The organism is Streptomyces sp. NPDC042259 (assembly GCF_055582085.1).
In genome coordinates, this window is sequence record NZ_JBVJDW010000006.1 from 109,181 (window position 1) to 165,980 (window position 56,800).

At 72.2% G+C, this 56,800-nt stretch carries 52 protein-coding genes; 39 read left to right on the plus strand and 13 right to left on the minus strand.

The window, feature by feature from the left end; genetic code table 11:
* Positions 1 to 157 precede the first annotated feature (157 nt).
* Together ACZ6MA_RS18230 and ACZ6MA_RS18235 are read right to left on the minus strand one after the other, a co-directional pair.
* On the minus strand, positions 158 to 829 hold the full coding sequence (locus tag ACZ6MA_RS18230) for a response regulator (protein ID WP_469434829.1): 672 nt from the start codon (positions 827 to 829) through the stop codon (positions 158 to 160).
* Between the two features lie 13 nt (positions 830 to 842).
* Positions 843 to 1,865, minus strand: coding sequence for a RecB family exonuclease (locus ACZ6MA_RS18235; RefSeq protein WP_469434830.1), 1,023 nt, complete (start codon positions 1,863 to 1,865; stop codon positions 843 to 845).
* Positions 1,866 to 1,990: 125 nt separating this feature from the next.
* On the opposite strand from ACZ6MA_RS18235, the gene ACZ6MA_RS18240 reads away from it, so the two are divergent.
* The 3 genes from ACZ6MA_RS18240 (at position 1,991) to ACZ6MA_RS18250 (ending at position 5,130) form a co-directional block, all read left to right on the plus strand.
* Complete coding sequence (locus tag ACZ6MA_RS18240) at positions 1,991 to 3,235, plus strand: site-2 protease family protein (protein WP_469434832.1); 1,245 nt, start codon at positions 1,991 to 1,993, stop codon at positions 3,233 to 3,235.
* 65 nt (positions 3,236 to 3,300) lie between these two features.
* On the plus strand, positions 3,301 to 4,206 hold the full coding sequence (locus ACZ6MA_RS18245; protein WP_469434833.1) for a tRNA (adenine-N1)-methyltransferase: 906 nt from the start codon (positions 3,301 to 3,303) through the stop codon (positions 4,204 to 4,206).
* A 273-nt stretch (positions 4,207 to 4,479) separates the two neighbouring features.
* Positions 4,480 to 5,130, plus strand: a complete 651-nt coding sequence (locus ACZ6MA_RS18250) for a hypothetical protein (protein ID WP_469434835.1) — start codon at positions 4,480 to 4,482, stop codon at positions 5,128 to 5,130.
* 4 nt (positions 5,131 to 5,134) lie between these two features.
* Here ACZ6MA_RS18250 and ACZ6MA_RS18255 read toward each other — a convergent pair whose 3' ends face one another.
* Positions 5,135 to 5,431: a ferredoxin gene (locus ACZ6MA_RS18255; protein ID WP_469434837.1), complete on the minus strand. Its 297-nt coding sequence runs from the start codon at positions 5,429 to 5,431 to the stop codon at positions 5,135 to 5,137.
* Between the two features lie 242 nt (positions 5,432 to 5,673).
* On the opposite strand from ACZ6MA_RS18255, the gene arc reads away from it, so the two are divergent.
* The 5 genes from arc to prcA all read left to right on the plus strand — a co-directional run bounded on the left by arc (position 5,674) and on the right by prcA (position 11,594).
* Positions 5,674 to 7,440 carry a proteasome ATPase gene (arc, locus tag ACZ6MA_RS18260; protein WP_469434839.1) on the plus strand — a complete coding sequence of 589 codons (1,767 nt, stop codon included), beginning with the start codon at positions 5,674 to 5,676 and terminating at the stop codon, positions 7,438 to 7,440.
* Positions 7,441 to 7,800: 360 nt separating this feature from the next.
* Positions 7,801 to 9,312, plus strand: a complete 1,512-nt coding sequence (gene dop, locus ACZ6MA_RS18265) for a depupylase/deamidase Dop (protein WP_469434841.1) — start codon at positions 7,801 to 7,803, stop codon at positions 9,310 to 9,312.
* A 145-nt stretch (positions 9,313 to 9,457) separates the two neighbouring features.
* Complete coding sequence (locus ACZ6MA_RS18270) at positions 9,458 to 9,676, plus strand: ubiquitin-like protein Pup (RefSeq protein ID WP_016325855.1); 219 nt, start codon at positions 9,458 to 9,460, stop codon at positions 9,674 to 9,676.
* A gap of 241 nt (positions 9,677 to 9,917) precedes the next feature.
* Positions 9,918 to 10,763, plus strand: a complete 846-nt coding sequence (gene prcB, locus ACZ6MA_RS18275; protein WP_469434842.1) for a proteasome subunit beta — start codon at positions 9,918 to 9,920, stop codon at positions 10,761 to 10,763.
* A 45-nt stretch (positions 10,764 to 10,808) separates the two neighbouring features.
* Positions 10,809 to 11,594, plus strand: a complete 786-nt coding sequence (gene prcA, locus ACZ6MA_RS18280; RefSeq protein ID WP_469434843.1) for a proteasome subunit alpha — start codon at positions 10,809 to 10,811, stop codon at positions 11,592 to 11,594.
* Positions 11,595 to 11,762: 168 nt separating this feature from the next.
* On the opposite strand, the gene ACZ6MA_RS18285 is transcribed toward prcA, so the two are convergent.
* Complete coding sequence (locus ACZ6MA_RS18285; RefSeq protein ID WP_469434845.1) at positions 11,763 to 12,857, minus strand: LacI family DNA-binding transcriptional regulator; 1,095 nt, start codon at positions 12,855 to 12,857, stop codon at positions 11,763 to 11,765.
* Positions 12,858 to 12,999: 142 nt separating this feature from the next.
* Between ACZ6MA_RS18285 and ACZ6MA_RS18290 the strand changes: the two genes are divergently transcribed.
* The 12 genes from ACZ6MA_RS18290 to ACZ6MA_RS18345 all read left to right on the plus strand — a co-directional run bounded on the left by ACZ6MA_RS18290 (position 13,000) and on the right by ACZ6MA_RS18345 (position 25,587).
* Positions 13,000 to 14,262 carry an MFS transporter gene (locus ACZ6MA_RS18290; protein WP_469435181.1) on the plus strand — a complete coding sequence of 421 codons (1,263 nt, stop codon included), beginning with the start codon at positions 13,000 to 13,002 and terminating at the stop codon, positions 14,260 to 14,262.
* A gap of 9 nt (positions 14,263 to 14,271) precedes the next feature.
* Positions 14,272 to 15,633 carry a Pup--protein ligase gene (gene pafA / locus ACZ6MA_RS18295; protein WP_184733667.1) on the plus strand — a complete coding sequence of 454 codons (1,362 nt, stop codon included), beginning with the start codon at positions 14,272 to 14,274 and terminating at the stop codon, positions 15,631 to 15,633.
* A 161-nt stretch (positions 15,634 to 15,794) separates the two neighbouring features.
* Positions 15,795 to 16,805 carry an FKBP-type peptidyl-prolyl cis-trans isomerase gene (locus ACZ6MA_RS18300; protein WP_469434846.1) on the plus strand — a complete coding sequence of 337 codons (1,011 nt, stop codon included), beginning with the start codon at positions 15,795 to 15,797 and terminating at the stop codon, positions 16,803 to 16,805.
* Positions 16,806 to 16,873: 68 nt separating this feature from the next.
* On the plus strand, positions 16,874 to 17,248 hold the full coding sequence (locus tag ACZ6MA_RS18305; protein WP_469434848.1) for an FKBP-type peptidyl-prolyl cis-trans isomerase: 375 nt from the start codon (positions 16,874 to 16,876) through the stop codon (positions 17,246 to 17,248).
* A gap of 126 nt (positions 17,249 to 17,374) precedes the next feature.
* Positions 17,375 to 18,448, plus strand: coding sequence for a helix-turn-helix transcriptional regulator (locus tag ACZ6MA_RS18310; protein ID WP_469434850.1), 1,074 nt, complete (start codon positions 17,375 to 17,377; stop codon positions 18,446 to 18,448).
* A gap of 72 nt (positions 18,449 to 18,520) precedes the next feature.
* Positions 18,521 to 19,483, plus strand: a complete 963-nt coding sequence (locus tag ACZ6MA_RS18315; RefSeq protein ID WP_469434852.1) for a helix-turn-helix transcriptional regulator — start codon at positions 18,521 to 18,523, stop codon at positions 19,481 to 19,483.
* 35 nt (positions 19,484 to 19,518) lie between these two features.
* The gene (locus ACZ6MA_RS18320; protein WP_469434853.1) at positions 19,519 to 19,758 is read left to right on the plus strand and encodes a hypothetical protein; all 240 of its coding nucleotides are present in this window, start codon (positions 19,519 to 19,521) and stop codon (positions 19,756 to 19,758) included.
* 107 nt (positions 19,759 to 19,865) lie between these two features.
* Entirely contained in the window at positions 19,866 to 20,075 is a 210-nt protein-coding gene (locus tag ACZ6MA_RS18325; RefSeq protein ID WP_469434854.1) for a hypothetical protein, read from the plus strand.
* Positions 20,076 to 20,302: 227 nt separating this feature from the next.
* Positions 20,303 to 20,584, plus strand: a complete 282-nt coding sequence (gene tatA, locus ACZ6MA_RS18330) for a Sec-independent protein translocase subunit TatA (protein WP_469434856.1) — start codon at positions 20,303 to 20,305, stop codon at positions 20,582 to 20,584.
* Positions 20,585 to 20,712: 128 nt separating this feature from the next.
* The gene (gene tatC, locus ACZ6MA_RS18335) at positions 20,713 to 21,618 is read left to right on the plus strand and encodes a twin-arginine translocase subunit TatC (protein ID WP_469435182.1); all 906 of its coding nucleotides are present in this window, start codon (positions 20,713 to 20,715) and stop codon (positions 21,616 to 21,618) included.
* 141 nt (positions 21,619 to 21,759) lie between these two features.
* Positions 21,760 to 22,713 (plus strand): diacylglycerol kinase, encoded by a 954-nt coding sequence (locus tag ACZ6MA_RS18340; RefSeq protein WP_469434858.1) that lies wholly within the window; start codon positions 21,760 to 21,762, stop codon positions 22,711 to 22,713.
* 45 nt (positions 22,714 to 22,758) lie between these two features.
* A complete protein-coding gene (locus ACZ6MA_RS18345) occupies positions 22,759 to 25,587 on the plus strand; it encodes a DEAD/DEAH box helicase (protein WP_469434860.1) in 2,829 nt (942 codons plus the stop codon).
* Between the two features lie 168 nt (positions 25,588 to 25,755).
* Here the strand turns inward: ACZ6MA_RS18345 and ACZ6MA_RS18350 are convergent, their stop codons facing one another.
* The 3 genes from ACZ6MA_RS18350 to ACZ6MA_RS18360 all read right to left on the minus strand — a co-directional run bounded on the left by ACZ6MA_RS18350 (position 25,756) and on the right by ACZ6MA_RS18360 (position 28,302).
* Positions 25,756 to 26,382: a hypothetical protein gene (locus ACZ6MA_RS18350; protein WP_469434862.1), complete on the minus strand. Its 627-nt coding sequence runs from the start codon at positions 26,380 to 26,382 to the stop codon at positions 25,756 to 25,758.
* A 38-nt stretch (positions 26,383 to 26,420) separates the two neighbouring features.
* A complete protein-coding gene (locus tag ACZ6MA_RS18355; RefSeq protein WP_469434864.1) occupies positions 26,421 to 27,278 on the minus strand; it encodes a siderophore-interacting protein in 858 nt (285 codons plus the stop codon).
* Positions 27,279 to 27,369: 91 nt separating this feature from the next.
* Complete coding sequence (locus ACZ6MA_RS18360; RefSeq protein WP_469434865.1) at positions 27,370 to 28,302, minus strand: 5'-3' exonuclease; 933 nt, start codon at positions 28,300 to 28,302, stop codon at positions 27,370 to 27,372.
* Between the two features lie 283 nt (positions 28,303 to 28,585).
* Between ACZ6MA_RS18360 and ACZ6MA_RS18365 the strand changes: the two genes are divergently transcribed.
* From ACZ6MA_RS18365 to ACZ6MA_RS18375, 3 genes are all read left to right on the plus strand, one after another.
* A complete protein-coding gene (locus ACZ6MA_RS18365) occupies positions 28,586 to 29,698 on the plus strand; it encodes a quaternary amine ABC transporter ATP-binding protein (RefSeq protein ID WP_469434866.1) in 1,113 nt (370 codons plus the stop codon).
* Positions 29,691 to 31,505, plus strand: coding sequence for an ABC transporter permease/substrate binding protein (locus ACZ6MA_RS18370; RefSeq protein WP_469434868.1), 1,815 nt, complete (start codon positions 29,691 to 29,693; stop codon positions 31,503 to 31,505). Before ACZ6MA_RS18365 ends, ACZ6MA_RS18370 begins: the two co-directional genes overlap by 8 nt.
* Before the next feature lie 177 nt (positions 31,506 to 31,682).
* Positions 31,683 to 32,423 carry a helical backbone metal receptor gene (locus tag ACZ6MA_RS18375; RefSeq protein WP_469434869.1) on the plus strand — a complete coding sequence of 247 codons (741 nt, stop codon included), beginning with the start codon at positions 31,683 to 31,685 and terminating at the stop codon, positions 32,421 to 32,423.
* Here the strand turns inward: ACZ6MA_RS18375 and ACZ6MA_RS18380 are convergent.
* Complete coding sequence (locus tag ACZ6MA_RS18380; protein WP_469434871.1) at positions 32,350 to 33,510, minus strand: TDT family transporter; 1,161 nt, start codon at positions 33,508 to 33,510, stop codon at positions 32,350 to 32,352. The two genes, ACZ6MA_RS18375 and ACZ6MA_RS18380, sit on opposite strands and share 74 nt — an antisense overlap.
* 70 nt (positions 33,511 to 33,580) lie before the next feature.
* On the opposite strand from ACZ6MA_RS18380, the gene ACZ6MA_RS18385 reads away from it, so the two are divergent.
* Positions 33,581 to 34,528, plus strand: a complete 948-nt coding sequence (locus ACZ6MA_RS18385) for a LysR family transcriptional regulator (protein WP_469434872.1) — start codon at positions 33,581 to 33,583, stop codon at positions 34,526 to 34,528.
* 19 nt (positions 34,529 to 34,547) lie between these two features.
* On the opposite strand, the gene ACZ6MA_RS18390 is transcribed toward ACZ6MA_RS18385, so the two are convergent.
* The 3 genes from ACZ6MA_RS18390 to ACZ6MA_RS18400 form a co-directional block, all read right to left on the minus strand.
* Positions 34,548 to 35,258, minus strand: a complete 711-nt coding sequence (locus ACZ6MA_RS18390) for a gamma-glutamyl-gamma-aminobutyrate hydrolase family protein (protein ID WP_469434874.1) — start codon at positions 35,256 to 35,258, stop codon at positions 34,548 to 34,550.
* A 47-nt stretch (positions 35,259 to 35,305) separates the two neighbouring features.
* Positions 35,306 to 36,778 (minus strand): ethanolamine permease, encoded by a 1,473-nt coding sequence (gene eat, locus ACZ6MA_RS18395; protein ID WP_469434875.1) that lies wholly within the window; start codon positions 36,776 to 36,778, stop codon positions 35,306 to 35,308.
* Positions 36,779 to 36,882: 104 nt separating this feature from the next.
* Positions 36,883 to 37,632: a FadR/GntR family transcriptional regulator gene (locus ACZ6MA_RS18400; protein WP_469434877.1), complete on the minus strand. Its 750-nt coding sequence runs from the start codon at positions 37,630 to 37,632 to the stop codon at positions 36,883 to 36,885.
* Positions 37,633 to 37,704: 72 nt separating this feature from the next.
* On the opposite strand from ACZ6MA_RS18400, the gene ACZ6MA_RS18405 reads away from it, so the two are divergent.
* From ACZ6MA_RS18405 to ACZ6MA_RS18420, 4 genes are all read left to right on the plus strand, one after another.
* The gene (locus ACZ6MA_RS18405; protein WP_469434878.1) at positions 37,705 to 39,072 is read left to right on the plus strand and encodes a glutamine synthetase family protein; all 1,368 of its coding nucleotides are present in this window, start codon (positions 37,705 to 37,707) and stop codon (positions 39,070 to 39,072) included.
* Positions 39,073 to 39,138: 66 nt separating this feature from the next.
* The gene (locus tag ACZ6MA_RS18410) at positions 39,139 to 40,494 is read left to right on the plus strand and encodes an aldehyde dehydrogenase family protein (RefSeq protein ID WP_469434879.1); all 1,356 of its coding nucleotides are present in this window, start codon (positions 39,139 to 39,141) and stop codon (positions 40,492 to 40,494) included.
* Between the two features lie 3 nt (positions 40,495 to 40,497).
* Positions 40,498 to 41,283, plus strand: a complete 786-nt coding sequence (locus ACZ6MA_RS18415) for a 3-oxoacyl-ACP reductase (RefSeq protein WP_469434881.1) — start codon at positions 40,498 to 40,500, stop codon at positions 41,281 to 41,283.
* Between the two features lie 75 nt (positions 41,284 to 41,358).
* Positions 41,359 to 42,627, plus strand: a complete 1,269-nt coding sequence (locus tag ACZ6MA_RS18420) for an HAD family hydrolase (protein ID WP_469434882.1) — start codon at positions 41,359 to 41,361, stop codon at positions 42,625 to 42,627.
* Positions 42,628 to 42,706: 79 nt separating this feature from the next.
* Here ACZ6MA_RS18420 and ACZ6MA_RS18425 read toward each other — a convergent pair whose 3' ends face one another.
* On the minus strand, positions 42,707 to 43,924 hold the full coding sequence (locus tag ACZ6MA_RS18425) for an alanine racemase (protein ID WP_469434884.1): 1,218 nt from the start codon (positions 43,922 to 43,924) through the stop codon (positions 42,707 to 42,709).
* A gap of 197 nt (positions 43,925 to 44,121) precedes the next feature.
* Between ACZ6MA_RS18425 and ACZ6MA_RS18430 the strand changes: the two genes are divergently transcribed.
* From ACZ6MA_RS18430 to ACZ6MA_RS18445, 4 genes are all read left to right on the plus strand, one after another.
* Positions 44,122 to 45,024 (plus strand): hypothetical protein, encoded by a 903-nt coding sequence (locus ACZ6MA_RS18430; RefSeq protein WP_469434886.1) that lies wholly within the window; start codon positions 44,122 to 44,124, stop codon positions 45,022 to 45,024.
* Entirely contained in the window at positions 45,021 to 46,211 is a 1,191-nt protein-coding gene (gene mycP, locus ACZ6MA_RS18435; RefSeq protein ID WP_469434887.1) for a type VII secretion-associated serine protease mycosin, read from the plus strand. Before ACZ6MA_RS18430 ends, mycP begins: the two co-directional genes overlap by 4 nt.
* Positions 46,212 to 46,514: 303 nt before the next feature.
* A complete protein-coding gene (locus ACZ6MA_RS18440) occupies positions 46,515 to 47,249 on the plus strand; it encodes an SseB family protein (RefSeq protein WP_469434889.1) in 735 nt (244 codons plus the stop codon).
* A 438-nt stretch (positions 47,250 to 47,687) separates the two neighbouring features.
* Entirely contained in the window at positions 47,688 to 48,419 is a 732-nt protein-coding gene (locus ACZ6MA_RS18445) for an MIP family channel protein (RefSeq protein WP_469435183.1), read from the plus strand.
* A 56-nt stretch (positions 48,420 to 48,475) separates the two neighbouring features.
* Here ACZ6MA_RS18445 and ACZ6MA_RS18450 read toward each other — a convergent pair whose 3' ends face one another.
* A complete protein-coding gene (locus ACZ6MA_RS18450; RefSeq protein ID WP_469434890.1) occupies positions 48,476 to 48,859 on the minus strand; it encodes a DUF1844 domain-containing protein in 384 nt (127 codons plus the stop codon).
* A gap of 440 nt (positions 48,860 to 49,299) precedes the next feature.
* On the opposite strand from ACZ6MA_RS18450, the gene infC reads away from it, so the two are divergent.
* From infC to pheT, 7 genes are all read left to right on the plus strand, one after another.
* Entirely contained in the window at positions 49,300 to 49,983 is a 684-nt protein-coding gene (gene infC / locus ACZ6MA_RS18455; protein ID WP_469435184.1) for a translation initiation factor IF-3, read from the plus strand.
* A 122-nt stretch (positions 49,984 to 50,105) separates the two neighbouring features.
* Positions 50,106 to 50,300 carry a 50S ribosomal protein L35 gene (gene rpmI / locus ACZ6MA_RS18460; protein ID WP_469434892.1) on the plus strand — a complete coding sequence of 65 codons (195 nt, stop codon included), beginning with the start codon at positions 50,106 to 50,108 and terminating at the stop codon, positions 50,298 to 50,300.
* 101 nt (positions 50,301 to 50,401) lie between these two features.
* Positions 50,402 to 50,788 (plus strand): 50S ribosomal protein L20, encoded by a 387-nt coding sequence (gene rplT / locus ACZ6MA_RS18465; protein ID WP_102921913.1) that lies wholly within the window; start codon positions 50,402 to 50,404, stop codon positions 50,786 to 50,788.
* 161 nt (positions 50,789 to 50,949) lie between these two features.
* Positions 50,950 to 51,801 carry a TrmH family RNA methyltransferase gene (locus tag ACZ6MA_RS18470; RefSeq protein WP_469434894.1) on the plus strand — a complete coding sequence of 284 codons (852 nt, stop codon included), beginning with the start codon at positions 50,950 to 50,952 and terminating at the stop codon, positions 51,799 to 51,801.
* Positions 51,802 to 51,864: 63 nt separating this feature from the next.
* Positions 51,865 to 52,971 carry a sensor histidine kinase gene (locus ACZ6MA_RS18475; RefSeq protein ID WP_469435185.1) on the plus strand — a complete coding sequence of 369 codons (1,107 nt, stop codon included), beginning with the start codon at positions 51,865 to 51,867 and terminating at the stop codon, positions 52,969 to 52,971.
* Between the two features lie 174 nt (positions 52,972 to 53,145).
* Positions 53,146 to 54,267 (plus strand): phenylalanine--tRNA ligase subunit alpha, encoded by a 1,122-nt coding sequence (gene pheS / locus ACZ6MA_RS18480; protein WP_469434896.1) that lies wholly within the window; start codon positions 53,146 to 53,148, stop codon positions 54,265 to 54,267.
* Positions 54,267 to 56,795 (plus strand): phenylalanine--tRNA ligase subunit beta, encoded by a 2,529-nt coding sequence (pheT, locus tag ACZ6MA_RS18485; protein ID WP_469434898.1) that lies wholly within the window; start codon positions 54,267 to 54,269, stop codon positions 56,793 to 56,795. Before pheS ends, pheT begins: the two co-directional genes overlap by 1 nt.
* The last annotated feature ends 5 nt before the right edge of the window (positions 56,796 to 56,800 follow it).

The following is a 56,800-nucleotide window of genomic DNA, read 5'->3' on the forward strand; positions in this document are numbered from 1 at the left end:
ACCCCTCACCCTCCTTCTGTTTTGGGGAAGCCAAAAAGACCCACAAGGCCGAACCCGCAAAACGACGGGGGGGGGCCGGGTCCGCCGTCGACGGCGGACCCGCCCCCTCCCGGTTTTCCCGTTCTCACAGGGTGCTCGCGCGCGAGCGCGGTGGCGGTTACTGCGCGCCGGGGCGCACCAGACCGCTTTCGTAGGCGTAGACCGCGGCCTGGACCCGGTCCCGCAGACCCAGCTTGGTCAGCACGTGCCCCACATGGGTCTTGACCGTCGTCTCGCTCACGAACAGATCCGCCGCGATCTCCGCGTTCGACAGGCCGCGGGCCACCAGCTTCAGGACCTCGACCTCACGGTCGGTCAGCGTGTGCAGCGTGTTGGGCAGCGGCTCCTCGCCCGACGGCAGATGCCCGGCGTACTTGTCCAGCAGCCGCCGGGTGATGCTCGGCGCCAGCATCGCCTCGCCGCCCGCCACCACCCGGATCGCCTGCACCAGCTCGTGCGCCGGAGCGTCCTTGAGCAGAAAACCGCTGGCACCCGCCCGCAGCGCCTCCACCACGTACTCGTCGAGGTCGAAGGTGGTCAGCACCAGGACCTTGGCCGGGCCGTTCCGCTCGGGGCCGGTGATCTGCCGGGTCGCCTCGACACCGTCCATCCGCGGCATACGGATGTCCATCAGCACCACATCGGGCTGCAGCGCCCGGACCTGGTCCAGTGCCTGCAGCCCGTCCCCGGCCTCGCCGACGACCGCGAGGTCCTGCTCGGCCTCGAGGATCATGCGGAAGCCGGTGCGCAGCAGCGGCTGGTCGTCGACCAGTAGGACGCGGATCGCCACGGAAACTCCTTCGCTAGACCGGGTCCATTCTGCCCTGACCCTCCCCGTCGGCCACCACCCGGCCGCCGGCGTCGGAGGCGGCGTCGACATCGGCATCGACATCGGCACCGGCGGAGCGCGGGGCGGGCACGGGCAGCGGATACGGCGGGGGAGTGCCCCCGAACTCCGGACAGACGGCCTGGTGGTCGCACCAGCCGCACAGCTTCGTGGGGCGCGGCCGCCAGTCACCGGTCTCCGTGGCCAGCGAGATGGCCTCCCACAGCGCGCGCAGCCTGCGCTCCACGGCCAGCAGCTCCGCCTCCGTCGGGTCGTACGTGAGCACATCGCCACTGCCCAGGTACACCAGCTGGAGCCGGCGCGGGATCCGCCCGCGCAGCCGCCACATCACCAGGGCGTAGAACGTCATCTGGAACAGCGCGTCCGACCGGTACTGCGGGGCCGGTGCCTTGCCCGTCTTGTAATCGACGATCCGCACCTCGCCCGACGGCGCCACGTCCACCCGGTCGATGTAGCCGCGCAGCGTCAGCCCCGACTCCCCGGCCCCCGCGCCTTCGAGCACCGTCTCCACGTACAGCTCGCGGTCGGCGGGCTCCAGCCGCGTCGGATCCTCCAGCGTGAACCAGCGCTCGACCAGCCGCTCCGCGTCCGCCAGCCACCGGGCCAGCCGCTCGCTGTCCCGCCCCCCGTCCTCCCGCAGGAACAGCTCCGCCAGCTCCGGGCGGGCCGCCAGCAGCTTCTCCCACTCGCCCGGCACCAGCTCCTTGGCCCGCCCGGCCGTGCGCTCGGCCGCCGGGGCGTCGAAGAGCCGCTCCAGTACCGCGTGCACCACCGTGCCCCGGGTCGCCGCCGCGCTCGGCTTCTCCGGCAGCTTGTCGATCACCCGGAAGCGGTAGAGCAGCGGGCACCGCATGAAATCGGCCGCGCGCGACGGAGACAGCGCGGCCGGCCGGCCGGCGGCGGGCCCGGCGGCCCGCCCGGCCGGGCGCTCGGGGCCCGGCCCGGTGGGCCCGGTGGAACGGTCGGTGGCGATACTCATGACAAAGACCCTACGGCCCGTCACTGACAGTCGGGCGCATACCATCGACGACAGACCCCCTCGCACTGCATGATCGGTGAACGGCACCAGGCGGGTGCGGGGGCCGCAGCCGACGAGGGGACACCGTGGACAACAGCGGCAAGGGCCGGTCCGGCAGCGGGGGCGCCGGTCGCGGAGCCGGGCCCGGCGGGGGAAAACCGGGACGGCCGCGGGCGGGCGGCGGCATCCTCATGGGCCGCCCCTTCGGCGTCCCCGTCTACGTCGCCCCCAGCTGGTTCCTCGTCGCCGCCCTCATCACCTGGGTCTTCGGCGGCCAGCTCGACCGGGTGCTGCCCGAGCTGGGCCGCGCCCGCTACCTCGTCGCCCTCTTCTTCGCCGTGGCCTTCTACGCCTCGGTGCTCGTCCACGAACTCGCGCACACCGTCGCCGCCCTCCGCTTCAAGCTCCCGGTGCGCCGCATCCAGCTCCAGTTCTTCGGCGGCGTCTCGGAGATCGAGAAGGAGACCGAGACCCCCGGCCGCGAGTTCGTCCTCGCCTTCGTCGGCCCGCTGCTCTCCCTGGTCCTGGCCGGTGTCTTCTACCTCGGCATGCGGACCGTCGAGCCCGGCACCGTCCCGGGCGTCCTGCTCGCCGGCCTGATGATCTCCAACCTGCTCGTCGCGGTCTTCAACCTGCTGCCCGGCCTGCCGCTGGACGGCGGCCGGATGCTCCGCGCCGTCGTCTGGAAGATCAGCGGCAAGCCCATGACCGGCACCGTCGCCGCCGCCTGGGTGGGCCGCGCGCTCGCCGTCGCCGTGCTCATCGGCCTCCCGCTCCTCACCCACGCCCGCGGCGGCCTCGGCGACGGCGACTCCGACAGCCTCGGCGGCCTCGACTCCCTCACCGACGCCCTGCTCGCCGCGATCCTCGCCGCGATCATCTGGACCGGCGCGGGCAACGCCCTGCGCATGGCCCGGCTGCGCGAGCACCTGCCGCACCTGAGCGCCCGCACCCTCACCCGGCGCGCCGTGCCCGTGGAGTCCGCCACACCGCTCTCCGAGGCGCTGCGCCGGGCCAACGAGGCGGGGGCCCGCGCCCTGGTCGTCGTCGACGGACAGGGCCGGCCCGCCGCCCTCGTCCGCGAGTCCGCCATCGTCGGCGTCCCCGAGCACCGCCGCCCCTGGGTCGCCGTCAGCGGTCTGGCCACCGACCTCAAGGACGGCATGCGGGTCTCCGCGGAACTCACCGGCGAGGAACTCCTCGACACCCTCCGGGCCACCCCCGCCAGCGAGTACCTCGTGGTCGAGGAGAGCGGCGAGGTCTACGGCGTCCTCGCCACCTCCGACGTCGAGCGGGCCTTCGTCTCCGCCATGGCACGGCCCTCCGCCTGACACCCGCGCGCCCCCCGGCACCGGCGGTGGTCCCAGGCCCCGCGCACGCCCGGTAGTCTGGTCACATGTCCGAACCGACCGGTGCCGCCCGCCGACGCGGGCCCTTCCAGGTCGGGGACCAGGTCCAGCTCACCGACCCCAAGGGACGCCACTACACCTTCACGCTCGAAGCCGGGAAGCAGTTCCACACCCACAAGGGTGCCTTCCCGCACGACGAGCTGATCGGTGCTCCCGAGGGCAGTGTTGTCCGTACCACGGGAAACGTCGCCTACCTCGCGCTGCGCCCCCTGCTCCCCGACTATGTCCTGTCCATGCCGCGCGGAGCCGCCGTGGTCTACCCCAAGGACGCGGGGCAGATCCTGGCGATGGCCGATATCTTCCCCGGCGCCCGCGTCGTGGAAGCGGGTGTCGGCTCCGGCTCCCTCAGCAGCTTCCTGCTGCGCGCCATCGGCGACCAGGGCATGCTGCACTCCTACGAGCGCCGTGCCGACTTCGCCGAGATCGCCACGCAGAACGTGGAGCGCTACTTCGGCGGCCCCCACCCCGCGTGGCAGCTGACCGTCGGCGACCTCCAGGACAACCTGTCCGACACGGACGTCGACCGGGTCATCCTCGACATGCTCGCCCCCTGGGAGTGCCTGGAGGCCGTCCGCAAGGCCCTCGTGCCCGGCGGCATCCTGTGCTGCTACGTGGCGACCACCACGCAGCTCGCCCGGACCGTCGAGTCCATCCGGGAGATCGGCTGCTTCGCCGAGCCGTCGGCGTGGGAGACCATGGTCCGCACCTGGCACGTCGAGGGCCTGGCCGTACGCCCCGACCACCGGATGATCGGCCACACCGGCTTCCTGCTCACCGCCCGCCGGCTCGCGGACGGCGTGGAGCCGCCGCTGCGCCGCCGCCGCCCCGCCAAGGGCGCCTACGGTGACGACTACACCGGCCCCGGCAGCACCAGCGGATCCGCCGAGCGCTGACCCCCACCCGACCCCGGTGCCGTCCCCGGGTTCCGCACGCCGGCCGCGTGCGGAACCCGGTGGCGGCACTTCGGCGTTGACGGCCCCCGAAGGCCCGCGTCGGAGGAGCCCGACGGCACCTCCACGCCGGCACCTCCACGACGGCTCGCCCCCGAGCCCCGGCCGGGAAACACCATCGGGCGGCACCTCGCGCCCCCTGTTCCCCGGCGCCGGACCGTGTGGCACGATGCTGGGCACCCCCGCAGCCACAGCTCTCACAGGAGTTCAGCCCGCGTGCAGTCTCCGGCAGGCCCCGAGTCCTTCCCGCCGCTCTCCTCCGCGTCGGCCCCCGAAAGCCCCGCGCACACCCGCAGCGGCCCCGTGCACTGGATCGCGACCGCCGCCGCACTGGCCGCCGTGCTCCTCGGCGCCGCGCTCCTCGGCCCCGGCGAGGCCACGGCGACCACCACCGTCACCGCTTCCGCGCCCGGCTCCGCGCCGGGCACCGCACCCGGTACCCATGCCCCGCCCCCGGCGGCCCCCGACCCACGGGCGGCGCGCTACCCGGTCGACTGCGGCGGAACGCCCATGGACGTGGTACGCCGGGTGGCGGACGACCTCGACGGCGACGGACGGCCGGAGACGGTCGCGGTGGTGCGCTGCCACTCGGAGACGGGCACCCGGCCCAGCGGCATCTACGTCCTCGCGGCACCGGCCGCGCACGGCGGCGCGCCGCGCGTCATGGCGACCCTGGTCGACCCCGGGCAGAAGATGAGCGTCACCGGCTTCGCGGTGGACGGCGCCCATACGGTTTCGGCCACGCTGCTCGGCTACTCCGACACCACGGTGCCGCGTTGCTGTCCGGATCTGCGCAGGGCCGTCGAATGGCGGTGGAGGGACGGCAAGTTCGCCCTCACCGCACTGCCGGTGGCGGGGAGTGTGTGAGAAGTCACCCGGCGTCGGGGCCATAGACCTCGACCTGGTCGGCGACCCGGCGTACGTGGATGCAGTCCCCCGGGCACTCCTTCGCCGAGTCCCGGACGTCGGCCAGCAGCGGCAGCGGCACCGGCGTGGTGGCGCCCTTGTCCTGCAGCAGCTCGTCGTCCGCGCTCTTCACATACGCCAGCCCGTCGATGTCCAGCTCGAAGACCTCGGGGGCGTACTGCACGCAAATGCCGTCGCCGGTGCACAGGTCCTGGTCGATCCAGACTTCCAGCTCGTCGAGGCCTTCGTTCCGCACGGTCATCTCGCCTGCCGTTTCCTACCTACGTGAACCAATTGGAGCCAGCACTGACGGGTGTTGACCGACTCGACGATACAACCGCCCGCTTTCCGATGTTGATGGGTGGGTATTCCCCTGACGTGAGGACGTGCGCAAGGGTGAAGATCGGACACACTCCGACCGGGTTTGTGATCTAGGGGTTTCAACCTGCACCAGCCCAGGTAGGGTCTGGAAGCGTCCAGCTCCCCTTGGAGGAGGTGAGGACCGTGGCAGCCCACGACGACGACATGAACCGCGGCATCCGGCCCGGGCGAGGGTCTGACGACCCCGCGGGCCAGGTTGCCTATCTCGAGCAGGAGATCGCCGTCCTGCGGCGCAAGCTCGCCGACTCTCCGCGTCACACGAGGATTCTCGAAGAGCGGATCGTCGAGCTCCAGACCAACCTGGCCGGGGTGTCCGCTCAGAACGAGCGGCTCGCCAACACCCTCCGCGAGGCCCGCGACCAGATCGTGGCCCTCAAGGAGGAAGTGGACCGGCTCGCGCAGCCGCCGGCCGGCTTCGGTGTCTTCCTGCAGAACAATGAGGACGGCACGGCCGATATCTTCACCGGAGGACGGAAACTCCGGGTCAATGTCAGCCCGAGCGTCGAGGCCGAGGACCTCAGGCGTGGCCAGGAGGTCATGCTCAACGAGGCGCTCAATGTGGTCGAGGCCATGGCCTTCGAGCGGGCCGGGGACATCGTCACCCTCAAGGAGATCCTCGAGGACGGCGAGCGGGCCCTGGTCATCGGGCACACCGACGAGGAGCGGGTGGTGCGGCTCGCCGAGCCGCTGCTGGACGTCACCATCCGCCCCGGCGACGCCCTGCTGCTCGAATCCCGTTCCGGCTACGTCTATGAGGTCATCCCGAAGAGTGAGGTCGAGGAGCTCGTCCTCGAAGAGGTCCCGGACATCGACTACACGAAGATCGGCGGCCTGGGAAACCAGATCGAGCTGATCCGCGACGCGGTCGAGCTGCCGTACCTCTACCCCGACCTCTTCAAGGAGCACGAACTGCGGCCGCCCAAGGGCGTGCTGCTCTACGGCCCGCCCGGCTGCGGCAAGACGCTCATCGCCAAGGCGGTGGCCAACTCCCTTGCCAAGAAGGTCGCCGAGGTCACCGGCAAGCCCGCGGGGAAGAGCTTCTTCCTCAATATCAAGGGCCCCGAGCTGCTCAACAAGTACGTCGGTGAGACCGAGCGGCACATCCGGCTCATCTTCCAGCGCGCCCGGGAGAAGGCGAGCGAGGGCACGCCGGTCATCGTCTTCTTCGACGAGATGGACTCCCTCTTCCGCACCCGCGGCTCCGGAGTCAGCTCGGACGTGGAGAACACCATCGTCCCGCAGCTGCTCTCCGAGATCGACGGCGTGGAGGGCCTGGAGAACGTCATCGTCATCGGCGCCTCGAACCGCGAGGACATGATCGACCCGGCGATCCTGCGGCCCGGCCGGCTCGACGTCAAGATCAAGATCGAGCGTCCGGACGCCGAGGCGGCCAAGGACATCTTCTCGAAGTACCTCACCAAGACCCTGCCGGTGCACGCGGACGACCTGGCCGAGCACGGCGGGTCGGCCGGGGCCGCCGTCGCCGGCATGATCCAGTCGGTCGTCGAGCAGATGTACGCGGAATCCGAGGAGAACCGCTTCCTCGAGGTCACGTACGCCAACGGCGACAAGGAAGTCCTGTATTTCAAGGACTTCAACTCGGGTGCGATGATCCAGAACATCGTGGACCGGGCGAAGAAAATGGCCATCAAGGCATTCCTCGACCAGAACCAGAAGGGCATTCGCGTTTCCCATCTGCTCGCCGCCTGTGTGGACGAGTTCAAGGAGAACGAGGACCTGCCCAACACGACCAACCCGGACGACTGGGCCCGGATCTCCGGCAAGAAGGGCGAGCGGATCGTCTTCATCCGCACCCTCGTCACCGGAAAGCAGGGCGCGGACACCGGTCGCTCGATCGACACCGTGGCCAATACCGGCCAGTATTTGTAACACCGTCGTCCGGCCGCGGATGTCCTCTGCCCGCCCTTGGTGCCTCGGTGCCGGGCGGGTGCTCCGGGGGCGTCCGCGGCCGGACGCTTTTGCGCGGGCCGGAGCCCCGGCCCGCCGGGAATCGCGCCCGGCGGGCCCGGAGGGCACCGGGCGGTCTCCCGCGGGCACCCGGCTGCCCGGCCGGGCCGGGCGCGGCACGAACCGGAGCAATGACTGTAATGATCTCCCCACCGCCGCAAAGCCGTTCTAGGCTCTTCGGTACCGGGCCGCGAAGCACGTGGGGGATGCGCACGGACCGGAAGAGCAGCGGTACTTGAGCGGTGACCTCACTCCGGGGCGCCGCCGGGCTAGGAGGGCCGCATGACCGTACGGCGAGTAATGGGCATCGAGACGGAGTACGGGATCTCCGTCCCCGGTCACCCGAACGCCAATGCCATGCTCACCTCGTCCCAGATCGTCAACGCCTACGCGGCTGCGATGCACCGGGCGCGACGAGCCCGCTGGGATTTCGAGGAGGAGAACCCGCTGCGGGACGCCCGTGGCTTCGACCTCGCCCGCGAGGCCGCGGACTCCAGCCAGCTCACCGACGAGGACATCGGCCTGGCCAATGTCATCCTCACCAATGGCGCGCGGCTGTACGTGGACCACGCCCACCCCGAGTACAGCTCACCGGAGATCACCAATCCGCGCGACGCCGTGCTGTGGGACAAGGCGGGCGAGCGCATCATGGCCGAGGCCGCCGAGCGCGCCGCCCAGCTGCCCGGCGCCCAGCCCATCCACCTCTACAAGAACAACACCGACAACAAGGGCGCCTCCTACGGCACCCACGAGAACTATCTGATGAAGCGGGAGACCCCCTTCTCGGACATCGTGCGCCATCTGACGCCGTTCTTCGTCTGCCGGCAGGTCGTCACCGGCGCCGGCCGCGTCGGCATCGGCCAGGACGGCCGGGAGCACGGCTTCCAGCTCAGCCAGCGCGCGGACTACTTCGAGGTCGAGGTGGGCCTCGAAACCACCCTCAAGCGGCCCATCATCAACACCCGCGACGAGCCGCACGCCGACGCCGAGAAATACCGCAGGCTGCACGTCATCATCGGGGACGCCAACCTCTCCGAGATCTCCACCTACCTCAAGCTCGGCACCACCGCCCTGGTGCTGTCGATGATCGAGGACGGTTTCATCGCCGCCGACCTGGCCGTGGACCAGCCGGTCCGCACCCTCCACCAGGTGAGCCACGACCCCACGCTGCGCCGTCTGATCACGCTCCGCAGCGGCCGTACGCTCACGGCCGTACAGCTCCAGATGGAGTACTTCGAGCTGGCCCGCAAGTATGTGGAGGACCGCTTCGGCGCGGACGCGGACGAGCAGACCAAGGACGTCCTCGGCCGCTGGGAGGACGTGCTGAACCGGCTGGAGCACGACCCGATGAGCCTGTCCGGGGAGCTGGACTGGGTGGCCAAGCGCGAGGTGCTGGAGGGCTACCGCCGCCGGGACACCCTGGACTGGGACGCGGCCCGGCTGCACCTGGTGGACCTCCAGTACGCGGACGTCCGGGCCGACAAGGGCCTGTACAACCGGCTGGCGGCCCGCGGCCGGATGAAGCGGCTGCTGACGGAGGACGAGGTCCAGCGGGCCATCACGGCCCCGCCGGAGGACACCCGGGCCTATTTCCGCGGCCGGTGCCTGGAGCAGTACGCGGACGACGTGGCCGCCGCCTCCTGGGACTCGGTGATCTTCGACCTGCCGGGCCGTGACTCTCTGCAACGGGTGCCCACGCTGGAGCCGCTGCGCGGCACCCGCAACCACGTCAAGGAACTCCTGGACCGCTGTCGCACGGCCGAGGAACTGGTCCGCGTCCTGTCCGGGGGCTGAGAGGGGTCTGAGGTGAGCGCGTTCTGGGAATCATCACGGTGGTCCCGGGACGTTGTAGCAAGTGCGGGGCCGAACGCGGACCGTGCTTGTAGGGTCTGAACAGGTACATCCGATCTTGTACGTCGAACCGAGCGGGGTGAGGGACATGGCGACCAAGGACACCGGCGGCGGGCAGCAGAAGGCCACGCGTTCCACGGAGGAGGTCGAGGAGCAGGCGCAGGACGCGCAGGCTTCGGAGGACCTCAAGGAGCGCCAGGAGAAGCTGTCGGACGACGTGGACTCCGTGCTGGACGAAATCGATGATGTGCTCGAGGAGAACGCGGAGGACTTCGTGCGGTCCTTCGTTCAGAAGGGTGGCCAGTAGGCCGCTTTCCCCTTCGAATCGAAGGGGAAGGTGCGGGTCGCCTCCGGTGCGGCGGGACGACTGCCTCCCGGGGCCGGCCTCCGCCGTGCCCGCCGCAAGGCCCCGGCAGAGCTTGTGGATCACTGCCACGCGGCAGGTAAGGTCCGTGGCGTGCTGGTTTCAACTGCAATTCGACGCTCGGCACGTTGGACGACGATATGGACGTCATGCGCCGAGCCATCGCTTACTCGGAAGGAAACGTGTGGAAGCCAACCCTCGTAGCATCGGGCGTCTACCAGCTGCCTTCCTGACGCCCGGCTCGTCGTCCTTCATGGACTTCCTCGGTACGCACCAGCCGGACCTGCTGCCGGGCAACCGGCAGCTGCCGCCGCTGAAGGGCGCCGTCGAGGCGCCGCACGGCACGACCATCGTCGCCGCGTCGTTCCCCGGCGGTGTGGTGCTGGCGGGCGACCGCCGGGCGACGATGGGCAACGTCATCGCGCAGCGGGACATCGAGAAGGTCTTCCCGGCCGACGAGTACTCGGCCGTCGGCATCGCCGGCACCGCCGGGCTGGCCGTCGAGATGGTCAAGCTCTTCCAGCTCGAACTCGAGCACTTCGAGAAGGTGGAAGGCGTCCAACTCTCCCTGGAGGGCAAGGCGAACCGGCTGTCCACGATGATCCGCAGCAACCTCGGCATGGCCATGCAGGGCCTCGCCGTGGTGCCGCTCTTCGCCGGCTGGGACGTCGACCGCGGCAAGGGCCGCATCTTCTCCTACGACGTGACGGGCGGACGCTCCGAGGAGCACGGATTCGCGGCGACCGGCTCCGGCTCGGTCTTCGCGCGCGGTGCGCTCAAGAAGCTCTTCCGTGAGGACCTGACGGAGGCTCAGACCACCATGCTCGTCGTCCAGGCGCTGTACGACGCGGCCGATGACGATTCGGCGACCGGCGGGCCCGATCTCGCCCGCCGGATCTATCCGATCGTCACCGTCATCACCGACGAGGGGTTCCGCAGGCTGACCGACGCGCAGTGCTCCGAGGTCGTCCGCGCGATCCACGAGCGGCGCCTGCAGGAGCCGGACGGCCCGCGGGCCGCGCTGCTCTGACGCCCGACGGACCCCTCACCACTGACAGAAAGGGACGGACAGCCGGTGTCGACGCCGTTCTATGTCTCACCCCAGCAGGCCATGGCCGACCGCGCCGAGTATGCCCGCAAGGGCATCGCCCGCGGCCGCAGCGTCGTCGTACTCCAGTACACCGACGGCGTTCTCTTCGTCGCCGAGAACCCGTCCCGCGCCTTGCACAAGGTCAGCGAGATCTACGACCGGATCGCCTTCGCCGCGGTGGGCAAGTACAACGAGTTCGAGAACCTGCGGATCGGCGGTGTGCGCTACGCCGATCTGCGCGGTTACACCTACGACCGCGACGATGTGACGGCCCGCGGTCTCGCGAACGTCTACGCCCAGACGCTGGGCACGATCTTCTCCAGCGCCGCGGAGAAGCCGTACGAGGTCGAACTGATCGTCGCCGAGGTCGGGCCCGGTCCCGAGGACGACCAGATCTACCGGCTGCCGCACGACGGCTCGATCGTCGACGAGCACGGCTCGGTCGCGGTCGGCGGCAACGCCGACCAGATCAGCAGTTATCTCGACCAGCGGCACCGGGACGGGATGACGCTCGCCGAGGCGCTCAAGCTCGCCGTCGAGTCGCTCACCCGTGACAACAACGGCGGCGAGCGCACCCTGACGGCCGAACAGCTGGAGGTCGCGGTCCTGGACCGGACGCGTCCGCAGCAGCGGAAGTTCAAGCGGCTGCTGGGCCGTCAGCTCTCCCGGCTCCTGGAGGGACACGCCGCCGATGTGAGCGTCGACGAAGCCGAGGAGCCGCTGTCCGCCGAGGATTCGGCGGCGGACCCGACGGAGTCCTCCGAGGGTTAGGCCGTATCGTCCGCACCCCCGCCGCGCGGGGTGTCATCAAACGCCGGACGGGCTGGATTGGCGAGGTCGGCCGAATCCAGCCCGTCCGGCGTTTGAGGACGCGCCCGCAGGGCGCTCGCCGCCGCAGGCGGCAAAGACGGCTCGCGGCCGAAGACGCGCCGGTCCCGGCTATCGCGCCGCGTCCCGCGAAGAGGACCCGCGCGCGACGAACTCCACCGGCAGCGTCGTAGGCGCCGGAGGCCGCCCGTCCAGTACCGCCATCAGCGCGCGCATGCCCGCCTCGCCCACGGCCTCGGCGGGCAGCCGGACCGTCGTCAGCTCCGGTTCGACGGCCGTCGCCAGGGGCAGATCGTCGAAACCGGTCACCGAGACGTCGTCGGGCACCCGCAGTCCCAGCCGCCGGGCCGCCTTGCAGGCGCCCGCCGCCAGGATGTCGCTGTCGCAGATCAGCGCGGTGGGCCTCGGGCCGGGGCCGGCGAGGGCCCGTTCGGCGGCCGCCCGGCCCGCCCGGACGTCGAGGGCCGCGGGCTCCGTCGTCAGCGCCGCGTCCGCGACCCCGGCCAGGGTGTCGGCCAGGGCCCGGGCCCGGATGTGGAAGGTCCACGAGTCCACGTCCGCCGCGAGGTGCGCGAACCGGCGGTGACCGAGCCCCAGCAGATATGCGGTGATCTGGCGCATGCCGTCGGCGATGTCGAGGTTGACGGTCGCCGACGCCTCCGTCCGCCCGGGGTCGCTGTCGAGCATGACGAGGGGCAGATCGCCGTCGAGGAGGTCGGACAGCGCGTCCACCGCCATGGACGAGGCGATGACCCCGTCCAGCGTCGCGCGGGCGGAGGCGAAGGGGTCGCGGGCGGGCCCGGTGCCCTCCGGGGACGGGTAGAGGACCACGCCGACGCCGTGCTCGGCGGCGGCCCGGGCGGCCCCGGTGTAGACGCGGGCGAAGAACTCGTTGGTGAGCGCGGGCACCACCAGCAGGGCCGTGCGGGTACGGCCCAGCCGCAGATCGCGCGCCGCGAGGTTCGGCCGGTAGCCCAGCTCCCGCGCGGCGGTGCGCACGGCCCCGGCGGTCCGCTCGGAGACCCGGCCGCGCCATTTGTCGCCCATGACCAGCGAGACCGTGGCCTGGGACACCCCCGCGGCACGCGCCACGTCCCGGCTGGTGATCCGCGCGCGCGGCTGCCCCAGCTCACGGACGTTCGGCCACCGCTCGTCCCCGCGCTTCGCCGCACGCCCGCGCCACGAGCCCTGCTCTGTCTCCGCCACCGGTCCGCGCCCCTTTTCCCGTGTCCCCGCCTGTTTCCCGCTCGCCTCGCGAGTGGACCCGCGGGTTGGCGACATGGTACGTATAACGCCGAAGGTTATACGTAAAACCCGAGCTGGCTCGGTCGATGAAGGTGGACAGATGATGGCGGCCGGCTACGGCGAAATGCTCAGGACGCGGCACGCGGCGCGCTTGCTCGCGGGCACGCTGGTGGGGCGGCTGCCGAGCGCGACCGCCGCTCTGGCGATCGTGCTCTTCGCCCGCGCGGAAGGCGGCAGCTACGCCCTCGCGGGCGCGCTGTCGGCCGTCTACGGCGTGGGCAACGCCATCGGTCAGCCGCTGCTGGGCCGGGCCGTGGACCTCCTCGGCCAGCCGCGCGTGATGCTGCCCTCCGCCGTGCTCTCCGCGCTCGGCATGGTGCTCTTCTGCGTGGTCGGTCTGGAGCCGCTGCCGCTGGCCTACGCGGCCATGGCCGTCGCCGGATTCTTCACCCCGCCCCTGGAGGGCGGCCTGCGGGCCCTGTGGCCGGACGTCCTCCAGCGCGAGGACCGCATCCACGCCGCGTACGCGCTCGACGCCGTCGCCCAGGAAGTCATGTACGCGGTCGGCCCGCTGGCCGTCACCCTCATCGTCGCCGCCTGGTCCGAGGCCGCCGCGCTGCTCGTCATCAACGCGATAGGCGTGCTCGGCGCCCTGGCCGTGGTCACCTCCCCGCCCTCCCGCAAGTGGCGCAGCGCGCCCCGTGAGGCGCACTGGCTGGGGGCGCTGCGCTCGCGCGGGCTGCTCGTGCTGCTCGGGGCGTTCTTCTTCGTCGGTTCGGCGCTCGGCTCGATCTCGGTGGCGTCGGTGGCGTACGCCGACGAGCACGGCGGCGGCATGGTCTCCAGCTATCTGCTGTCCGCCCTCGGTGTCGGCGCGCTCATCGGTGGTGTCGTCTACGGCGGCCGGCAGTGGGCGGGCGAGCCCGAGCGCCGCCTGCGGCTGCTCGTCGCGGGGCTCGCGGTCTGCTACCTGCCGCTGCTGCTCGTCCCGGGTGTCGTCGGCATGACCGTGCTCGCCGGTCTGGCCGGAGTCTTCCTCGCGCCGTCGCTGGCGTGCGCGTTCGTCGTCGTGGACCGCCACGCGCCGCGCGGCACCGTCACCGAGGCCTTCTCCTGGCTGGTGACCGCCTTCGGCGTGGGGGCCTCGATCGGGATAGCCGTGGTCGGCCCGGCCGTGGAGTACGGCGGATCCGAGGCCGGTTTCGCGGTCGCCGTGGGCGGCGGCGCGGTCGCCCTGCTGGTGCTCCTGGCGGCGCGGCGTTCCTTCGGGCCGCCCCCGGTCACCGTGGCCGAAGCCGGCGTGTTGCCGGAAACTGATCGAATCGGTGCCGTCGAACCCGGTTTCAGCGCAGGGCATCAGGCGTAATGTTCAGACATGGATCGCCGCATTTTCGGGCTGGAGAACGAGTACGGCGTCACGTGCACGTTCAGGGGACAGCGCCGACTGTCACCTGACGAAGTGGCGCGCTACCTCTTCCGCCGTGTCGTTTCCTGGGGCCGCAGCAGCAATGTCTTCCTGCGGAACGGCGCCCGCCTCTACCTGGACGTGGGATCGCACCCGGAATACGCAACACCCGAGTGCGACAACGTGATCGAGCTGGTCACGCACGACAAGGCGGGCGAGCGCATTCTCGAAGGTCTGCTCGTCGACGCCGAGCGCCGCCTGCACGAGGAGGGGATCGCGGGCGACGTCTATCTGTTCAAGAACAACACCGATTCCGCCGGAAACTCCTACGGATGCCATGAGAACTACCTCGTGGCCCGGCACGGGGAGTTCTCCCGGCTGGCGGACATCCTCATCCCCTTCCTCGTCACCCGCCAGTTGCTGTGCGGAGCGGGGAAGGTGCTCCAGACCCCGCGCGGCGCGGTGTACTGCGTCAGCCAGCGCGCCGAGCACATCTGGGAGGGCGTCAGCTCCGCCACCACCCGCTCGCGCCCGATCATCAACACCCGGGACGAGCCGCACGCGGACGCCGAGCGCTACCGCAGGCTGCACGTCATCGTCGGCGATTCGAACATGTCCGAGACGACGATGCTGCTCAAGGTCGGGGCCACCGATCTGGTGCTGCGCATGATCGAGGCGGGCACGGTGATGCGGGACCTGACGCTGGAGAACCCGATCCGGGCCATCCGCGAGGTCAGCCACGACATCACGGGCACCCGCAAGGTGCGTCTCGCCAGCGGCCGGGAGGCCTCCGCCCTGGAGGTCCAACAGGAGTACTACGAGAAGGCCGTGGACTTCTGCGAGCGCCGCGGCATCCGCACGGGCACGGTCGAGCGCGTCCTGGAGCTGTGGGGCCGCACCCTGGAGGCGATCCGGGACGAGGACCTGGACCGGATCTCCACCGAGATCGACTGGGTGATGAAGTACCAGCTCATCGAGAAGTACCGCACGAAGAACAACATCACCATGTCGCATCCGAGGGTCGCCCAGATAGATCTGGCCTACCACGACATCCACCGCCGCCGGGGGCTGTACTACCTCCTGGAGCGGCGCGGTCAGGCCGCCCGGGTCTGCAACGACCTCAAGATCTTCGAGGGCAAGTCCGTGCCCCCGCAGACCACCCGGGCCCGGCTGCGCGGTGATTTCATCCGCCGCGCACAGGAGCAGCGGCGGGACTTCACCGTCGACTGGGTGCACCTCAAGCTCAACGACCAGGCGCAGCGCACGGTGTTGTGCAAGGACCCCTTCCGGTCGGTGGACGACCGGGTGGAGAAGCTGATCGCCGGGATGTGAGCCCGGGCGCCGTATGAAGGTTGTATGAGAGTGGTACGAGCGCGGTCGGGCGCCGGGCCCCGGGTCCGGCGCCCGACCGTGTCGGGCAGGGTTGATCGGCGGAGCACAGGCCGTAAAGTGGCGGGCACTGCCAAGCCACCCCCCTAGCCCGAGTTGGACTGATGCTGCAATTCCTCGGGGGCCGACCCCCGCACGCTCGCTCGTACTCGAAGAACCCGCGTCGCTTCGCCGTCGCGTTGGCCGTGCCCGCCCTGCTCTTCGCCGCCACGGCGTGCGGGTCCGAGGACGGCGGCTCCTCCGGCGCGCGGGTGAAGGTGGAGGGGAAGTTCGGGGAGAAGCCCGAGATCTCCACGCCCAAGGACGCGAAGCCCTCCGACAAGCTCGTCGTCAAGACGCTCACCGAGGGCTCGGGCGAGAAGGTGGAGAAGGGCGGCTTCGTGCGCCTCGACTTCGCCGGGCAGACCATGAAGGACGACAAGTCCCTCGGTGGCACCTGGACCACCCAGCCGGGCGCCAAGGGCCCCCGCCGCCAGATGGTGGCGCAGGTCGGCCAGCCCAGCCAGGAGATGCCGGCCAAGGTGCTGGAGCAGGTGACCGGCAAGAAGGCGGGTACCCGCTTCGAGGTCGAGGGCACGGCGAAGGCGCTGATCGGCGATCAGCTCAACCCGCAGGCGGGCGTCAAGCCGGAGGACGGCCTGGTGTGGGTGATCGACGTCGTGGCGACGAAGAAGCTCGACCCCAAGAGTGAGGTCACGGGCGAGCAGGCCGCCCCGGCCTCGGGCATGCCCGAGGTGAAGTACAACTCCAAGAAGGCCGCGAGCATCACGATCCCCAAGGGGGAGAAGGCGCCGGCCGACCTCAAGGAGCAGGTGCTGATCAAGGGCAGCGGCCCGGAGGTCAAGGCCGGCGACGGTCTGATCGCGCAGTACACCGGTGTGAAGTGGGAGAACGGAGAGAAGTTCGACTCCTCCTGGGACCACAACGGTGCCACGGGTTTCCAGATCGGTACCGGCTCGGTCGTCCAGGGCTGGGACAAGGGCCTGGCCGGCAAGCACGTGGGAGACCGGGTCGAGCTGGTCATCCCGCCGAAGCTGGGCTACGAGGGCCAGCCGCAGAGCGGTCTCGACAAGAACACGCTGGTCTTCGTCGTGGACATCGTGGGCAAGGTCTGACCGTCGCCGGTTCGGGGATCTGCCAGAATTGCACGGTTGTCTGCAAGATTCTTTCGTAGGAGCACTTCGTGAGCATCGACAAGCCCGAGATCGACTTCCCCGAGGGCGAGCCGCCGGCCGACCTTGTGATCAAGGACATCTGGGAGGGTGACGGTGCCGTCGCCAAGGCCGGCGACTTCGTCAAGGTCCACTACGTGGGCGTTGCCTTCTCCACCGGCGAGGAGTTCGACGCGAGCTGGAACCGTGGTACCCCGCTGGAGTTCAAGCTGGGTGCCGGCCAGGTCATCGCGGGCTGGGACCAGGGTGTCCAGGGCATGAAGGTCGGCGGCCGCCGCCGGCTGACCATCCCCGCGCACCTCGCCTACGGTGACCATGGTGCCGGCGGTGGCGTGATCGCCCCGGGCGAGACGCTGATCTTCGTCTGTGACCTGATGGCGGTCTGATCCGGTCTGATCCGGTCGTCGGTGAAGGCCGAGGGCCCATGCCTCCTGGCATGGGCCCTCGGCTTTTGCCGTACGCCGTGCGAGCGGTACGGTCAACGGTTGAGAGCACAAGTAGAGAGGGCGTCGATGGCGATTGCCAAGGCCGAGCGGCTGATGAACCTGGCGCTGTGCCTGTTGGGCACCCGCCGGCCGCTCAGCAAGCGGGAGTTGCGGGGCTCGATCGAGGCATACCTAGAGGCCTTCGGGCCGGGTAACGCTGCGGCCTTCGGGCCGGGGAGCGCCACGCTTGCGGGGCCGTCGGGCGAGTCCGGGCCGGATGCCGTCGCCGCCTCCGCGTCGGGCAAGCGCTCCGGGGCGGGCAGCTCCGAGGACGCCTTCAACCGGATGTTCGAGCGCGACAAGGACGATCTGCGCGAGCTGGGTCTGATCATCGAGACCGTCGAGGGTATCGACGGGGAGATCGGCTATCTCGCCCGCCGGGACAGCAACCGGCTGCCTCCGATCACTCTCGACGTCGAGGAGGCCGCCGCGCTCGGCCTGGCGGCCAAGGTGTGGCAGCAGGCCCGGCTGGCCGGTGCCGCCAGTGGCGCGCTGCAGAAGCTGCGGGCGGCCGGGATGCCGCTCGCGGAGGACACGTACGAGAGTCAGAGCGCGCTCGAACCGCGTATTCCCGTGCACGAGGCCGCGTTCGAGCCGCTGATGCTGGCCGCCCGGGACCGCCGGACGGTCGTCTTCGACTATCACAAGGCCAATGCCGCCCGCCCGGAGCAGCGGCATGTCGAGCCGTGGATCCTGGAGTGCTGGCGCGGCCACTGGTACCTGGCCGGCTGGGACCGCGACCGCGGTGCCGAGCGGGTGTTCCGGCTCTCCCGGATCACGGGCAAGGTGCGTTCGCGGGCCGTGCCGTTCACCGTCCCGGTGCCGGACCACGTCACGGTCCGCGAGACGGTCGAGACCTGGTCGGGGGAGACGGCCACCCGTACCGCCCGGATCACCGTGCGGGCCGGTCACGGTTATCCGCTGCGCGCCCGTGCCACGGCGACCCGGGAGGCGGGCGACGGCTGGGACGAGCTGGAGATTCCGTACGGGCACGGGCTGGACGCCTGGCTGGTGGAGTTCGGCCCCGATGTGCGGGTGCTGGAGCCGGCGGAGCTGCGGGCCGATGTGCTCGACCGGCTGCGTGCCGTGGCCGAGGGCTGAGACCGCCCGGGTCCGAGCGGGACCAGTTCGCACCAGAGTTGACCCAAGTGGAAGGGCACGGACCGACTTCTTATGGCCGGCAACGCCATTGACCAGACCCGGCGGATGCTTTCGCTGGTGACCTATTTGCGCGAGCGCCCCGGCGCCCGTGTCACCGATGTGGCCCGTGCCTTCGGCATCACCGAGGACGAGCTGATCGGTGACCTCGATGTACTGCCGATGTGCGGGACCAGCTTCCGCGGCGGCGACCTCCTGGACATCGACACCGACGGCGACCGCATCTGGTGGCACAATCCCGACGCCTCGGGCACCAGCACGGGCGAGCCGCTGCGGCTGGCGGCCGACGAGGCCACCGCGCTGCTGGTGGCCGCGCGCGCCGTCGCCACCCTGCCCGGGCTGCGCGAGGGCGACCGGCAGGCCCTGCTGCGGGCCACCGCCAAGCTGGAGGCCGCGGCCGGGGAGGCGGCGGGCGCCAGTTCCCGGCTCTCGGTGACCTTCGAGTCCGAGGGCGGTGTCTTCGCGGACGTCGACCGGGCCATCGCCGAGCGCCGCCGGCTGTGGCTGCGCTACTACTCGCCCGCGCGGGACGAACTCACCGAGCGCGAGGTCGACCCGATCCGGCTGTTCGCCGTGGGCCACACCTATATGGAGGCGTGGTGCCGGCTGTCGGAGGCCCGCCGCACCTTCCGGCTCGACCGGGTCGCCGAGATCAGGCTGCTCGACGAACCCTCCGACCCGCCGCCGGTGGAGCTGCGTGATCTGTCCGAGAGCCTGGTGCAACCCGCCGCCGAGGACCCCGAGGTCGTCGTCGAGGTCGGGCCCGGCGGGCGCTGGGTCGCCGAGTACTACCCCCACGACAGCGCCGAGGAGCTGCCCGACGGCGGTCTGCGGATCACGCTGCGCACCCCGGACCCGGCTTCGCTGCGCCGGCTGGCGTTGCGGCTCGGCCGGGACGGGCGGATCGTCTCGCCGCGCGCGCTGGCCGACAGTGCGCGGGACGCGGCCCGCGAGGCGCTCGCGGCGTACGGAGAGTAGGAGGGCTGGTCCAGTTGCGAGTGACAGGGGACGGGATGAACGTGAGGACCACGGCCGCCGCCGTCTTCAAGGCGGCCTGCCCCGACTGCCGGGGCCGTTTCGAGCTGACAGCGGGTGCGCTGCGGCTGGCGATCGGCGCCAGCCACCGGACCACGTTCTACTCCTTCACCTGCCCGGACTGCGGGCACGCCGTCCGCAGGCCGGCCGGGGAGCGGATCGTGGAGCTGCTGACCGGCGGCGGGGTGCGGACGCTGCGTTTGCACTCCACCGTGTGACACGCTTCTTCCAGCCGGCTCGCGGCCCTTTCCCGCCCGTTTCACGTCCCTTTCCGGCGGTGCCCCCGCCGCGCCGCCCGTCCTTTTCCGCCCGATAGGCTCCTCCCATGCTCTGGCCCATGCTCGCCATCGCCCTCGCCTTCTGCGGCATCGCCGTGCTGGGTGTCCTCGCCGCACGGGTGTTCGTCGAAGTGCGCCGGCTGGCCCGGCAGGTGGCGACGAGCTCGCAGCGCATCACCCGCGCCGCCGAGGACCTCGAACGGGCCGCGGCCCCGCTCGCGGCGCAGACCGCGCACACGCTGCGTCAGGACGGATGACCGTAGGTCAGCGGGCTCGCACGGCCCCTGCTGGGGTTTCGGGCCGGGCGGTAGTCTGGTCCGGGTGGCCCTGAGGCGAGGCGCAGGGCCACGTACGGGAGTACGCACAGGGATTGCCCAGCGTTTACCCCTGCGCGTTACGATCGCTGACGTACGGCTGGTGGACATATGTCCGATCAGTCGGCCAGCCCCACACCCATGCCGCTTCGGTGAGAAGGTAATCGCTTATGTTCGGAAGGCTCGGCGCCCCCGAGATCATTCTCATTCTCGTCGTCATCGTCCTGCTGTTCGGTGCGAAGAAGCTTCCGGACATGGCGCGCTCCCTCGGCAAGTCCGCCCGGATCCTCAAGAGCGAGGCCAAGGCCATGAAGTCCGAGGGCCAGGACAACGCCTCCGCCCCGGCCGACCCGCCGGCCACCGCCACGCCTCGTACGATCAAGGCCGCTCCCGGTGATGTCGCCGGTGCCCGCCCGGTGACCGAGCCGGGCGACCGCACCACGCAGCACTGAGCAGCCGTACAGACCCAGCACTGACCGAGGGATCGGGCCGGCCGTCCTTGGCGTCCGCCTGCCGCACGAGATAGGGACGTGGGTTGCTCAAGTCTGCCCGCAAGAAGGAGAAGGACCCCGAGGGGCGGATGCCGCTCGCGGAGCACCTGCGGGAACTGCGGAACCGTCTGGCGAAGGCGGTGCTGGCCATTGTCGTGGTGGCGCTCATCGCCGCGTTCTACAACACGCAGCTCATGGACTTCCTGTCCAGCCCCGTTCCCAAGTGCCCCGACCGCGACCTGGCCCAGAGCCACGGCGGCAACTGCGCGGTCCTGACGTTCAACTCCTTGGGAGCGCCGTTCGGGACGGTGGTGAAGGTGTGCCTGCTCGCGGGCGTCACGGTCTCCTCCCCGGTCTGGCTCTACCAGCTGTGGGCGTTCCTCGCCCCCGGTCTGCACAAGAACGAGAAGAAGTACACGGTCGCCTTCGTGGCGACGGCCGCTCCGCTTTTCGTCGCGGGCGCCTACCTCGCCTACCTGATCATGCCCATGAGCATGCGGGTGCTGCTCAGCATCACCCCGGAGACCGCGGCCAACACCCTCAGCCTGAACGACATCCTCGACTTCACGGTCCGGATGATCCTGGTCTTCGGCCTGGCCTTCGAGCTGCCCTTGGTGCTCGTCATGATGAACATGGTCGGCATGGTCTCGGGCAAGACCATGGCCACGTGGTGGCGCGGCGTCGTGATGGGCATCTTCGTCTTCGGCGCGATCGCCACGCCCAGCACCGACCCCTTCGGCATGTGCATCCTCGCCGTCCCGATCATCGTCCTGTACTTCATCGCCGTCGGGTTCTCCCTCCTCAACGACAAGCGGCGGGTCAGGAACAACCCCGATGCCCTGCTCGACGACGACGAGGCGTCCCCACTGGACCTCACCCCGCTGCCCCTCGGCGACTCCGAGCCGATGCCGGCCCTCCCGGGGCAGGCCGGTGCGAGCGGCGACGCGGGCGGCGAGCGGCCCACCCGCCGGGGCGGCTACGACGACGTGACCTGATCCGGGCCCGGACGGCCGACGGACACCGACGCCGCGGGGCGGTCGCCAGGACGGCGACCGCCCCGCGGCGTTCGCGCGCCCGGGCCGTACGATCTCGGCCGGCCGGTGTGCGGGCCGCCGGCCGGCCGGTAGTGTCCCGGCGTGACCAGCGACATCACGCTCTTCGTCAACCCCACGGCGGGCCGCGGCCGGGGCGCCCGCGCCACGCGGCCCGCCGCCCGGGTGCTCCGCGACGCCGGCTTCGCCGTCCGTACCGTGCTGGGGGAGGACGCGCCGGACGCCCTGCGGCGGGCCCGGCGGGCGGTCGAGGCCGGTACCGGCGCGCTGATAGCCGTCGGCGGGGACGGCATGGTCTCGCTCGCCCTCCAGGCCGTCGCCGGGACCGGGACCCCCTTCGGCGTGGTGGCCGTCGGCACCGGCAACGACTTCGCCCGCACGTGCGGCCTGCCCGTCCGCGACCCCGAGGCGGCGGCCCGGCTCATCGCCGACGCACTCAAGGGGGACGGCGGACGGCCCGTCGACCTCGGCAGGGTGGTGCGGGGGGACGGCCGCGGGGAGACGGGCACGGCGGCGGGCACCTGGTTCGGCACCGTCCTCGCCTCCGGCTTCGACTCCCGGGTCAACGACCGGGGCAACCGCATGCGCCTGCCGGTCGGACGGCTGCGGTACGACGTGGCGGTGCTGGCCGAGCTGGCGGCGCTGCGAGCCCTGCCGTACCGGATCCGCTTCGACGACGGGCCGTGGCGGCAGGTGGCGGCGACCTTGATCGCGGTCGGCAACGGCGCCTCGTACGGCGGCGGCATGCGGATCTGCGGGGACGCGCGCATGGACGACGGCCTCTTCGACATCACGATCGTCGGCCCGTGCAGCCGCTCGACCCTGCTGAGGGTCTTCCCCCGGGTCTACAAGGGCACCCACCTCGACCATCCCCGGGTGAGCGTGCACCGGGCGGCGAAGGTGACGCTGGAAGCCGTCCCCGGGAGCGGCCCGGGAGACGACGGCGGCACCGGGTACGCCGACGGCGAGCCGCTCGGGCCGCTGCCGCTCACCGCCGAGACGGTGCCCGCGGCCGTGCGGCTGCTGGGAGCTCGATAAAGATCGGGTGCGCTGTCAGGGGTCCCCGGTAGGCTCGTACACAAGATGACCGACGACACCATGTCCCCTGCTGAGCGCTACGCCCTGTCGCGTGTGCGCGCCGCCGAGCAGGCCACCGCGCTCGCCCCCTTCCGCGAGATGTACGACTTCGAGCTCGACCCCTTCCAGATAGAGGCCTGCCGGGCCCTGGAAGCCGGAAAGGGAGTGCTGGTCGCGGCGCCGACCGGCTCCGGCAAGACCATCGTGGGCGAGTTCGCCGTCCACCTGGCCCTGTCCCAGGGCCGCAAGTGCTTCTACACCACCCCCATCAAGGCGCTGTCGAACCAGAAGTACAGCGATCTCGTCAAGCGCTACGGCACCGGCAAGGTCGGCCTGCTCACCGGCGACAACAGCGTCAACGCCGACGCCCCGGTGCTCGTCATGACCACCGAAGTGCTGCGCAACATGCTCTACGCCGGCTCCCCGGCGCTGACCGGCCTCGGCCACGTGGTCATGGACGAGGTGCACTACCTCTCCGACCGCTTCCGCGGCGCCGTCTGGGAGGAGGTCATCATCCACCTCCCCGAGTCGGTGACGCTGGTCTCCCTGTCGGCCACCGTCTCCAACGCCGAGGAGTTCGGCGACTGGCTGGACACGGTGCGCGGCGACACCGAGGTGATCGTCTCCGAGGAGCGGCCCGTCCCCCTCTGGCAGCACGTGCTGGCCGGCCGGCGGATGTACGACCTCTTCGAGGAGGAGACGGACCACGGCGGCCGCGGCGCCGCCCGCCGCGAGGTCAACCCCGACCTGCTGCGCATGGCCCGCATGGAGAACAGCCGCACCTACAACCCGCGTGAGCGCCGCCGCGGCAAGATGGTGCGCGAGGCCGACCGCGAGCGGGAGCGCCGCCAGCGCGGCCGGATCTGGACACCCGGCCGCCCCGAGGTCATCGAGCGGCTCGACGCCGAGGGCCTGCTGCCCGCCATCACCTTCATCTTCAGCCGCGCGGCCTGCGAGGCGGCCGTACAGCAGTGCCTGTACGCGGGCCTGCGGCTCAACGACGACGCGGCACGGGCCAGGGTCAGGGAGATCGTCGAGGAGCGCACGGCCGCCATCCCCGACGAGGACCTGCACGTCCTGGGGTACTTCGAGTGGCTGGAGGGCCTGGAGCGGGGCATCGCCGCGCACCACGCGGGCATGCTGCCGACCTTCAAGGAGGTCGTCGAGGAACTCTTCGTCAAGGGCCTGGTCAAGGCCGTCTTCGCCACCGAGACCCTCGCCCTCGGCATCAACATGCCCGCCCGCACCGTCGTGCTGGAGAAGCTCGTCAAGTGGAACGGCGAGCAGCACGCCGACATCACCCCCGGCGAGTACACCCAGCTGACCGGCCGCGCCGGACGGCGCGGCATCGACATCGAGGGCCACGCGGTCGTGCTGTGGCAGCGCGCCATGGACCCCGACGCGCTCGCGGGCCTCGCCGGTACGCGCACCTACCCCCTGCGCTCCAGCTTCAAGCCGTCGTACAACATGGCGGTCAACCTCGTCTCGCAGTTCGGCCGGCACCGTTCGCGGGAGCTGCTGGAGACCTCCTTCGCGCAGTTCCAGGCCGACAAGTCGGTCGTCGGGATCTCCCGCCAGGTGCAGAAGAACGAGGAGGGCCTCGCCGGATACCGGGAGGCCATCGAGTGCCACCTCGGTGACTTCGAGGAGTACGCGCGGCTGCGCCGCGAGCTGAAGGACCGCGAGACGGAGCTGGCCAAGCAGGGCGCCAACCAGCGGCGGGCCGCCGCGGCGGCCGCGCTGGAGAAGCTCAAGCCCGGCGACGTCATCCACGTCCCCACCGGCAAGTTCGCGGGCCTGGCCCTGGTGCTGGATCCCGGTCTGCCCGCCGGGCGCACCGACCCCCGCCGCGGCTACGACCCGTACGACGGGCCGCGCCCGCTCGTCCTCACCGCCGAGCGGCAGGTCAAGCGGCTCGCCGCGATCGACTTCCCGGTGCCGGTCGAGGCGCTGGAGCGGATGCGGGTGCCCAAGTCCTTCAACCCGCGCAGCCCGCAGTCGCGGCGCGACCTGGCTTCCGCGCTGCGCACGAAGGCCGGGCACATCGAGCCCGACCGGCACCGCAAGCAGCGCTCCGCCGCCGCCGACGACACCGAGATCACCCGGCTGCGCACGGCCCTGCGCGCCCACCCCTGCCACGGGTGCGACGAGCGGGAGGACCACGCCCGCTGGGCCGAGCGCTACCACCGGCTGCAGCGCGACACCCGCCAGCTGGAACGGCGCATCCAGGGCCGGACGAACACCATCGCCCGCACCTTCGACCGCATCTGCGCGCTGCTGACCGACCTCGGTTATCTGCGTGCCGACGAGGTGACCGAGGACGGCCGCAGACTGGCGCGGCTCTACGGCGAGCTGGACCTGCTGGCGTCCGAGTGCCTGCGGGACGGTGTCTGGGACGGTCTGGGGCCGGCCGAGCTGGCGGCCTGTGCCTCGGCGCTGGTGTACGAGGCCCGCGCGGCCGACGACGCGGTGGCGCCGAAGCTGCCCACGGGCGCGGCGAAGGACGCCCTCGCCGAGATGGTCCGGATCTGGGGCCGGCTGGACGCCCTGGAGGAGGAGCACCGCATCAACCAGGCCGAGGGCGTCGGCCAGCGCGAGCCCGATCTCGGCTTCGCCTGGCCCGCGTACCGGTGGGCGTCGGGGCACGGGCTGGACGAGGTGCTCCGCGAGATCGAGATGCCGGCGGGCGACTTCGTGCGCTGGACCAAGCAGCTGATCGACGTCCTCGGCCAGATCGCCGCGGCGGCCCCGCAGGGCAGCCCGGTCGCGCGCAACGCGCGCAAGGCGGTGGAGGGGCTGCTGCGGGGGGTTGTCGCGTACTCGTCGGTGGGGTAGCCGGCGGTCTTTTCGCCTGCGGGCCGGTTTTGCCGCCTGCGGCGGCGGGCGCCCTGCGGGCGCGTCCTCAATCGCCGGACGGGCTGGTTTTGGCTGACCTCAGCCGAATCAAGCCCGTCCGGCGATTGAGGACTACCGCCGCGCAGCGGTGGTGCCGCACCGCGAGGGTCACCGCGTCGGGCGAAAACCCCGTCGGCGCCGGGCCAAGGCATACGTGCCGGCGGCGGCCAGTACGGCGGCGGCGGCGCTCACGCCGGCCACCGTGCCGATGCCGTAGCCGTCTTCGTCCTCGTCGGCGCCCTCGTCCTCGTCGTCGCTCCCGGCGCTCAGCGCCGTCTCGCTGGTCTTGTCCTTGGCCTCGTCGTAGTCCTGGGGGCCGGCGCAGAACGCGCGGTTGCCGGGGTCCATTTCGGGCACCACGGTCAGGTCGACGGTGTCCACGGCCTCGCCCTGGCCGTGGTCCTTCAGCTCCACCGGATACGTGCCGGGCTTGATGTCGCAGAGCACCATGCCCCGCCCCGCGGCGCGGGGCGTGCCGTCCTTGCCTTCCCGGAACTCCTCCGCCTTCAGCTTGACGGGTTCGACGAAGGCGGGGGACTCCAGCGTCACATAGCCCTTCTCGTCGTCGAGCGTGCCCTCTTCGATCGTCACGACGAACTCGGCCTCCCGGCCGCGCTGGGTGGGATCGCTGGTCGAGACGGTCCAGTAGGGGTCCTCCGCCGAGGCGACCGCGGCGGTGGTGAGGACGAGGGCCGCGGCGGCCACGCTCGTAAGGGCTATCCGGACACGCTTCATGCGCTGAGGATATCCGTGGCCGCGCGGCGCTCCCGTGTTCAGGAGCCGGAGGCGGCGGCCCCGGCCTCCTGTTCCGCCTCCACCTGCTGGTTCCACTCGCGCTTCGAGGCCTGCCAGCCGTCCTCGTCGTGACCACGCCGCCAGTAGCCGGAGATGGACAGCCGCTCGCGCGGCACCTCGCGCTCCAGACGCAGATGGCGGCGCAGCTCCTTCACGAAGCCCGCCTCGCCGTGCACGAAGGCCTGTACCTCGCCGGGCGGGAACGCGAGCGCGCGCACGGCCTTGACGAGGGCCTCGCCGACGGGGGCCGCGCCGCGGTGCAGCCAGGTGATCTCGACGCCGTCGGGGAGGGCCGGCTGCTGCTCGTCGCTCGCGTCCGTGACCTCGACGAACGCGACGACCTGGGCGCCTTGGGGCATCCGCTCCAACGCGGCGGCGATCGCCGGCAGCGCGCTCTCGTCGCCGGCCAGCAGATGCCAGTCGGCGGCCGGGTCGGGGGAGTAGGCGCCGCCGGGGCCGAGGAAGAAGATCTCCGTGCCCGGCCGGGCGCCCGCGGCCCAGGGGCCGGCCAGGCCCTCGTCGCCGTGGATCACGAAGTCGACCGCCAGCTCGCGGGCGGCCGGGTCCCAGGAGCGCACGGTGTAGGTGCGGGTGCTGGGCCACTGGTCACGGGGGAGGTCGCGGCGGATGACCTCCATGTCGAACGGCTCGGGGTAGGTGACGCCCGGGACGGGGAAGAGCAGCTTGACGTAGTGGTCGGTGTGCTCGCCGGCGGTGAAGTCCGCGAGCCCCTCGCCGCCCATGACCACACGCACCATATGAGGGGTCAGCCGCTCGGTGCGGAGCACACGCGCGCGGTGGAGCATCGGCTTCTTGCGAACGGGACGGTCTGCCATGGCTGTCTCCCCTGAACACTGCTAAGTAAGGTTCACCTAACCTAACAGCTCTCCCGGTGGAAAACCGGCCGGAACGGTCGGGAAAGGGCGCTCAGCGGGTGAGGGTGGTGACCAGCCGCTGCAGGGCGCCGCCCAGGCCCCACCGCTCCGCGAGGGCGAGCAGCGCCTCCGGGTCGCGGGGCACGGACGGCAACCGGGGGTCGAAGGGCGCCAGCGTCACTTCGGAGGCGACGCGCACCACCTTCGGTGCCACCGCCAGATACGGGCGCGCCTCGTCCAGCCGCTTGCGCTGGGTGGGGGTGAGTCTGGCCGCCGGGTCGTCGACCGCCGCCATGATCCCGGCCAGGTCGCCGTAGGCGGCCAGCAGCTTCGCGGCCGTCTTCTCGCCGATCCCCGGCACGCCCGGCAGCCCGTCACTGGGGTCGCCGCGCAGCAGCGCCAGATCGGCGTAGCCGGGGCCGTCCACCCCGTACTTCTCCCGCAGCAGCGCCTCGTCCACGATCTGGAGCGTGCCGACGCCCTTGAGCGGGTACAGCACCCGCACTCCGCGCCGGTCGTCGACGAGCTGATAGAGATCGCGGTCGCCGGTGACGATGTCCACCGGGCCCTTCGCCCGCCCGGCGAGTGTGCCGATCACATCGTCGGCCTCGTATCCGAGCGCGCCCACCCGGGCGATGCCCAGGGCGTCGAGCACGCTGTCGATGATCGGCACCTGGGGGGAGAGGGTGTCGGGGATCTCCTCCTCGTCCGGCGCGCCGGTGAGTTCCTCCGCGACCCGGTGCGCCTTGTACGACGGGATCAGCTCGACCCGCCACTCCGGCCGCCAGTCGAAGTCCATGCACGCCACGAGGTCGTCCGGGTGGTGGTCCTGGACGAGCCGGGCGATGAAGTCCAGCAGACCGCGCACCGCGTTCACCGGGGTGCCGTCGGGGGCGCGGACCGAGTCCGGCACCCCGAAATAGGCGCGGAAGTACAGGGAGGCGGTGTCGAGGAGCATCAGGCGTCGCGTCACGGGGTCGATCATGCCGCACACCTGTGACAGCCGTCGGCAGGCCCACCGTCGCCCCACCGGCCCCGCCCGTCCCGACAGAAATCGAATGTGAGCCCGATCACTGTTCGGTTTGCGGTGAATGCTCCTGGGCAGGCGCGGCATCGGAGCGGACCCCGTCGCACCGTGACTCCACGGCGCCCGGGCGCCGTGACAGGCCCGGTCCGATACCGCGCCGCTCCACGGCCCGTCACCCGCTCGTCCGGGAACGCCCCACCGGGGGCGGCGGACCGTCACGCGTTCAACCCGAGAGGTGTATGTGTCCAGGCTGCACGTCGAGCACTTGTACAAAGTGTTCGGCAAACGACCCGAAGCCGCCGTGAAGCGGCTCGAAGACGGCGCGAGCCGCGACGAGCTGCGCGCCGACGGCACCACCGCGGCGGTCATCGACGCGTCGTTCGACGTCGAGGCGGGTCAGATCTTCGTGGTCATGGGCCTCTCGGGCTCCGGCAAGTCCACGCTGCTGCGCATGCTCAACGGACTGCTGGAACCGACCGCCGGACGCGTGCTCTTCGACGATCAGGACCTGACGGCGCTGTCCCCGGCCGAGCTGCGCTCGGTCCGCTCCCGGAAGATCAGCATGGTCTTCCAGCACTTCGCCCTCTTCCCGCACCGCAGTGTGCTGGAGAACGCGGCCTACGGCCTGGAGGTGCAGGGCGTGCCCCGCGCGGAGCGCGAGCGGCGCGCCACCGAGGCCCTGGAACTCACCGGCCTCAAGGGCTGGGAGACCTCCTGGCCCGACGAGCTGTCCGGCGGAATGCAGCAGCGCGTGGGCCTCGCCCGCGCGCTCGCCACCGACGCCGACCTGCTGCTGATGGACGAGTCCTTCAGCGCCCTCGACCCGCTGATCCGCCGGGACATGCAGGACCAGCTGCTGGAGCTGCAGACACGGCTGAAGAAGACCATCGTCTTCATCACCCACGACCTCAACGAGGCCATGCGCCTCGGCGACCGGATCGCGGTCATGCGCGACGGCCGGATCGTGCAGAACGGCACCGCCGAGGACATCCTCGTGCGCCCCGCCAACGACTACGTCGCCTCCTTCATCCAGGACGTGGACCGCTCCCGGGTCCTCACCGCCGGATCGATCATGGACCGGCCGGGCACCGCCCTGGCGGCCGACGGCACCACCCGCACCGCGCAGGACGTCCTCGACGCCGCGCCCGCGACGGTGGACGCCGACACGCCCGTCGCCGAGCTGTTCACCCCCTTCTCGCACAGCGGTGACGCGGTCGCCGTGACCGACGCCGACGGCACGCTCACCGGGGTCGTCACCCGCGACCGGATGCTGGCCGCGCTCGGCGAGCAGCCGCGCGGACCCGAAGCGCCCCTTGCGCGGGAGTCCGAGGCGGAGGTGACGGCCGGTGCCTAGGATCAACCTCGGTGACGGCGTCGAGAACGCCGTCGACTGGCTCCAGAACCACCTGGACTGGCTGTTCGACTTCATCAACACCGTCCTGACCGGGATGTACGACGGCGTCGAGTCGGTGCTCGGCGCGCCGCACGCGCTGCTCATGGCCGGCATCCTGGCCGTCGTCGCCTGCTGGCTGCGCGGCCTGCTCGCCGGTGTGTGCACCTTCGCCGGTATGGCGCTCATCGACTCCTTCGGGCTGTGGGACGAGGCGATGGCGACCCTGTCGCTCGTGCTCGTCGCCAGCGTCATCACGTTGCTGGCCGCCGTGCCGCTGGGCATCTGGGCGGCGCGCAGCCGCACCGTGAGCGGTGTGCTGCGGCCCGTGCTGGACGTCATGCAGACGATGCCGGCCTTCGTCTATCTGATCCCCGGCGTGATGTTCTTCTCCATCGGGCCCATCCCGGGTCTGATCGCGACCATCGTCTTCTCGATGCCGCCCGGCGTCCGGATGACCGAACTGGGCATCCGGCAGGTCGACGAAGAACTCGTCGAGGCCGCCCGCGCCTTCGGCACCACCCCGCGCGACACCCTCACCCGGGTGCAGCTGCCTCTCGCCCTGCCCACGATCATGGCGGGCGTCAACCAGGTCATCATGCTGGCGCTGTCCATGGTCGTCATCGCCGGCATGGCGGGCGCCGGCGGCCTCGGCGAGTCCGTGTACGCGGCCGTGACCCAGGTCCAGATCGGTGCCGGTGTCGAGAGTGGTCTCGCCGTCGTCGTCCTCGCCATGTACCTGGACCGGATGACCGGCGCGCTCGGCCAGCGGGTCTCCCCGATCGGCCGCCGGGCCGCCGCCAAGGCGGCCGCGTCGGTGCGGGGTCTGGCCTTCCTGCGCTACCGGCCCGGTACGGCGGTCGCCACCGTCGGCATCGTGGTCCTCGCGCTCGTCGCCGGCGGTATGAACCTCACCCACGGCGACGACCGCCAGACCACCGCGAGCGGTCCGGACGTCGGCCGGGGCAAGCAGATCAAGCTCGGCTACTTCCCCTGGGACGAGGCCGTCGCCACCACCTACCTCTGGCAGAACATCCTGGAGGACCGGGGCTACAAGCCGACCGTCCAGCAGCTCGACCCCGGGCCGCTGTACACCGCGCTCGCCCAGGGCCAGATGGACGTGCAGCTCGACTCCTGGCTGCCCACGACCCACCAGCAGTACATGGACCGCTACCGCGACAAGCTCACCGACCTCGGTGCCTGGTACGGCCCGACGTCGCTGGAGCTGGCCGTCCCCGAGTACGTCGACGGCGTCGACTCGCTGGAGGACCTCAAGGGCAAGGGCGGCCGGTTCGGCGGGAAGATCGTCGGCATCGAGTCCAGCGCCGGGATGATGGGCACGCTGAACGACAAGGTGATGGGCGCCTACGGCCTGGGCGGCGAGTACAAGGTGCTCTCGTCCTCCACCTCCTCGATGCTCGCCGGGCTGGACCGGGCGTACAAGAAGCGGGAACCGATCGTCACCACCCTGTGGTCCCCGCACTGGGCCTACGGGAAGTACAAGCTGAAGAAGCTCAAGGACCCCAAGGGTGCCTGGGGCAAGGGCGAGGAGCTCCACGCCGTCGCCAAGAAGGACTTCGGCGCGGACTTCCCCGACGTCACCCGGTGGCTGAAGAAGTTCAAGATGTCCGAGAAGGACCTCGCCTCGCTGGAGGTCGAGCTCCAGAACGGCGGCAAGGGCAAGGAGAAGGAATCCGCCCGCCGCTGGATGGACAAGAACCCCGGCACGGTCGACAAGCTCGCACCCGTCGCCTCCGGCGCGGTGTCGTAACCGGTCGTCTTGCCGCCTGCGGGCCGTCTTGCCGCCTGCGGCGGCGGGCGCCCTGCGGGCGCGTCCACAATCGCCGGACGGGCTGCTGTGCTCTGTCCTCAATCGCCGGACGGGCGCGATCCAAGCCTGTCCGGCGATTCAGGACCACAGCGGCTCGTACGGACGTACGGTAGGCGGATGGCCGGTCGCAGCGCCGTACGGCGTGTCGTCTCCCTCGTCCCCTCCCTCACCGAGGCCGTGGCCGCCGGTGCGCCCGAGCTGCTCGTCGGGGCCACCGACTGGTGCGAGCACCCGGCCGGGCTCGACGTCGTACGGATCGGGGGCACCAAGAACCCCGACCTGGGCCGGATCGCCGCCCTCGCGCCCGACCTCGTCATCGCCAACGAGGAGGAGAACCGTGCCCCCGACCTCGGCGCCCTGCGCGCCGCCGGGCTGGAGGTGCTGGTCACCGAAGTGCGGTCGCTGGACCAGGCGTTCCGAGAGCTTGAGCGGGTGCTGGTGCGCGGCTGCGGGCTCGCCCGGCCCGCGTGGCTGGGCGACGCCGAGGACGCGTGGCGGGACGTGACCGCCACGACCCCGCCCCGCCGGGCGGTGGTGCCGGTGTGGCGGCGGCCGTGGATGGTCCTCGGCCGGGACACCTTCGCGGGCGACGTGCTCGCCCGGCTCGGTGTGCAGCACCTCTACGCCCGGCACGGCGAGCGCTACCCGCGCGTCCCGCTGGAGGAGCTGAACGCCTGCGGCGCCGACCTCGTCGTCCTGCCCGACGAGCCGTACCGCTTCCATGCCGGCGACGGCCCGGAAGCGTTCCCCGGGCTGCCGTGCGCGCTGGTCAGCGGGCGTCATCTCACCTGGTACGGGCCGTCGTTGGCCCGGGCGCCGCAAGTGCTGGGGCAGGCGCTCGCAGCAGCCGGCCGCTGAACAGCCCGCGCAGCGTGCCCGACGCGGCGACGGCCCACGCCACGACGAGCAGGGCGTAGAGCCCGGCCGCCAGGCAGGAGAAGGCGGTCAGTCCCGTGTGGCGGGCGAGCCCCGCGGCACCCGTCACACAGGTGCCGACGGGGAAGGTGAAGCCCCACCAGGTCATCGTGAAGCGCATCCCGCCCCGGAAGGCGCGGACCGCCATCGCCGTGGCGAACGCGAACCACAGCAGCGCGAAGCCCGTCACCGGGACGCCGTAGAGCACGGCGAAGGACGCCGCCGCGCGGGCGTGGGGCGCGGCGACGGCACCGGGGGCCACATCGGCGAGATGGCCCACCGCGGTCGTCGACTGGCCCAGCGGGCCGAGCACGAGGAACAGCGTCGGCGTCAGGGCGAGCGGCAGCGGGCCGTGGTGCACGAGCCGGCCGACGACGGTCGGCAGCATGACCAGGACGGCCAGCAGGCTCATGCCGAACAGCGCGTAACACCCCAGCAGCATCGCCTCCCGCCATTGCCCGGCCGGCAGCCGCGGCACCAGGGCCGGGCCGAGCGCGGCGGAGACCATGGGCGCGACGACGGGCAGCAGCCACACGGGGGAGACGCTGCCCGGCGTCGGCGCGTGCCGGGTCACCATCAGATACGGGATGCCCGCCGCGGCGGCCAGCCCGATCACCGTGCCGACCGTCCAGAGCACCGCGTCGGCGGCCACGGCCGCCCCTTCGCCGATCACGCCCGCCCCCACCGAGAGCGTGGCGCCGCCGACGGCGAGCAGCGCCATCGCCACACAGCCGTAGAACGGGGCGACGGCGGGATCCGCCAGCTGCCGTCTGGCCTGATCGGCATGCCGCCCCCAGTGCGCGGCCCGTGCGACGAGCAGCACGAGAAGGGCCAGCGCGGACAGCCCCCACACCGCCTCCAGCGCCCCGCGCAGGCCGGGCACCCGCCCGGGCAGCGCCGCCCCGGCCCCCGCGACGATCGCGGTGCCCATCACGGCGGCGTACCAGTTCGGCCCGAGGTGCCGGACTCCCGGGCGGGCGGCCCGGGGCGGGGCGAGCGGTACGGGGCGCGGGGGCGTGAGCGTGGTCATGGGTCCACGGTGGGGCCGGACGGGAGCGGCCACCAGGGACCACGGACCTATGGGGGCATAAAGTGGGCTTATGAGCGAGAGGGCTGTGGGGGCCGTGCCGCCCGCCGTCGGGGCAGCGCGCGGGATGCTCGCGCACCGGGTGCCGGACCTCGGGGCGCTGGAGCTGCTGCTCGCCGTGGCGCGGCTGGGGAGCCTCGGACGGGCGGCCCGGGAGCTGGGCATCACCCAGCCGGCCGCCAGCAGCCGGGTGCGGACCATGGAGCGGATGCTCGGCGTCGCGCTCGTCGAGCGGTCGCCGCGCGGCTCACGGCTGACGGATGCCGGGGCGCTCGTCACCGACTGGGCCCGGAGGATCGTGGAGGCGGCCGAGGCCTTCGACGCCGGGGCGCAGGCGCTGCGGGGCCGCCGGGACTCGCGGCTGCGGGTGGCGGCCAGCATGACCATCGCGGAGTACCTGCTGCCGGGCTGGCTGATCGCCCTGCGGGCGAAGCGGCCCGGCACGGCGGTCTCGCTGCTCGCCGGGAACTCGTCGGCCGTCGCCGAGCGGCTGCTGGCCGCGGAGGCCGACCTCGGATTCGTCGAGGGCCTGGCCGTGCCGCCCGGCCTGGACGGGGCGGTCATCGGTCACGACCGGCTCGTGGTCGTCACCGCGCCGGGCCACCCGTGGGCCCGCCGCCGCGCCCCGCTCGACGCGGCGGAACTGGCGGCGACGGCGCTGATCCTCCGCGAGCGCGGCTCGGGCACCCGGCAGGTCCTGGACGCCGCGCTGGCCTCGTACGGGGGTGTGGCCCGGCCGCTGCTGGAGCTGACCTCCACGACCGCCGCGAAGGCGGCCGTGGTCAGCGGCGCCGGCCCCTCGGTCCTCAGCGAACTGGCCGTCGGCGAGGAGCTGGCGGCCCGCCGGCTGGTGGAGATCCCCGTCCCGGGCGTCGGCCTCCGCCGCGACCTGCGCGCCGTCTGGCCCACCGGCCACCGCCCCACGGGCCCGGCCCGGGACCTGCTGGGGCTGACGCGCTGAGCCGCCGGCGTCCCGCGGCTCAGCCCCGGCGCGCCGCGGCCGCCACCAACGCCTCGATCAGACGCAGGTCCTCCCGGGCCTCCGGGTGCCACTGGATGCCCACCCGGAAGGACGCGCCGGGGTACTCCAGGGCCTCGATCGTGCCGTCCTCGGCGTGGGCCGTGGCGACGAGGCCCGCACCGAGGCGGTCCACCGCCTGGTGGTGATGGGTGGCCACCTCGCACCGCTCGGGCAGCAGCGTGCCGGTGCGGGTGCCCGGCGCCGGTGTGACCGGGTGGGCGGTGAAGACACCCGCCACCGGGTTGTGGTCCTCGTGGCCCACCTCGTCCGGCAGGTGCTGGGTGAGCGTGCCGCCCGCGTGGACGTTCATCAGCTGCATGCCCCGGCAGATGCCGAGCACCGGCACGTCCTGTTCCAGCGCGGCGGCCAGCAGCGCCAGTTCCCAGCGGTCCCGCTCGGGCACGGGGGCGCCCGCGCGGGGGTGCGGGGCCCTGCCGTACAGCGCCGGGTCCAGGTCCTCCCCGCCGGCGAGGACCAGGCCGTCCAGGCGCCGGAGCACCGCGCCGGCGGTGGCCGGGTCGCCGGGCGGCAGCATGACGGCCAGGCCGCCGGCCCGCTGGACGTAGGCGGGGTAGTCGGCCGGGAGCAGCGCCGCCGGGAGGTCCCACGCCACCCCCCAGCGGGCTCGTGTGAGATACGTGGTGACACCGATCAGCGGCTGGCTGTCCACCGTTCTTCCTCCCCTCTCCCCGCGTACGTCCGTACGCGGTGGCGTGATCACTCGCGGGCCAACTCTGCCTCGGCCGCGGCCAGCGCGGCGAATTCCTCCTCGGGGGCGCTCGCCACCAGCCGGTGCCGGCTGTAGCAGGCGAAGTAGCCCGCGGCCACGGCGTACACGCCCAGCGCGATGACCGCCGCGGTGACGTCCACCAGGAAGGTGGCCACCAGCGCCGAACAGGCCAGTACGAAGGCGGTCGTCGAGGTGAGGACCCCGCCGGGGGTGCGGTACGGGCGGGCGAGGCCGGGCTCGCGGCGGCGGAGCACGAGGTGCGACAGCGACATCAGGGCGTAGGAGATGGTGGCGCCGAAGACGGCGACGTTGAGCATCCGGGCCCCGTCGCCGCTCGCCGCGGCCAGCGTGAAACCGAGCGCACCGGGCACCAGCAGGCCGAGGTAGGGGGCCTTGCGACGGCTGGTGAGGGAGAGGAAACGGGGGAGGTAGCCGGCCCGGGAGAGGGCGAAGAGCTGCCGGGAACCGGCGTAGATGAGGGAGAAGAAGGAGGCCACGAGCCCGGCCAGCCCCGCGTAGTTGACGACGCGGCCCAGTGCGGTGGGGTGCCCGTCGTCCTGGAGCGCGGCGACCAGCGGATTGCCCGCGTCCTTCATGGCGTCGGCGCCGCCCGCGCCCGTGGCGGCGAGGAAGGTGAGCAGGGCGAGGAGCAGCAGGATGCCCATGGCGGTGGCCATGGCGCGCGGCAGGGTGCGCGCGGGGTCCTTGGTCTCCTCGGCGGCCAGCGGCACGCCCTCGACCCCCAGGAAGAACCACATGCCGAACGGGAAGGCCGCCCAGATGCCCAGCAGTCCGAACGGCAGCCAGGAGGAGGCGCCGAACGCGTCCGGGTCGACGGGGATGTCGTGCAGCCGCCCGGCGTCGAAGTCGGTGAACGCCCCGGCCGCGAAGACCAGCAGCGCGGCGACGGCGATGCCGGTCACCACGAAGCTGAACCGCAGCGCCTCGCCGACGCCCCACAGATGGATGCCGATGAAGAGGACGAAGCACGCCAGGTACACCGGCCAGCCCGACGTGAGGCCGAACAGGTGCAGCGACTCGACGTAGTCGCCGATGAAGAGGGAGATCGCGGCGGGCGCGAGGACGTACTCGATGAGGATCGCGGTGCCGGTGAGGAAGCCGCCCCAGGGGCCGAGCGCACGGCGGGCGAAGCCGTAACCGCCGCCGGCGGTGGGCAGGATGGACGCCAGCTCGGCCAGGGCGAAGACCATGCAGGTGTACATCAGGCCCATCAGGACGGCGGCGATGGCGAGTCCGCCGAACCCCCCTTGCGCGAGGCCGAAGTTCCAGCCGGAGAAGTCACCGGAGACGACGTACGCCACGCCCAGACCGGTGAGCAGCAGCGGGCCCGCACTGCCCCGGCGCAGGGCGCGCTTGTCCAGATAGGCCCGGGAGTCGGCGGAGCCCTTCCCGGGCGGGGCGGGGGGCGGTGCGCTGGGTGACTCCGTGCGATCGGCCATGAGCCGCTCCTGCCTCGGGGGTAAAGGTTTTGCGCCATACCTTTGCCGTGGCGTCGGCCGAAAAGCAACCCCCTTGCGTAAAACGCTGGTTACCAGCGCGTTACTCAGCCGAGAAATCCCCGCAGAAGGGCCGCCGTGCCGCAGCAGTGCTCCCGCATCACCTCGCGCGCCCCGTCCGCGTCCCCGTCCAGGACCGCCTCGACCAGCGCGGTGTGCTGCGTCTGCGAGTGCTCCAGGTTGCGCACCAACAAGGGGATGCGGTCCAGCAGATCGTTGACGGACGCCCGGACCGCCGCGTACTGGGCGGCGAGGGAGGGCGAGCCGGACAGTTCGGCGAGCGTCAGGTGCAGCATCGTGTCCAGCCGGCGGTACTCCGCGAGCGGGGCGTCGTGGGTGGCGTCCAGCGCCGCGCGCAGCCGGGCGCCCTGCTCGTCGGACAGCCCGTGCGCGGCGCACAGCCCGGCCGCCCCCACCTCCAGGACCTCGCGGAAGCGCAGCGTGTCCTCGACGTCCACCGCCGCCACTCCCCGCCGCGGCTCCCGCGCGCCGGCCGCGGCCGGCGCCGCCGCGCGGTCGAGGACGAACGTGCCGCCGTACCGGCCGCGCCGGCTCTCCACCAGCCCCTGGTCCTGGAGCACCTTCAGCACCTCGCGCAGCGTCACCCGGCTGATCCGCAGCCGCTCGGCCAACTCGCGCTCGGCGGGCAGCCGTTCGCCGTGCGCGACCAGGCCCAGCCGCACGATCTGGAGTATCTGCTCCAAGGCCTCCTCGAAGCCGTTGCCCGCGCGGACCGGCCGCAGCACCGGCGCCAGCCGGTCCACGCCGCTTCCGCCCGTCCCGTCCGTCGAGTTCATGAAGCCCCTTTCCAACCAATGGTCTACGGGCCTACCTTAAGACCTCCGGTCGCACCGACAGGAGGCAACACTGTGGCAGACCGCACGCCCCCGCTCGCCGTCGAGGAGCTGCGCATGCTCGTCGACCGCGGGGAGATCGACACTGTCGTCCTCGCCTTCACCGATATGCAAGGAAGGCTTCAGGGCAAGCGGTTCGCGGCCCGGTACTTCCTCGACCAGGCCCTCGAGCACGGCACCGAGGGATGCAACTACCTCCTCGCCGTGGACGTCGACCTCAACACCGTCCCCGGCTACGCGATGTCGTCCTGGGAACGCGGCTACGGCGACTTCGCCATGCACGCCGACCGCACCACCCTGCGTCTGGCCCCCTGGAACCCCGGCACCGCGCTCGTCACCGCCGACCTCGCCTGGCACGACGGCTCACCCGTCCTCGCCTCCCCCCGGCAGATCCTGCGCGGCCAGCTCGACCGGCTCGCCGAACGCGGCTGGAAGGCCTACGCGGGCACCGAGCTGGAATTCCTCGTCTTCAAGGACACCTACGAGGAGGCGTGGGGCCGCGGCTACCGCGGCATGACCCCCGCCAACCAGTACAACGCCGACTACTCCGTCCTCGGCACCGGCCGCGTCGAGCCGCTGCTGCGCCGCATCCGCAACGAGATGGGCGCGGCCGGCATGACGGTGGAGTCCGCGAAGGGCGAGTGCAATCTCGGCCAGCACGAGATCGTCTTCGTCTACGACGACGCCCTGACCACCTGCGACCAGCACTCCGTCTACAAGACCGGAGCCAAGGAGATCGCCGCCCAGGAGGGCATGGCGCTCACCTTCATGGCCAAGTACGACGAGCGCGAGGGCAACTCCTGCCACATCCACCTCTCGCTGCGCGACGAGACGGGCGCACCCGTCCTGGCCGACGACAACGGCCCGTACGGCATGTCGAAGACCATGCGGCACTTCCTCGCCGGACAGCTCGCCGCCCTGCGCGACTTCACCCTGCTGTACGCGCCGAACATCAACTCCTACAAGCGCTTCCGCCCCGGCTCCTTCGCGCCCACCGCCGTCGCCTGGGGCCCGGACAACCGCACCTGCGCCCTGCGCGTCGTCGGCCACGGCCCCGCGCACCGGTTCGAGAACCGGCTGCCCGGCGGTGACGTGAACCCCTACCTCGCCGTCGCGGGCATGGTCGCCGCCGGCCTGTACGGCGTCGAGAACGAACTGGAGCTGCCCGAGGCGTGCACCGGCAACGCCTACACCGGCGACACCCCCCAGGTGCCGACGACACTGCGCGAGGCCGCCGAACTGTGGGGCGCCAGCCCCATAGCGCGCGCCGCGTTCGGTGACGAGGTGGTCGAGCACTACCTCCACATGGCACGCGTCGAGCAGCGGGCCTACGACGCGGCCGTCACGGACTGGGAGCGGTTCCGCTCCTTCGAGCGCATGTAGCCGCGCGCGGCGCACCACGGTGACACCGGCCGCCCCACGGCGGAGCGAACGATCAGGAGCGTTACGTTGCACGACATCATCAATCCGGCGACCGAAGAGGTCATCGCCACCGTCTCCGCCACCACCCGGGAGGACGTCGACACCGCCGTGGCACGCGCCGCCAGGGCCCAGGCCGGATGGGCGGCGCTCGCCCCCGGCGACCGGGCCCGGCAGCTGCGCCGCTTCGCCGCCGTCGTCGACGGACACATCGAGGAGCTGGCGCTGCTGGAGGTCCGGGAGGCCGGACACCCCATCGGCAACGCCCGCTGGGAGGCGGGCAACGTCCGTGACCTGCTCGACTACGCCGCCGGCGGCGTCGAGCGGCTCACCGGCAGCCAGATCCCCGTCGCCGGCGGGCTGAACGTCACCTTCCACGAACCGCTCGGCGTCATCGCCGTCATCGCCCCGTGGAACTTCCCGATGCCCATCGCCGCCTGGGGCCTGGCTCCCGCGCTCGCCGCGGGCAACGCCGTCCTCCTCAAACCGGCCGAGACCACCCCGCTCACCGCCCTGCGGCTGGCCGACCTCGCCCTGACGGCCGGGCTGCCCGAGGGACTCCTGCAAGTCCTCCCCGGAGACGGGCCCGTCGTGGGCGACGCCCTCGTGGAGCACCCCGGCATCGCCAAGGTCGTCTTCACCGGCTCCACCGCCGTCGGCAAACAGATCATGGCCAAATGCGCGGCGAACGTGAAACGCCTGACCCTCGAACTCGGCGGCAAGAACCCCAACATCGTCTTCGCCGACGCCGACATCGAACTGGCAGCAGCGAGCACCCCCGGCTCGTTTCTCGACAACACCGGCCAGGACTGCTGCGCCCGCAGCCGCGTCCTCGTGCAGCGAAGCGTCTACGACCGCTTCATGGAGCTGCTGGAGCCCGCGGTGAAGTCCTTCGTCGTCGGCGACCCGGAGGACCCGTCCACCCAGATGGGCCCGCTCGTCTCGGCCGCGCACCGCGAGCGCGTACGGTCCTTCGTGCCCGAGTCCGCGCCTGCGGCGATCCGCGGCGAGGCCCCCACGGGCAAGGGCTTCTGGTACCCGGCGACCGTCCTGGAGGGCTCCCCCGACGACCGCGTGGCCGTCGAGGAGGTCTTCGGGCCCGTGGCCGTGGTGCTGCCCTTCGAGGACGAGGCGGACGCGGTACGGATCGCCAACGCCACCCCGTACGGGCTGTCCGGATCGATCTGGACCCGGGACGTGGGCCGGGCCGTCCGTGTCTCGCGGGGGGTCGCCGCGGGCAACCTCTCCGTCAACTCCCACAGCAGCGTCCGCTACTGGACGCCGTTCGGCGGCTTCAAACAGTCCGGCCTCGGCCGGGAACTGGGGCCCGACGCGCCGGCCGCCTTCACCGAGACCAAGAACGTCTTCATCAGCACCGAGGAGTAACAAGTGACCGACCGGACCCCCGTCTGCCGCCGACTCGTCGGCCGCACCGCCGTCATCACCGGAGCCGGCAGCGGCATCGGCCTGGCCACGGCCCGACGACTCGCCGCCGAGGGCGCCGCCGTCGTCTGCGCCGACATCGACGAGACGGCCGGCAAGGCCGCCGCCGCCGAGGTCGGCGGACTCTTCGTCAAGGTGAACGTGACCGACCCCGAGGAGGTCGAGGCGCTCTTCAAGACCGCCTACGACACCTACGGCTCGGTCGACATCGCCTTCAACAACGCCGGCATCTCGCCCCCCGACGACGACTCCATCCTCACCACCGGGCTCGACGCCTGGAAGCGCGTCCAGGAGGTCAACCTGACCTCCGTCTACCTCTGCTGCAAGGCGGCGCTCCCCTATATGCGGCGCCAGGGCAAGGGCTCCATCATCAACACCGCCTCCTTCGTCGCCCGGATGGGCGCCGCCACCTCACAGATCAGCTACACCGCCTCCAAGGGCGGCGTGCTGGCCATGTCCCGCGAGCTGGGGGTGCAGTTCGCCCGCGAGGGCATCCGCGTCAACGCCCTGTGCCCGGGCCCGGTCAACACCCCGCTGCTCAAGGAACTCTTCGCCAAGGACCCCGAGCGGGCCGCGCGCCGGCTGGTGCACGTCCCCGTGGGCCGGTTCGCCGAGCCCGAGGAGATCGCCGCAGCCGTGGCCTTCCTCGCGAGCGACGACTCGTCCTTCGTGAACGCCGCCGACTTCCTTGTCGACGGTGGCATCGCGGGCGCCTACGTCACCCCGCTGTAAGGTCCATGATCAGTACCGGGACCGTCCGTCCGGCCGGTCCCGGTGTGTCCTGCCCCCATGCGCCAATGAGGACGTATGCGTAACAAGCACGCCATAGTCATCGGTCTCGCGATCACCGCGGCCCTCACCGCCCCGGTGCCCGCCACCGCCGCGGCCCCCGCGCCCGCCGCGCGGTCGCACTGCCCGCAGCTCGACAAGAACATCACATGGTTCGGCGACAACCGCGCCAAGCTCCAGAAGATGATCGACGAGCGCGGCACCTGCTCGGGCAAGGGCGGCCCCCGCCCCGTCGCCGCCTTCGACTGGGACAACACCGTCGTCAAGAACGACATCACCGATGCCACGCTCGCCTGGGCCCTCAAGCACGACAGGATCCTGCGGCCGAAGAGCTGGAAGGACACCAGCGTCTGGCTCACCCCGGCCGCCGACAAGGCGCTCACCAAGGCGTGCGGCACGTCCGTACCGGTCGGCAAACCGCTGCGCACCTCGAAGAACACCGCCTGCGCCGACGAGATCTTCGAGATCCGGGAGAAGTCGCAGACCATGAGCGGCGCGGCCGCCTTCGCCGGCGACTGGAACCACCGGCGCACGGTGCCCGCCTACGCCTGGATCCCGCAGCTGTTCAGCGGCCACACCCCCGCCGCGCTGACCTCCTTCGCCAGGAAGGCACGCGCCGAACAGCTCGCCGCGCCCATCGGGGCGAAGCAGACCGTCGGCACCCACACCATCGCCGGCTACGTCCGCTACTACGACCAGCAGAAGGACCTGATCCGCACGCTCAAGAAGGCCGGCTTCGACGTCTACATCGTCTCCGCCTCCAGCGAGCCGATCGCCGAGGCGTGGTCCGGCGGTGTCGGGCTCGACCGCCGGCACACCATCGGCATCCGCAGCGTCCTCGACCACGGCCGCCTCACCCCCGGCATCAAGGGCTGCGGCGGCGTCGCGGACGGCCCCGGCGGGGCACTGCCGTACATGGACGGCAAGCGCTGCATGATCAACCAGGAGATCTTCAAGATCAAGGGCGCCAAGGCCTGGAAGCAGCAGGACCACGCGCACCGTATCGCGCTCGGCGCCGGTGACGCCGACACCGACGTGACGTTCGTGAACGACGCCACCGGCGCCCACCTCGCCATCAACCGCAACAAGGCCGAGCTGATGTGCCGCGCCTTCGACAACGCGGACGGCCGCTGGGTGGCCAACCCGATGTTCATCGAGCCCATGCCGCGCAAGTCCGGCGACTACCCGTGCGCGACCACCGGCGCCACCCACGAGGACGGCACGCACGGCCCCGTGCTCCGCGCCGACGGCTCGGTCATCCCCGACCAGCCGGACCGGGCGTACTGAGCGAACGGCACTTCACCACCAGGCGGTGGGGGCCGGCGTCGAGTGACGCCGGCCCCCACCGCTCGTCACCGGACGAACGTCAGACGAAGGTGCGGCCCTCGCCCCGGTACGTGGGGACACTGTCCACCACCCGGTCGCCCTCGACGAGCCGCAGCACCGCGAACCGCTCGCACAGCTCCCCGGCCTTCGCGTGCCGGAACCACACCTTGTCACCCACCAGCAGATCGTCGGCGGGCTGCCCGACCAGCGGCGTCTGCACCTCACCCGCACCCTCCCGGCCGGTCAGGCGCAGCCCCGCCGGCAGATACGGCACGGGCAACCGGTCCGCGCCCATGGCCCCCGACGCCGGATACCCGCCGCCCAGCACGGTCACCACTCCCACCCCCGGGCGGCGCACCACCGGCAGGGCGAACAGCGCGGCCGGGCGGCCCCGGAACGAGCTGTAGTGGTCGAACAACCGCGGCGCGTACAGCGCCGAACCGGCCGCCACCTCCGTGACCGCCCCCTCCGCCGCCGTGTACTGCACACTGCCCGAACCGCCACCGTTGACGAACTCCAGCTCCGCCACGGCCCGTACCGCCCGCACCGCCTCGGCCCGACGGGCCGCCAGCTCCCGGCGCGCCACCGTCTGCATCAACCGGACCGCCCGCGACCGCACCGGGCGCCCCGCCACCGCGTCACCGACACCCGCCACATGCGCCTCGTACGCCATCAGCCCCACCAGCCGGAACCCCGGCCGGCGGTCGATCAGCCGGGCCAGCTCCGCCAGCGCCCCCGGCTCCCACAACGGCGAACGCAGCGCGCCGACGCGCACCCGGCCGCACAGCAACCGCAGCGAGGTGTCCAACTCCAGGCACACCCGGACCTCTTCGGTCCGGCCCAGCCCGGCCCGCGCCGCGTCGATCAGCGCCAGCTGCGCCGGGTCGTCCACCATCACCGTGACCGTCTCCGCGAGCTTGGCGTCCGAGACCAGCTCGGCGAAACCCTCCCGGTCGGCCGACGGATACGCCAACAGCACATCGTCGAAACCCGAACGCGCCAGCCACAGCGACTCCGCCAGCGTATGGCTCATCACCCCCGCGAAGCCCTCGTGCGCCAGCGCCCGTTCCAGCAGCGCCCGGCAGCGCACCGACTTGCTCGCCACCCGGACCGGCTTGCCCCGCGCCCGCCGCACCAGATCGGCGGCATTGGCGTCGAACGCCCCGAGATCGACCACGGCCAGCGGGGCGTCCAGATGGGCCGTCGCCCGGTCGTAACGGACTCGGTCGGCGGCGGAACCGACGGTGTGAGCAGCCATGGCGGGCAGCCTGCCAGAGGGAAACACCCCTGAACAGAGGGCCGGTACAGGCGAATGGCCCGCGCCGCTCCGCGCCCCGTAGAGTGTCCGGGCACGCCATGGGCCACCCGCCGGTGGCGGGTTGTACGGATACGAACCGGCCTGTCCCGAAGGGCGATCGGCGGTACGGCGAGCCGGCTCGCGAGGGGGAGCGCAGGTTGAGCACCGAAGCGGACCCCATGCCGCCGCGCGTCCCGCTCGCCCGGACCCCCCTGCCCGTCCTCGTGCCGGAGGACTGGCGAACCCCGCCCCGGCCCCCGGTCCCCGGACCACCGCCCCCGGGCGCCGGGCCCGGCGCCCCGCGAAGGCGGCCCGGGCGCACCGCCGCGGCCGCCGTGTGTGCCGTCCTCGGCCTCGGCCTCATCGGCGGCGCCGCCGCCGGCACCTGGCTCACCACCGGACCGGGGGAGCCCGGCGCGGCCGGGACCACGTACGCGCGCGGCGCCGGACTCTGGCGGACCGTCCCCGTGGACACCCTCTTCCCCCGCGTCGTGCGCGAGCCCGCCGCCGGGCCCGGCGGCGCGTTCCGCGACTGGACCCGGATCGGCGTCGCCGCCGACGCCGACTGCGCGGGCGCCTTCGACCCCTTGCTGGCCAGGGCGTTGGCACCGGTCGGCTGCAAGCGGCTGCTGCGGGCGGCGTACACCGACGCCACCTCGACCCGGGTGACCACCGTCGGTCTGCTCGTCACCGAGGCCGACGCCGCCGGTATGCGCGCCCTGCGCGCGCGGTTCACCGACGAACACCTCGACGAACGCCCCGATCTGATGCCCCGCCCGTACGCCCCGGCCGGCACCGCCGCCGAACACTTCGGCGACGCCCAGCGCGCCAGCTGGCGCATCAGCGTCCTGACCGACGCCCCGGCCGTCGTCTACGCCGTGAGCGGCTTCGCCGACGCCCGCACGGACACCCCGCCCCAGCCGGCCGGACGGGCCACCGCCCCCGGCGCGACCACCGCCCCCGCCCAGGCGGGCCTCGGCCACGACGCGAACGCGCTCGCCGCCCGAGTGGAACGAGACTTCCGGCAGGCCGTGACCCGACCCCGGGAGACCCCCCGATGACACCGCGCGAGCCGGCCGGCCCGGCCCGGGGCGCCCTCCGCCGCACCGCCGCCGCGCTGGCCGCCGCCACCCTCGTCGCCCTGCCCGCCGCCCCCGCCCGGGCCGACACCATAAGGGCCCAGGAGTGGGCCCTCGACGCCCTGCGCACCCAGGACGCGTGGAAGACCACCAAGGGCGCGGGGGTGACCGTCGCGGTCCTCGACACCGGCGTCGACGAGGAACACCCCGACCTCCAGGGCCAGGTACTGCCCGGCCAGGACCTCATCGGCTTCGGCGCCCGCCGCGGCGACCGGGCCTGGGCCCGGCACGGCACCGCCATGGCGGGCATCATCGCCGGCCGCGGACACGGCGACGGCGACGGTGTCCTCGGCGTCGCCCCCGAAGCGAAAATCCTGCCGGTCCGGGTGATCCTGGAGGACAAGGACCCCGACCGCCCCCGGGCCCGCAACGCACGCGGCGGCGCCCTCGCGGACGGCATCCGCTGGGCCGCCGACCACGGCGCCGACGTGATCAACCTGTCCCTCGGCGACGACAGCGACTCCGCCCACCCCGAGCCGGGCGAGGACGCCGCCGTCCGCTACGCCCTGGACAAGGGCGCCGTCGTCGTCGCCTCCGCCGGCAACGGCGGCGAACACGGCGACCACGTCTCCTACCCCGCCGCCTACCCCGGCGTGATCGCCGTCGCCGCCGTGGACCGCTACGGCAACCGCGCCGCGTTCTCCACCCGCCGCTGGTACGCGACCGTCAGCGCCCCCGGCGTCGACGTCGTCATCGCCGACCCCGACCGCCGCTACTACGAGGGCTGGGGCACGAGTGCCGCCGCCGCGTTCGTCTCCGGCGCGGTGGCCCTCATCCGCGCCGCCCACCCCGGCCTGAGCCCGGCCCAGATCCGCGGCCTGCTCACCTCCACGGCACGGGACGCCCCACGGGGCGGCCGCTCGGACGCGCTGGGCGCGGGCCTGGTCGACCCGGCGGCGGCGATCGAGCGGGGTGCGCGGCTGCGCCCTGAGGCGCAGCGCCCACGGGTCGCGCGTGACTACACGGGCCGGTATTTCGGGCCCGGCCCCCACTCCCCGGACCCGTCCGCATCAGGGCCGCCGCCGGTGCCGGCCTTGGCGGCGGGCGCGGTGGGTATCGCGCTGCTCGCCGCGGCGGTGGTGCTGTGGCGTGGCCCCCGCCGTGCGTGACGCCGCCGCGGTGTTCCGCTGGCGCGTTTCCGCTGCGCGGGGCGGTTTTTCGTCGGCGCGGCGTCGTGTTCCCCCGCGGGGCGGTGCCGCTGCGCGGGGGCTGTTTCGGTGCGGTGCCGGGCTGACAACGCCCCGCGCAGCGGTTACTCGCCCCGCGTCGGCGGGGACGGAGCCGCACCCGGCAACGGTTCAAGCTGCCACGCAGCGGCAACGGCCCCGCGCCGGCGGGGAACGCCGCCGCGCCCAGCGGCAACCCCCGGGGGACCCGTGAGGGCCCGTATCCCCGGCCGGTAGGCTCACCCCGTGGAGCGAAAGAACATTCCGGACCCCGGTTTCTCCGACGACGACGGCTCCGCCGATCCCGCCCTCGCGGCGGCGCTCGCCGCCTGGTCGGCCGATCCCGGAGCCGAGGCCGGCGTCCTCGCCGCCCTGCGGGGCGCCCGGCTCCTCGTGCCGGTGGTCGCCGTGCTCGGCGAGGTGGAGACCGGGCCCGACGGGCTGCGGCGCGAGAAGACCAGCGACATGGCCGTCCCGACGCTCCAGGCCCCGGACGGCCGCAAGGCGCTGCCGGCGTTCACCTCCATCGAGACCCTGGCCCGCTGGCGCGCGGACGCGCGGCCCGTGGCCGTCCCCCTGCACCAGGCACTCCAGGCGGCCGCCCACGAGCAGGCGGACACGATCGTGCTGGACCTCGCGGGGCCCGTGCCGTATCAGCTGACGGGCCCGGCCCTGCTGGCCCTGGCCGAGGGCCGCGACAGCGCGGACCCGTCGGCCGACCCGGCCGTCACCGACGCCCTGCGGTCCGTGCTGGCCGGCGAGGCGGCCGTGCTCCGGGCGCACCTCGCGCCCTCCGCGGACGCCGACGGCACGCTGGCGCTGGCGCTGGCCGAGGGTGCCGTACCCGCCGAGGTGGTCCGGAAGGTCGCGGAGGCCCTCGCGGCCGACGAGGTGCTGCGGGCCCGGCTCGTCAAGGGACTGGACCTGGCCCTGCTGCCGCCGGGCGCGGCGGTGCCGGGGGCTGCGCTCTTCAGTCGGTGACTCTCGCCTGGCCGGCGTTTGCAGGCTGACGGCCGGTGGCGCCGCCTCTCGCCTGGCCGGCGGACCTCGGCTGCGGGCTGTCTTGGCCGCCTGCGGCGGCTCAGCGCCCTGCGGGCGCGTCCTCAATCGCCGGACGGGCTGAAATCAGTCCGTCCGGCGATTGAGGACACAGCACAGCAGCCCGTCCGGCGATTGAGGACACCGAGACCGCATACCCAGCCCGTCCGGCGTTTGAGGACAGGGCGCGGCAGCCCGTCCGGCGTTTGCGGACACCGCCGCGACAGCGAATGGCGGGTCACCGACCAGGTACAGGCCGCGGAGCCGACAGGCGGGACGCGCGGGGGCGTCCGACAATGCGAGGACAGTCCACGAGATCCTCGGGAGGACGCCATGGACGCCGTGAAACAGGGATCACTGCGGCTCGACCGGCTCGACCCCGTGCGGACACGGACCGTCGCGGCCGAGTTCCTCGGAACCCTGCTGCTGGTCTTCTTCGCCGTCGGAGCCGCGGTCCTCGCGGCGGACTACATCGGTGTGCTCGGCATCGCGCTGGCCTTCGGCTTCACTCTTCTGGCCCTGGCGTACGCCCTGGGGCCCATCTCGGGCTGTCACATCAACCCGGCGGTCACGCTCGGCCTGCTGGTCGAGGGCCGGATCACCCGGCGCACGGCGCTGGAGTACTGGATCGCGCAGCTGCTCGGCGGCATCGTGGGCGCGGCGCTGCTGTTCCTGCTGGCCAAGCAGGTGCCGGGGCTCAAGACGGACGGCGCCTTCGGCAGCAACGGCTTCGCCGACCGGTCGGCCGTGCACCTCAACACCGGCGGCGCGTTCCTCGCGGAGGTCGTGATGACCTTCGTGCTGGTCCTCGTGGTCCTGTCGGTGACCCACAGGGTCGCCGTCGTGGGCTTCGACGGGCTGCCCATCGGCCTGGTCCTCGCGGTGGTCCACCTGGTGGGCATTCCGCTGACCGGCACGTCCGTGAACCCGGCCCGGAGCCTGGGCCCGGCCCTCTTCGCGGGCGGCGGGGCGCTGTCCCAGCTGTGGCTGTTCCTCGTCGCCCCGCCGATCGGGGCCGTGCTCGCGGCCTTCGCGCACCGGGTCACCCACCCGCGCATGGGCCCGGCCCAGCTCGCGGACGAGCTGTCCACCGAGCCCCGCCCGACGGCCTGAGGCCGCCGGGACGGGAACGTGCCCCGGGCCCGGCGCCGCCGCCGGGAGGCCGGGGCTCAGCCGAAGACCGGACCGGTGTACTGCTCGCCCGGGCCCTTGCCCGGCTCGTCCGGTACGACGGAGGCCTCGCGGAAGGCCAGCTGGAGCGACTTCAGACCGTCGCGCAGCGGTCCGGCGTGGAAGTTGCTGACCTCGGTGGCGCTGGCGGTGACCAGCCCGGCGAGGGCGGTGATCAGCTTCCGGGCCTCGTCCAGGTCCTTGTGCTGCTCGCCCTCCTCGGCGAGGCCCAGGTTGACCGCCGCCGAGCTCATCAGGTGCACCGCGACCGTCGTGATCACCTCGACGGCGGGCACGTCCGCGATGTCACGGGTCATGCTGTCGAAGTCCGGTGCCCCTTCGGAGGGGGCCGACGGGGTGGGCTCGGGGGTGGCGTCGCTCATCGTTGCTCTTCCGCTTCGGGTCCGGCCGCTCCCGTACGCGATCGGCGTACGGGTCCTGGTGCCGGACGTTTCTCGTGCCGGACGATGTGTCCCGGCCGATGGGCCCAGCCTAGGGCCCGGCTCCGCCCGAGTGGGGACCGGGCCGGGTCACTGCTATGCTGGACCTCGACCGGCTGGACACTTTGGTGCCCGGCCCACAAGTGGAGGCTCCGATCTCCCACCTCGACGGCCCCCGGGTCGGCAGGTCTCCGGTCAGGTGACGCCCATCGTTCCGTACGGACGATGTGGAATTGCCCGATGCGCCTCGCGGTTGACCGCGGCGGTGCTCCCGGTGTTTGAGGAGCCCCCGCCTGTGTCCCGTCCGAGGCGCTTTTTTGCGTCACGAGCACGACGCGGGGGTCATCCCGAACAGACGTTACGCGGCTGTCCGCCAGACAACCGTGTGGTGCTACCTAGGAGGCCCCATCAGCACCGAGCCCCGCATCAACGACCGAATTCGCGTCCCCGAGGTGCGACTCGTCGGTCCGAGCGGCGAGCAGGTGGGCATTGTGCCGCTCGCCAAGGCCCTTGAGCTCGCGCAGGAGTACGACCTCGACCTGGTCGAGGTCGCCGCTTCCGCCAGGCCGCCGGTCTGCAAGCTCATGGACTACGGCAAGTTCAAGTACGAGTCGGCCATGAAGGCCCGTGAGGCGCGCAAGAACCAGGCGCACACGGTCATCAAGGAGATGAAGCTCCGGCCGAAGATCGACCCGCACGACTACGACACCAAAAAGGGTCACGTCGTCCGGTTCCTCAAGCAGGGCGACAAGGTCAAGATCACGATCATGTTCCGTGGTCGCGAGCAGTCCCGGCCGGAGCTCGGCTTCCGGCTGCTCCAGCGACTGGCGTCGGACGTGGAGGAGCTCGGCTTCATCGAGTCGAACCCGAAGCAGGACGGCCGCAACATGATCATGGTTCTCGGCCCGCACAAGAAGAAGACCGAGGCGATGGCCGAGGCGCGTGAGCTCGCCGAAGCCCGTAAGGCGGAGCGCCGCGGCGCCGGCCACGCGGACGAGGCCGAGGCTCCCGCCGCGGAGGGCACCGCTGCCGCGGAGCCCTCCGAGGACGAGTCCGCCGAGGCGTGATCCCAGGGGCAGCCGCCCCGGATCGAATCCGGGGCAGCCGCCCCGGGCAACCGAACACAGCTGATACTTCCGCGTGCCCGCTTGCGGGCCGTGGGAGTGCCACCGACGAGGAGATACGGCGCATGCCGAAGAACAAGACGCACTCCGGTGCCAGCAAGCGCTTCAAGATCACTGGCTCCGGCAAGGTCATGCGTGAGCGCGCCGGCAAGCGCCACCTGCTCGAGCACAAGTCGTCCAAGCTGACGCGCCGCCTCACCGGCACCGCCGAGATGGCCCCGGGCGACGCCAAGAAGATCAAGAAGCTTCTCGGCAAGTGACGTTTCGCACCCCGCTCACCCGGGGTGCGCGTCGGACCGGGACCCAATCGAATTCGGGCCGCGTGAGATTCCACCGCGGCCCCGCTACAAGGAGTTAACAAGTGGCACGCGTCAAGCGGGCAGTCAACGCCCACAAGAAGCGCCGGGCGATCCTCGAGGCGGCCAAGGGCTACCGCGGCCAGCGGTCGCGCCTGTACCGCAAGGCCAAGGAGCAGGTCACCCACTCCCTGGTCTACAACTACAACGACCGCAAGAAGCGCAAGGGCGACTTCCGTCAGCTGTGGATCCAGCGCATCAACGCCGCTGCCCGCCAGAACGGCATGACGTACAACCGCCTCATCCAGGGTCTGAAGGCCGCCAACATCGAGGTGGACCGCAAGATCCTGGCCGAGCTCGCGGTCAACGACATGAACGCGTTCGCCGCGCTCGTCGAGGTCGCGCAGAAGGCTCTGCCGGCCGACGTCAACGCCCCGAAGGCCGCCGCCTGATCCGGCGCCCCAGGCAGTCGATCGGACCCGTAGGCCCCCGCGGCCTGCGGGTCCATCGTTTTTGTGCCGCCCCAGCCCAGTGCCGCCCAGTGCCGCCCTTCGCCCCCCCGACCGCCTTCCGTCCTGCCTTCCCCTCGTGACCACGAAGTGAGCCGCCGCCCATGGGCACCCCCGAGCTGATCTCCCCGCGCTCCCCCCGCGTCATCGCCGCCCGCCGGCTGGCCAAGCGCAATTTCCGGGTCAAGGAGCGACGGTTCATCGCCGAGGGCCCCCAGGCCGTACGCGAGGCGATCGAGCACCGCAGCGCCGGCGAGCCCACCCTCCTCGAGTTGTTCGCGACCGTCGACGCCGCCGAGCGGCACGCCGAGATCGTCGACGCGGCCCGCGCCGCCGGGGTCCGGGTGCACTACGCCGAGGACGACGTGATCGCCGAGCTCTCGCAGACGGTCACCCCGCAGGGCCTGGTCGGCGTCTGCCGCTTCCTCGACTCGCCCTTCGAGGAGATCCTCGCCGCCCGGCCCCGGCTGATCGCCGTCCTCGCGCACGTCCGCGACCCCGGCAACGCCGGTACGGTGCTGCGCTGCGCGGACGCCGCCGGCGCGGACGCCGTGGTGCTGACCGACGCCTCGGTGGACCTGTACAACCCCAAGTCCGTCCGGGCCTCCGTGGGCTCCCTCTTCCATCTGCCGGTCGCCGTCGGGGTGCCGGTGGAGCAGGCCGTGCGCGGACTGCGGGACGCCGGGGCCCGGGTGCTGGCCGCCGACGGCGCGGGCGTCGACCTCGACGCCGAGCTGGACCGGGGCAGCATGGGCACCCCCACCGCCTGGATCTTCGGCAACGAGGCATGGGGCCTGCCGGAGGAGACCCGGGCGCTCGCCGACGAGGTGGTACGGGTGCCGATCCACGGCAAGGCCGAGAGCCTGAACCTCGCGACGGCCGCCGCCGTGTGCCTGTACGCCTCCGCCCGTGCGCAGCGTGCAGCCGGAGGGTGCCGCTCCGTGACCTCCAGCTAGTAGGGTTGCGGTCCGGGGGCTCGGGAGGGGGTGCGGGTGGTGAACGTCAGAACTTCCGGGAGAGTGGCGGACACCTGTCCGGACGCCTCCCACGGCTCCGCGTGCGCGCAGGCGACCGGGCTGCACCCCGACGACCTGCCGGACGGGCTGGTCGTCGCCGACGACACCGGCCGGATCACCTGCTTCAACGCCGCCGCGGCGCGCATCACGGCCCTGCGGGCCGATGACGTGCTGGGCCGGCCGCTGGAGCGGGCCCTGCCGCTGGAGGACCTGGACGGCCGCCGCTGGTGGACCCTGACCGACCCCTACGGCGGGCTCGGCACCCGGGTCGGCCAGCCGGAGCGGAAGCTGCTGCTCCCCGGTGGCCGTGAGGTGCTCGTCTCCGCCCGGTACGTGCGCGAGCGGCCGAACGGGCCCGTGGTCCGTCTCGTGGTCCAGCTGCGCGGTACCGAGGCCCGCCGGCGCACCGAGCGCAGCCACGCCGAGCTGATCGCCACCGTCGCCCACGAACTGCGCTCGCCGCTGACCTCCGTCAAGGGCTTCACCGCGACGCTGCTGGCGAAGTGGGAGCGGTTCACCGACGACCAGAAGCGGCTGATGCTGGAGACCGTCGACGCCGACGCCGACCGGGTCAACCGGCTCATCGCCGAGCTGCTCGACATCTCCCGGATCGACTCCGGGCGGCTGGAGGTGCGCCGTCAGCCCGTCGACATCGTCGGCGCCGTCCGCCGGCACGTCCAGGCACACACCGCGGCCGGACAGCATGCCGAGCGGTTCCGGGTCAAGGTCGTGGAGCCGCTGCCCGCGCTCTGGGCCGATCCGGACAAGATCGACCAGGTGCTGGGCAACCTGCTGGAAAACGCGGTGCGCCACGGCGAGGGAACGGTCACCATAGAGGTCGCACCGGCCCGGATGAAGGCCCAGACGGAGGGAACGGCGGTCACCGTGAGCGATGAGGGCCCCGGCATCCCCGAGGAGGCGATGGGCCGCGTCTTCACCCGCTTCTGGCGGGGCAGCAAGCGCGGCGGCACCGGCCTGGGCCTCTACATCGTCAAGGGCATCGTCGAGGCGCACGGAGGGACGATCACCGTGGGGCGCACTCCACGCGGTGGTGCGCAGTTCCGGTTTACCCTGCCCGTGAGCGCCCCGGCCTTCCTCACCCAGGCCTGAGAGCGGCCCACGGGCCCACCCGACCACCCGCTCCCTTTAGACTCGACCTTTGGCACCTTTGGCACGACCTTGGCAGGACCCTGGCACCAACTCAGCCGGGCGAAGCCGCGCAGCGAGCGAAGCCTGGGGCCCCTCCCAGCGGTAGCTGGGGGACAATCGGAAGCACGGGAAGAGATGTCCGCACCCAATAAGTCGTACGACCCTGTCGAGGTCGAGGCACTGAAACCGGAAGAGATCGAGCGGCTGCGGGACGAGGCGCTCGGCGCCTTCGCCGCCGCCGGCGACCTCGAAGCCCTGCACGAGGCGAAGATCGCGCACACCGGTCCCGCGTCGCCGCTGTCCCTCGCCAACCGCGAGATCGGCGCGCTCCCGCCGCAGGCCAAGGCCGAGGCCGGCAAGCGCGTGGGCATGGCCCGCGGTGCCGTGAGCAAGGCCCTCGCCGCCCGCCAGGTGGAGCTGGAGGCGGAGCGCGACGCCCGCGTGCTCGTCGAGGAGGCCGTCGACGTCACCCTGCGCCACGACCGCGTCCCGGCCGGCGCCCGGCACCCGCTGACCACGCTCTCCGAGCGCATCGAGGACGTCTTCGTCGCGATGGGCTACGAGGTCGCCGAGGGCCCCGAGGTCGAGGCCGAGTGGTTCAACTTCGACGCCCTGAACTTCGAGCCGGACCACCCGGCCCGCGCCATGCAGGACACCTTCTTCGTCCAGGACGGCGACGGCAAGGCCGACTCCGGCGTCGTGCTGCGCACCCACACCTCCCCGGTGCAGGTCCGCAGCATGCTCGACCGCGAGCCGCCCATCTACGTGATCTGCCCGGGCCGCGTCTACCGCACCGACGAGCTGGACGCCACGCACACCCCGGTCTTCCACCAGGTCGAGCTGCTCGCCATCGACGAGGGCCTGACCATGGCGGACCTCAAGGGCACCCTGGACCACATGGTCCAGGCGCTCTTCGGGGCCGGTGTGACCACCCGGCTGCGGCCGAACTACTTCCCGTTCACCGAGCCGTCCGCCGAGATGGACATGCGGTGCTACGTGTGCCGCGGCGAGTCGGTCGGCAACCCCGACCGCCCCTGCCGCACCTGCTCCAGCGAGGGCTGGATCGAGCTGGGCGGCTGCGGCATGGTCAACCCGCGGGTGCTGACCGCCGCGGGCATCGACCCCGAGAAGTACAGCGGATTCGCCTTCGGGTTCGGCATCGAGCGAATGCTGATGTTCCGCCACAACGTCGAAGACATGCGAGACATGGTCGAGGGTGACGTGCGTTTCACCCGGCCGTTCGGGATGGAGATCTGATGCGGGTCCCGCTTTCTTGGCTGCGGGAATACGTCGACCTGCCGGCCGGTGAGACCGGTCGCGACGTGCAGGCCAAACTCGTCGCCGCCGGACTCGAGGTCGAGCGTGTCGAGCAGCTCGGCGCCGGCCTCAAGGGCCCCCTGGTCGTCGGCAAGGTCCTCACGATCGAGGAGCTGGAGGGCTTCCGTAAGCCCATCCGCTTCTGCACGGTCGACGTCGGCCCGGCCAACGGCACGGGCGAGCCGCAGGAGATCGTCTGCGGCGCGCGCAACTTCTCCGTCGGCGACAAGGTCGTCGTGGTGCTCCCCGGCGCCGTGCTGCCCGGCGACTTCAAGATCGCCGCGCGTAAGACGTACGGCCGCACCTCCCACGGCATGATCTGCTCGGGCGACGAGCTGGGCATGGGCGACGACGGCACGGACGGCATCATCGTCCTGCCGCCGGAGCACGAGGTGGGCACCGACGCCATCGAGCTGCTCGAGCTGGTCGACGAGGTCCTCGACATCGCCGTCACCCCCGACCGGGGCTACTGCCTGTCGATGCGCGGCGTGGCCCGCGAGGCCGCGACCGCGTACGGACTGCCGCTGCGCGACCCGGCGCTGCTGGACGTGCCCGCGCCCAACGGCTACGGCTACCTGGTCAAGGTCGCCGACCCGGCCGGCTGCGACCGCTTCACCGCCCGCACGGTCACCGGTCTCGACCCCGAGGCGCACTCCCCGATCTGGCTCCGCCGCCGGCTGCAGAAGGCGGGCATGCGCCCGGTCTCGCTGGCCGTCGACGTCACGAACTACGTGATGCTCGAGCTGGGCCAGCCGCTGCACGCCTACGACCGGTCCCGCGTCGACGGGCCGATCGGCGTGCGCCGCGCCGAGCAGGGCGAGAAGCTCGTCACCCTCGACGGCACCAAGCGCGTGCTGGACGCCGAGGACCTGGTCATCACCGACAACAGCGGGCCGATCGGGCTCGCGGGCGTCATGGGCGGGGCCAACACCGAGATCGCCGACGCCACGGTCGACCCGGAGACGGGCGCGGTCGGCGGCACCACCGAGATCGTCATCGAGGCGGCGCACTTCGACGCCGTCTCCATCGCGCGGACGGCCCGTCGCCACAAGCTGTCCTCCGAGGCGTCCAAGCGCTTCGAGCGCGGCGTCGACCCGAACGCCGCCTCCGCGGCGGCCCAGCGGACCGTGGATCTGCTGGTCCTGCTGGCGGGCGGCAGCGCCGAGGCCGGTGTCACCGAGATCGTCGCCCCCAGCGGCCCCCGCACCATCTCGATCAGCGCCGACCACCCCGACAAGGTGGCCGGTGTCGAGTACGGCCGGGAGACCGTCGTCCGCCGCCTCCAGGAGGTCGGCTGCGACGTGTACGGGCAGGACGAGCTGATCGTCACCGTGCCCAGCTGGCGGCCGGACCTCACCGACCCCAACGACCTGGCCGAAGAGGTCATCCGGCTGGAGGGCTACGAGAACCTGCCCTCCACCCTGCCGCAGCCCCCCGCCGGGCGTGGCCTGACCGAGCGGCAGCGCCTGCACCGCCGGGTCGGCCGCGCGCTCGCCGGCGCCGGTTTCGTCGAGGCGCCCACCTATCCCTTCATCGGGGAGGAGGCCCTCGACCACCTCGGTCTGGAGGCCGACGACCCGCGCCGCTCGGTGGTGCGCCTGGTCAACCCGCTCGCCGACACCGAGCCGGCGCTGCGCACCACGCTGCTGCCGGGGCTCTTCGGCGCCCTGCGCCGCAACGACGGCCGTGGGGAGCGCGACCTCGCGCTCTTCGAGACCGGTCTGGTCTTCCGGCCGACCGGTGACGAGCGTCGCGCGGTCCGGCTGCCGGTCGACCGCCGCCCGACCGACGAGGAGATCGCCGGCCTCGACGCCGCGCTGCCCCGGCAGCCGCGGCACGTGGCCGCCGTCCTCGCCGGGGCGCGCGAGCTGCCCGGCTGGTGGGGCCAGGGCCGCCCCAGCGGCTGGGCGGACGCCGTCGAGGCGGCCCGCGCGGTGGCCCGCGAGGCCGGTGCCGAGCTGATCGTCCGCCAGGACCAGCGGGCGCCGTTCCACCCCGGCCGGTGCGCCGCGTTCTTCGTGGTCGTCGACGGCGCGGAGAAGTTCGCCGGCAGCGCCGGCGAGCTGCACCCGCGGGTGACCAAGGCGTTCGGCCTGCCGGAGCGCACCTGCGCGATGGAGCTGGAGCTCGACCTGCTGGAGCGCGCGGGTACCGGCGTCGCCCGGGCCCCGCACGTGTCCACCTTCCCGGTGGCCACCCAGGACGTCGCGCTCGTCGTGGACGCCTCGGTCCCCGCTGCCGACGTCGAGGCCGCGCTGCGGTCCGGCGCGGGTGAACTCCTCGAGTCGCTGCGCCTGTTCGACGTCTTCACCGGCGAACAGCTCGGTGCGGGCAGGAAGTCGCTGGCCTACGCGCTGCGCTTCCGCGCCGCGGACCGCACGCTGACCGCCGAGGAGGCCACGGCCGCCCGTGACGCCGCGGTCGCCGCGGCCGTCGAGCGCACCGGAGCCGCCCTGCGCGGCGCCTGAGACCG

Excerpts from the sequence above, each read along its gene's own strand:
- ACZ6MA_RS18235 (WP_469434830.1), bottom strand. The coding sequence starts at position 1,865 with ATGAGTATCGCCACCGACCGTTCCACCGGGCCCACCGGGCCGGGCCCC.
- ACZ6MA_RS18245 (WP_469434833.1), top strand. The coding sequence starts at position 3,301 with ATGTCCGAACCGACCGGTGCCGCCCGCCGACGCGGGCCCTTCCAGGTC.
- ACZ6MA_RS18255 (WP_469434837.1), bottom strand. The coding sequence starts at position 5,431 with ATGACCGTGCGGAACGAAGGCCTCGACGAGCTGGAAGTCTGGATCGAC.
- dop (WP_469434841.1), top strand. The coding sequence starts at position 7,801 with ATGACCGTACGGCGAGTAATGGGCATCGAGACGGAGTACGGGATCTCC.
- ACZ6MA_RS18270 (WP_016325855.1), top strand. The coding sequence starts at position 9,458 with ATGGCGACCAAGGACACCGGCGGCGGGCAGCAGAAGGCCACGCGTTCC.
- ACZ6MA_RS18290 (WP_469435181.1), top strand. The coding sequence starts at position 13,000 with ATGGCGGCCGGCTACGGCGAAATGCTCAGGACGCGGCACGCGGCGCGC.
- pafA (WP_184733667.1), top strand. The coding sequence starts at position 14,272 with ATGGATCGCCGCATTTTCGGGCTGGAGAACGAGTACGGCGTCACGTGC.
- ACZ6MA_RS18300 (WP_469434846.1), top strand. The coding sequence starts at position 15,795 with ATGCTGCAATTCCTCGGGGGCCGACCCCCGCACGCTCGCTCGTACTCG.
- ACZ6MA_RS18310 (WP_469434850.1), top strand. The coding sequence starts at position 17,375 with ATGGCGATTGCCAAGGCCGAGCGGCTGATGAACCTGGCGCTGTGCCTG.
- ACZ6MA_RS18315 (WP_469434852.1), top strand. The coding sequence starts at position 18,521 with ATGGCCGGCAACGCCATTGACCAGACCCGGCGGATGCTTTCGCTGGTG.
- ACZ6MA_RS18320 (WP_469434853.1), top strand. The coding sequence starts at position 19,519 with ATGAACGTGAGGACCACGGCCGCCGCCGTCTTCAAGGCGGCCTGCCCC.
- ACZ6MA_RS18325 (WP_469434854.1), top strand. The coding sequence starts at position 19,866 with ATGCTCTGGCCCATGCTCGCCATCGCCCTCGCCTTCTGCGGCATCGCC.
- tatA (WP_469434856.1), top strand. The coding sequence starts at position 20,303 with ATGTTCGGAAGGCTCGGCGCCCCCGAGATCATTCTCATTCTCGTCGTC.
- tatC (WP_469435182.1), top strand. The coding sequence starts at position 20,713 with ATGCCGCTCGCGGAGCACCTGCGGGAACTGCGGAACCGTCTGGCGAAG.
- ACZ6MA_RS18345 (WP_469434860.1), top strand. The coding sequence starts at position 22,759 with ATGACCGACGACACCATGTCCCCTGCTGAGCGCTACGCCCTGTCGCGT.
- ACZ6MA_RS18350 (WP_469434862.1), bottom strand. The coding sequence starts at position 26,382 with ATGAAGCGTGTCCGGATAGCCCTTACGAGCGTGGCCGCCGCGGCCCTC.
- ACZ6MA_RS18355 (WP_469434864.1), bottom strand. The coding sequence starts at position 27,278 with ATGGCAGACCGTCCCGTTCGCAAGAAGCCGATGCTCCACCGCGCGCGT.
- ACZ6MA_RS18360 (WP_469434865.1), bottom strand. The coding sequence starts at position 28,302 with ATGATCGACCCCGTGACGCGACGCCTGATGCTCCTCGACACCGCCTCC.
- ACZ6MA_RS18375 (WP_469434869.1), top strand. The coding sequence starts at position 31,683 with ATGGCCGGTCGCAGCGCCGTACGGCGTGTCGTCTCCCTCGTCCCCTCC.
- ACZ6MA_RS18380 (WP_469434871.1), bottom strand. The coding sequence starts at position 33,510 with ATGACCACGCTCACGCCCCCGCGCCCCGTACCGCTCGCCCCGCCCCGG.
- ACZ6MA_RS18385 (WP_469434872.1), top strand. The coding sequence starts at position 33,581 with ATGAGCGAGAGGGCTGTGGGGGCCGTGCCGCCCGCCGTCGGGGCAGCG.
- eat (WP_469434875.1), bottom strand. The coding sequence starts at position 36,778 with ATGGCCGATCGCACGGAGTCACCCAGCGCACCGCCCCCCGCCCCGCCC.
- ACZ6MA_RS18400 (WP_469434877.1), bottom strand. The coding sequence starts at position 37,632 with ATGAACTCGACGGACGGGACGGGCGGAAGCGGCGTGGACCGGCTGGCG.
- ACZ6MA_RS18420 (WP_469434882.1), top strand. The coding sequence starts at position 41,359 with ATGCGTAACAAGCACGCCATAGTCATCGGTCTCGCGATCACCGCGGCC.
- ACZ6MA_RS18425 (WP_469434884.1), bottom strand. The coding sequence starts at position 43,924 with ATGGCTGCTCACACCGTCGGTTCCGCCGCCGACCGAGTCCGTTACGAC.
- mycP (WP_469434887.1), top strand. The coding sequence starts at position 45,021 with ATGACACCGCGCGAGCCGGCCGGCCCGGCCCGGGGCGCCCTCCGCCGC.
- ACZ6MA_RS18450 (WP_469434890.1), bottom strand. The coding sequence starts at position 48,859 with ATGAGCGACGCCACCCCCGAGCCCACCCCGTCGGCCCCCTCCGAAGGG.
- rpmI (WP_469434892.1), top strand. The coding sequence starts at position 50,106 with ATGCCGAAGAACAAGACGCACTCCGGTGCCAGCAAGCGCTTCAAGATC.
- ACZ6MA_RS18470 (WP_469434894.1), top strand. The coding sequence starts at position 50,950 with ATGGGCACCCCCGAGCTGATCTCCCCGCGCTCCCCCCGCGTCATCGCC.
- pheS (WP_469434896.1), top strand. The coding sequence starts at position 53,146 with ATGTCCGCACCCAATAAGTCGTACGACCCTGTCGAGGTCGAGGCACTG.
- pheT (WP_469434898.1), top strand. The coding sequence starts at position 54,267 with ATGCGGGTCCCGCTTTCTTGGCTGCGGGAATACGTCGACCTGCCGGCC.